Annotated in this window: 54 protein-coding genes and 2 pseudogenes (2 of these 56 running past the window's edge); 21 read left to right on the forward strand and 35 right to left on the reverse strand. The window is 70.4% G+C overall.

What is annotated here, in order from left to right; translation table 11 throughout:
* Together ABXJ52_RS02645 and ABXJ52_RS02650 are read left to right on the forward strand one after the other, a co-directional pair.
* Nucleotides 1-258, forward strand: the end of a protein-coding gene (locus ABXJ52_RS02645) for a TerC family protein (RefSeq protein ID WP_367038904.1). It extends 702 nt beyond the left edge of the window; 258 of the gene's 960 nt are visible here — the last part of the coding sequence; its start codon lies beyond the left edge, outside the window; its stop codon occupies nt 256-258.
* A 41-nt stretch (nt 259-299) separates the two neighbouring features.
* Nucleotides 300-500: a hypothetical protein gene (locus ABXJ52_RS02650; protein ID WP_367038905.1), complete on the forward strand. Its 201-nt coding sequence runs from the start codon at nt 300-302 to the stop codon at nt 498-500.
* 29 nt (nt 501-529) lie between these two features.
* On the opposite strand, the gene xdhC is transcribed toward ABXJ52_RS02650, so the two are convergent.
* The 3 genes from xdhC to ABXJ52_RS02665 are packed head-to-tail and all read right to left on the reverse strand — an operon-like array spanning nt 530 to nt 5,272.
* A complete protein-coding gene (gene xdhC, locus ABXJ52_RS02655) occupies nt 530-1,339 on the reverse strand; it encodes a xanthine dehydrogenase accessory protein XdhC (protein WP_367038906.1) in 810 nt (269 codons plus the stop codon).
* Between the two features lies 1 nt (nt 1,340).
* Nucleotides 1,341-3,788 carry a xanthine dehydrogenase molybdopterin binding subunit gene (xdhB, locus tag ABXJ52_RS02660; RefSeq protein WP_367038907.1) on the reverse strand — a complete coding sequence of 816 codons (2,448 nt, stop codon included), beginning with the start codon at nt 3,786-3,788 and terminating at the stop codon, nt 1,341-1,343.
* On the reverse strand, nt 3,785-5,272 hold the full coding sequence (locus tag ABXJ52_RS02665; protein ID WP_367038908.1) for an FAD binding domain-containing protein: 1,488 nt from the start codon (nt 5,270-5,272) through the stop codon (nt 3,785-3,787). The genes xdhB and ABXJ52_RS02665 overlap by 4 nt, the downstream gene beginning before the upstream one ends.
* Nucleotides 5,273-5,882: 610 nt before the next feature.
* Between ABXJ52_RS02665 and ABXJ52_RS02670 the strand changes: the two genes are divergently transcribed.
* On the forward strand, nt 5,883-8,288 hold the full coding sequence (locus ABXJ52_RS02670) for a SpoIIE family protein phosphatase (RefSeq protein WP_367038909.1): 2,406 nt from the start codon (nt 5,883-5,885) through the stop codon (nt 8,286-8,288).
* A 3-nt stretch (nt 8,289-8,291) separates the two neighbouring features.
* Here the strand turns inward: ABXJ52_RS02670 and ABXJ52_RS02675 are convergent, their stop codons facing one another.
* The 4 genes from ABXJ52_RS02675 to ABXJ52_RS02690 all read right to left on the reverse strand — a co-directional run bounded on the left by ABXJ52_RS02675 (nt 8,292) and on the right by ABXJ52_RS02690 (nt 15,953).
* Complete coding sequence (locus ABXJ52_RS02675; RefSeq protein WP_367038910.1) at nt 8,292-9,119, reverse strand: aldo/keto reductase; 828 nt, start codon at nt 9,117-9,119, stop codon at nt 8,292-8,294.
* Nucleotides 9,120-9,162: 43 nt separating this feature from the next.
* The gene (locus ABXJ52_RS02680; RefSeq protein WP_367038911.1) at nt 9,163-10,581 is read right to left on the reverse strand and encodes an NAD-dependent succinate-semialdehyde dehydrogenase; all 1,419 of its coding nucleotides are present in this window, start codon (nt 10,579-10,581) and stop codon (nt 9,163-9,165) included.
* A 154-nt stretch (nt 10,582-10,735) separates the two neighbouring features.
* Entirely contained in the window at nt 10,736-12,241 is a 1,506-nt protein-coding gene (locus tag ABXJ52_RS02685) for a hypothetical protein (protein ID WP_367038912.1), read from the reverse strand.
* 418 nt (nt 12,242-12,659) lie between these two features.
* The gene (locus ABXJ52_RS02690) at nt 12,660-15,953 is read right to left on the reverse strand and encodes a family 78 glycoside hydrolase catalytic domain (RefSeq protein WP_367038913.1); all 3,294 of its coding nucleotides are present in this window, start codon (nt 15,951-15,953) and stop codon (nt 12,660-12,662) included.
* Nucleotides 15,954-16,342: 389 nt separating this feature from the next.
* Here ABXJ52_RS02690 and ABXJ52_RS02695 point away from each other — a divergent pair, with 389 nt between their 5' ends.
* Nucleotides 16,343-16,903, forward strand: a complete 561-nt coding sequence (locus ABXJ52_RS02695) for a DinB family protein (protein WP_367038914.1) — start codon at nt 16,343-16,345, stop codon at nt 16,901-16,903.
* Between the two features lie 148 nt (nt 16,904-17,051).
* On the opposite strand, the gene ABXJ52_RS02700 is transcribed toward ABXJ52_RS02695, so the two are convergent.
* On the reverse strand, nt 17,052-17,633 hold the full coding sequence (locus ABXJ52_RS02700; RefSeq protein ID WP_367038915.1) for a TetR/AcrR family transcriptional regulator: 582 nt from the start codon (nt 17,631-17,633) through the stop codon (nt 17,052-17,054).
* Between the two features lie 125 nt (nt 17,634-17,758).
* Between ABXJ52_RS02700 and ABXJ52_RS02705 the strand changes: the two genes are divergently transcribed.
* Nucleotides 17,759-18,940, forward strand: a complete 1,182-nt coding sequence (locus ABXJ52_RS02705; RefSeq protein WP_367038916.1) for an agmatine deiminase family protein — start codon at nt 17,759-17,761, stop codon at nt 18,938-18,940.
* 10 nt (nt 18,941-18,950) lie between these two features.
* On the opposite strand, the gene ABXJ52_RS02710 is transcribed toward ABXJ52_RS02705, so the two are convergent.
* The gene (locus ABXJ52_RS02710; protein WP_367038917.1) at nt 18,951-20,078 is read right to left on the reverse strand and encodes a S1 family peptidase; all 1,128 of its coding nucleotides are present in this window, start codon (nt 20,076-20,078) and stop codon (nt 18,951-18,953) included.
* Between the two features lie 133 nt (nt 20,079-20,211).
* Nucleotides 20,212-21,210 carry a YafY family protein gene (locus ABXJ52_RS02715; RefSeq protein WP_367038918.1) on the reverse strand — a complete coding sequence of 333 codons (999 nt, stop codon included), beginning with the start codon at nt 21,208-21,210 and terminating at the stop codon, nt 20,212-20,214.
* A 174-nt stretch (nt 21,211-21,384) separates the two neighbouring features.
* On the opposite strand from ABXJ52_RS02715, the gene ABXJ52_RS02720 reads away from it, so the two are divergent.
* From ABXJ52_RS02720 to ABXJ52_RS02730, 3 genes and pseudogenes are all read left to right on the forward strand, one after another.
* The gene (locus ABXJ52_RS02720; protein WP_367038919.1) at nt 21,385-21,846 is read left to right on the forward strand and encodes a VOC family protein; all 462 of its coding nucleotides are present in this window, start codon (nt 21,385-21,387) and stop codon (nt 21,844-21,846) included.
* A 126-nt stretch (nt 21,847-21,972) separates the two neighbouring features.
* Complete coding sequence (locus tag ABXJ52_RS02725) at nt 21,973-22,164, forward strand: CsbD family protein (RefSeq protein WP_367038920.1); 192 nt, start codon at nt 21,973-21,975, stop codon at nt 22,162-22,164.
* A gap of 111 nt (nt 22,165-22,275) precedes the next feature.
* Nucleotides 22,276-22,491, forward strand: a pseudogene (locus tag ABXJ52_RS02730) (DUF6766 family protein); the annotation flags it as partial.
* Here the strand turns inward: ABXJ52_RS02730 and ABXJ52_RS02735 are convergent.
* The 5 genes from ABXJ52_RS02735 to ABXJ52_RS02755 form a co-directional block, all read right to left on the reverse strand.
* Nucleotides 22,461-23,252 carry a uracil-DNA glycosylase gene (locus ABXJ52_RS02735; protein ID WP_367038921.1) on the reverse strand — a complete coding sequence of 264 codons (792 nt, stop codon included), beginning with the start codon at nt 23,250-23,252 and terminating at the stop codon, nt 22,461-22,463. The pseudogene ABXJ52_RS02730 and the gene ABXJ52_RS02735 sit on opposite strands and share 31 nt — an antisense overlap.
* Nucleotides 23,249-23,797 carry an isochorismatase family cysteine hydrolase gene (locus tag ABXJ52_RS02740; protein ID WP_367038922.1) on the reverse strand — a complete coding sequence of 183 codons (549 nt, stop codon included), beginning with the start codon at nt 23,795-23,797 and terminating at the stop codon, nt 23,249-23,251. Before ABXJ52_RS02740 ends, ABXJ52_RS02735 begins: the two co-directional genes overlap by 4 nt.
* A gap of 63 nt (nt 23,798-23,860) precedes the next feature.
* Entirely contained in the window at nt 23,861-24,394 is a 534-nt protein-coding gene (locus ABXJ52_RS02745; RefSeq protein ID WP_367038923.1) for a YceI family protein, read from the reverse strand.
* A 119-nt stretch (nt 24,395-24,513) separates the two neighbouring features.
* On the reverse strand, nt 24,514-26,016 hold the full coding sequence (locus ABXJ52_RS02750) for a SulP family inorganic anion transporter (RefSeq protein ID WP_367038924.1): 1,503 nt from the start codon (nt 26,014-26,016) through the stop codon (nt 24,514-24,516).
* 213 nt (nt 26,017-26,229) lie between these two features.
* On the reverse strand, nt 26,230-27,453 hold the full coding sequence (locus ABXJ52_RS02755) for a 4-hydroxybenzoate 3-monooxygenase (RefSeq protein ID WP_367038925.1): 1,224 nt from the start codon (nt 27,451-27,453) through the stop codon (nt 26,230-26,232).
* Nucleotides 27,454-27,542: 89 nt separating this feature from the next.
* On the opposite strand from ABXJ52_RS02755, the gene ABXJ52_RS02760 reads away from it, so the two are divergent.
* A complete protein-coding gene (locus ABXJ52_RS02760; RefSeq protein ID WP_367038926.1) occupies nt 27,543-28,064 on the forward strand; it encodes a hypothetical protein in 522 nt (173 codons plus the stop codon).
* 49 nt (nt 28,065-28,113) lie between these two features.
* A complete protein-coding gene (gene cpt / locus ABXJ52_RS02765) occupies nt 28,114-28,647 on the forward strand; it encodes a chloramphenicol phosphotransferase CPT (protein ID WP_367038927.1) in 534 nt (177 codons plus the stop codon).
* A 150-nt stretch (nt 28,648-28,797) separates the two neighbouring features.
* Here cpt and ABXJ52_RS02770 read toward each other — a convergent pair whose 3' ends face one another.
* The 3 genes from ABXJ52_RS02770 to ABXJ52_RS02780 all read right to left on the reverse strand — a co-directional run bounded on the left by ABXJ52_RS02770 (nt 28,798) and on the right by ABXJ52_RS02780 (nt 32,692).
* Nucleotides 28,798-29,154: a PRC-barrel domain-containing protein gene (locus tag ABXJ52_RS02770; protein WP_367038928.1), complete on the reverse strand. Its 357-nt coding sequence runs from the start codon at nt 29,152-29,154 to the stop codon at nt 28,798-28,800.
* Between the two features lie 145 nt (nt 29,155-29,299).
* The gene (locus ABXJ52_RS02775; protein ID WP_367038929.1) at nt 29,300-31,348 is read right to left on the reverse strand and encodes a CocE/NonD family hydrolase; all 2,049 of its coding nucleotides are present in this window, start codon (nt 31,346-31,348) and stop codon (nt 29,300-29,302) included.
* 39 nt (nt 31,349-31,387) lie between these two features.
* Nucleotides 31,388-32,692, reverse strand: coding sequence for an ATP-grasp domain-containing protein (locus ABXJ52_RS02780; RefSeq protein ID WP_367038930.1), 1,305 nt, complete (start codon nt 32,690-32,692; stop codon nt 31,388-31,390).
* 368 nt (nt 32,693-33,060) lie between these two features.
* Between ABXJ52_RS02780 and ABXJ52_RS02785 the strand changes: the two genes are divergently transcribed.
* Genes ABXJ52_RS02785 through ABXJ52_RS02795 form a run of 3 tightly spaced genes read left to right on the forward strand, consistent with a single transcriptional unit; the run spans nt 33,061 to nt 35,087 of the window.
* Nucleotides 33,061-33,741 carry a HemK2/MTQ2 family protein methyltransferase gene (locus ABXJ52_RS02785; RefSeq protein ID WP_367038931.1) on the forward strand — a complete coding sequence of 227 codons (681 nt, stop codon included), beginning with the start codon at nt 33,061-33,063 and terminating at the stop codon, nt 33,739-33,741.
* Complete coding sequence (locus ABXJ52_RS02790) at nt 33,725-34,051, forward strand: CDGSH iron-sulfur domain-containing protein (protein ID WP_367038932.1); 327 nt, start codon at nt 33,725-33,727, stop codon at nt 34,049-34,051. Before ABXJ52_RS02785 ends, ABXJ52_RS02790 begins: the two co-directional genes overlap by 17 nt.
* Nucleotides 34,041-35,087 carry an iron-containing redox enzyme family protein gene (locus tag ABXJ52_RS02795; RefSeq protein ID WP_367038933.1) on the forward strand — a complete coding sequence of 349 codons (1,047 nt, stop codon included), beginning with the start codon at nt 34,041-34,043 and terminating at the stop codon, nt 35,085-35,087. Before ABXJ52_RS02790 ends, ABXJ52_RS02795 begins: the two co-directional genes overlap by 11 nt.
* A gap of 7 nt (nt 35,088-35,094) precedes the next feature.
* Here ABXJ52_RS02795 and ABXJ52_RS02800 read toward each other — a convergent pair whose 3' ends face one another.
* The gene (locus ABXJ52_RS02800) at nt 35,095-36,153 is read right to left on the reverse strand and encodes a MerR family transcriptional regulator (protein WP_367038934.1); all 1,059 of its coding nucleotides are present in this window, start codon (nt 36,151-36,153) and stop codon (nt 35,095-35,097) included.
* Between the two features lie 154 nt (nt 36,154-36,307).
* Between ABXJ52_RS02800 and ABXJ52_RS02805 the strand changes: the two genes are divergently transcribed.
* The gene (locus ABXJ52_RS02805; RefSeq protein ID WP_367038935.1) at nt 36,308-36,880 is read left to right on the forward strand and encodes a sigma-70 family RNA polymerase sigma factor; all 573 of its coding nucleotides are present in this window, start codon (nt 36,308-36,310) and stop codon (nt 36,878-36,880) included.
* Between the two features lie 272 nt (nt 36,881-37,152).
* Here ABXJ52_RS02805 and ABXJ52_RS02810 read toward each other — a convergent pair whose 3' ends face one another.
* From ABXJ52_RS02810 to ABXJ52_RS02825, 4 genes are all read right to left on the reverse strand, one after another.
* Nucleotides 37,153-37,863: a C39 family peptidase gene (locus ABXJ52_RS02810; protein ID WP_367038936.1), complete on the reverse strand. Its 711-nt coding sequence runs from the start codon at nt 37,861-37,863 to the stop codon at nt 37,153-37,155.
* Nucleotides 37,864-37,930: 67 nt separating this feature from the next.
* The gene (locus ABXJ52_RS02815) at nt 37,931-38,611 is read right to left on the reverse strand and encodes a peptidoglycan-binding domain-containing protein (protein WP_367038937.1); all 681 of its coding nucleotides are present in this window, start codon (nt 38,609-38,611) and stop codon (nt 37,931-37,933) included.
* A 188-nt stretch (nt 38,612-38,799) separates the two neighbouring features.
* Complete coding sequence (locus ABXJ52_RS02820; protein WP_367038938.1) at nt 38,800-39,783, reverse strand: helix-turn-helix domain-containing protein; 984 nt, start codon at nt 39,781-39,783, stop codon at nt 38,800-38,802.
* A 132-nt stretch (nt 39,784-39,915) separates the two neighbouring features.
* Entirely contained in the window at nt 39,916-40,482 is a 567-nt protein-coding gene (locus tag ABXJ52_RS02825; protein WP_367038939.1) for a hypothetical protein, read from the reverse strand.
* Nucleotides 40,483-40,491: 9 nt separating this feature from the next.
* Between ABXJ52_RS02825 and ABXJ52_RS02830 the strand changes: the two genes are divergently transcribed.
* Nucleotides 40,492-41,214: a TIGR04222 domain-containing membrane protein gene (locus ABXJ52_RS02830; protein ID WP_367048769.1), complete on the forward strand. Its 723-nt coding sequence runs from the start codon at nt 40,492-40,494 to the stop codon at nt 41,212-41,214.
* 33 nt (nt 41,215-41,247) lie between these two features.
* Here the strand turns inward: ABXJ52_RS02830 and ABXJ52_RS02835 are convergent.
* Nucleotides 41,248-41,919: pseudogene (locus ABXJ52_RS02835) on the reverse strand (dioxygenase); the annotation flags it as partial.
* A gap of 69 nt (nt 41,920-41,988) precedes the next feature.
* Nucleotides 41,989-42,858 (reverse strand): AraC family transcriptional regulator, encoded by an 870-nt coding sequence (locus ABXJ52_RS02840; protein WP_367038940.1) that lies wholly within the window; start codon nt 42,856-42,858, stop codon nt 41,989-41,991.
* 290 nt (nt 42,859-43,148) lie between these two features.
* Here ABXJ52_RS02840 and ABXJ52_RS02845 point away from each other — a divergent pair, with 290 nt between their 5' ends.
* Both ABXJ52_RS02845 and ABXJ52_RS02850 read left to right on the forward strand, forming a co-directional pair.
* Nucleotides 43,149-43,907 carry a PP2C family serine/threonine-protein phosphatase gene (locus ABXJ52_RS02845; protein ID WP_367038941.1) on the forward strand — a complete coding sequence of 253 codons (759 nt, stop codon included), beginning with the start codon at nt 43,149-43,151 and terminating at the stop codon, nt 43,905-43,907.
* Nucleotides 43,908-43,999: 92 nt separating this feature from the next.
* Nucleotides 44,000-44,620: an L-threonylcarbamoyladenylate synthase gene (locus ABXJ52_RS02850; protein ID WP_367038942.1), complete on the forward strand. Its 621-nt coding sequence runs from the start codon at nt 44,000-44,002 to the stop codon at nt 44,618-44,620.
* Between the two features lie 10 nt (nt 44,621-44,630).
* Here the strand turns inward: ABXJ52_RS02850 and ABXJ52_RS02855 are convergent, their stop codons facing one another.
* The 8 genes from ABXJ52_RS02855 to ABXJ52_RS02890 form a co-directional block, all read right to left on the reverse strand.
* The gene (locus ABXJ52_RS02855; protein WP_367038943.1) at nt 44,631-45,296 is read right to left on the reverse strand and encodes an alpha-ketoglutarate-dependent dioxygenase AlkB; all 666 of its coding nucleotides are present in this window, start codon (nt 45,294-45,296) and stop codon (nt 44,631-44,633) included.
* The gene (locus ABXJ52_RS02860; RefSeq protein ID WP_367038944.1) at nt 45,293-45,856 is read right to left on the reverse strand and encodes a hypothetical protein; all 564 of its coding nucleotides are present in this window, start codon (nt 45,854-45,856) and stop codon (nt 45,293-45,295) included. The genes ABXJ52_RS02855 and ABXJ52_RS02860 overlap by 4 nt, the downstream gene beginning before the upstream one ends.
* Entirely contained in the window at nt 45,853-46,194 is a 342-nt protein-coding gene (locus ABXJ52_RS02865) for an Ada metal-binding domain-containing protein (protein ID WP_367038945.1), read from the reverse strand. Before ABXJ52_RS02865 ends, ABXJ52_RS02860 begins: the two co-directional genes overlap by 4 nt.
* Nucleotides 46,191-46,925, reverse strand: a complete 735-nt coding sequence (locus tag ABXJ52_RS02870; protein WP_367038946.1) for a 2OG-Fe(II) oxygenase — start codon at nt 46,923-46,925, stop codon at nt 46,191-46,193. The genes ABXJ52_RS02865 and ABXJ52_RS02870 overlap by 4 nt, the downstream gene beginning before the upstream one ends.
* A gap of 38 nt (nt 46,926-46,963) precedes the next feature.
* A complete protein-coding gene (locus tag ABXJ52_RS02875) occupies nt 46,964-47,467 on the reverse strand; it encodes a methylated-DNA--[protein]-cysteine S-methyltransferase (protein WP_367038947.1) in 504 nt (167 codons plus the stop codon).
* Between the two features lie 136 nt (nt 47,468-47,603).
* Entirely contained in the window at nt 47,604-47,822 is a 219-nt protein-coding gene (locus tag ABXJ52_RS02880; protein ID WP_367038948.1) for a hypothetical protein, read from the reverse strand.
* Complete coding sequence (locus ABXJ52_RS02885; RefSeq protein ID WP_367048771.1) at nt 47,815-48,795, reverse strand: DMT family transporter; 981 nt, start codon at nt 48,793-48,795, stop codon at nt 47,815-47,817. Before ABXJ52_RS02885 ends, ABXJ52_RS02880 begins: the two co-directional genes overlap by 8 nt.
* A gap of 210 nt (nt 48,796-49,005) precedes the next feature.
* Nucleotides 49,006-49,809, reverse strand: coding sequence for an EamA family transporter (locus tag ABXJ52_RS02890; RefSeq protein ID WP_367048773.1), 804 nt, complete (start codon nt 49,807-49,809; stop codon nt 49,006-49,008).
* Nucleotides 49,810-50,031: 222 nt separating this feature from the next.
* Here ABXJ52_RS02890 and ABXJ52_RS02895 point away from each other — a divergent pair, with 222 nt between their 5' ends.
* On the forward strand, nt 50,032-50,883 hold the full coding sequence (locus ABXJ52_RS02895; protein WP_367038949.1) for a LysR family transcriptional regulator: 852 nt from the start codon (nt 50,032-50,034) through the stop codon (nt 50,881-50,883).
* Nucleotides 50,884-50,997: 114 nt separating this feature from the next.
* Entirely contained in the window at nt 50,998-51,783 is a 786-nt protein-coding gene (locus tag ABXJ52_RS02900; RefSeq protein ID WP_367038950.1) for an SAM-dependent methyltransferase, read from the forward strand.
* A gap of 11 nt (nt 51,784-51,794) precedes the next feature.
* Here ABXJ52_RS02900 and ABXJ52_RS02905 read toward each other — a convergent pair whose 3' ends face one another.
* Entirely contained in the window at nt 51,795-52,931 is a 1,137-nt protein-coding gene (locus ABXJ52_RS02905) for an NAD(P)/FAD-dependent oxidoreductase (RefSeq protein ID WP_367038951.1), read from the reverse strand.
* A gap of 62 nt (nt 52,932-52,993) precedes the next feature.
* On the reverse strand, nt 52,994-53,704 hold the full coding sequence (locus ABXJ52_RS02910) for a TetR/AcrR family transcriptional regulator (protein WP_367038952.1): 711 nt from the start codon (nt 53,702-53,704) through the stop codon (nt 52,994-52,996).
* A 204-nt stretch (nt 53,705-53,908) separates the two neighbouring features.
* Between ABXJ52_RS02910 and ABXJ52_RS02915 the strand changes: the two genes are divergently transcribed.
* Both ABXJ52_RS02915 and ABXJ52_RS02920 read left to right on the forward strand, forming a co-directional pair.
* Nucleotides 53,909-54,325 (forward strand): ATP-binding protein, encoded by a 417-nt coding sequence (locus ABXJ52_RS02915; RefSeq protein ID WP_367038953.1) that lies wholly within the window; start codon nt 53,909-53,911, stop codon nt 54,323-54,325.
* A gap of 91 nt (nt 54,326-54,416) precedes the next feature.
* Nucleotides 54,417-54,691 carry the 5' portion of a DUF779 domain-containing protein gene (locus tag ABXJ52_RS02920; protein WP_367038954.1) on the forward strand. It continues 82 nt past the right edge of the window, so 275 of the gene's 357 nt are visible here — the first part of the coding sequence; it begins with the start codon at nt 54,417-54,419; its stop codon lies off the right edge, out of view.

Here is a 54,691-nt window from a genome sequence, read left to right on the forward strand (position 1 = left end):
GGCCTGCGGGCCCTCTACTTCCTGCTCGCCGGCCTCCTTGATCGGTTCCACTACCTCAGCAAGGGCCTGGCGCTGATCCTCTCGTTCATCGGCGTGAAGCTGATCCTTCAGGCGTCCCACAAGCTGATCAGCAGCAGCATCCCGGAGATCCCCTCACCGATCAGCCTCGCGGTGATCGTCGCGGTCCTGGCGGCCTCCGTCACGTTGAGCATCCGCCGGCCCCCCTCGCCGCCACCGGACACCACCCCATCGCCGTAAAATTCTGCCCATTTTATGGCAAAAGAGCTTACTCTGGTCACATGCGCAGCAAAGAGCACATAAAGGCCCCGCAGGCCGGCGCTGATGTCTGCCCCGCCTGCCACGAACCCGTGACCGCGGAGCTCACGCGGCACAAGACGATGGGAATCTACGTACCGCAGTGGAAGCCGGGTCCCTGCCACAACCCGAGCTGTTCGAAGTGCCAGGAAGCGGAGAAGAGCCCGCCGAGCCACACCGCGTAGCCGCGACGGACCTGCCCCCGCACGCTTGGTCAGGCCCCCTCGGTTTCGAACGTGCGCAGCAGATCGGCGGCGACGCTCACCGCGATCGTCGCGGGCTCCTTACCCGTGATGTCCGCGAGGCCGATCGGGGTCTTGATCCGGTCGATGGTTGCCTCGTCGTGCCCGCCCTCGGTCGCGAGGCGTTTGCGGAACCGCACCCACTTGGCCGCCGACCCGATCAGGCCGATGGATCCGAGATGGGTGGTGCGCAGGGCGGCGTCGCACAGAGCGGCGTCCTCGGCGTGGTCATGGGTCATGATCAGGACGTGGGTGCCGGGCGGCAGCTCCGCGAGCACCTCCTCGGGCAGCAGCGGCGTGTGATGCACGTGCACCTGCCCCGCCGCGTCCGCCAGCACGCCGAGCCGATGCTCGGAGAGCAGGTCGGATCGGCTGTCGACCAGATGGAGGTCGAGATCCTGGCGTGCCAGGATGCGCGCCAGTTCGAGACCGACGTGGCCGATCCCGAAGATCGCCACCGCCCGTACCACCGCCAGGGGTTCGAGCAGGACCGAGACCGTGCCGCCGCAGCACTGCACGCCGTGCTGATTGGTCACCTTGTCGTTCAGGGCGAAATCGATCAGCTCCGGCTCCGGCTCGGACGCGACGATCATTTCCCGGGCCCGGTCGATCGCCACGGCCTCGACGTTGCCGCCGCCGATCGAACCCCATGTCTCGGTCTGCCCCACGACGAGTTTGGCTCCTGCGTCCCGCGGGGCATGACCGCGCACGGTCGCGACGGTCACCAGCACGCCGGGCTCCCGGCGTGCTCGCAACCGCGCGACCGCGGCGACCCACGTCATGTCAGGCACCGTTCAACGCTGACGCTGTCGCGCCGGCTCGGATCTTGCCGGTCTCGGTCCGTCCGATGCCGGTGTGGCCGTTCGTGGCCAGTCCGCCCTGTGCGGACCCGTTCCGGGAGGCGTCGACCCGGCGAGCCGCCTCGATCGCCCAGAACACCGCCTCCGGCGTCGCGGGCGACGCCAACTCGACGCTGACCCCGCCGGGCCCGAACGCGGCGGCTGCCTGCCGCAGGGCTTCCCGTACGGAGAACGCCAGCATCAGCGGAGGCTCGCCGACCGCCTTCGATCCGTATACGGCGCCTTCTTCGGTGGCGTTCTCCAGGAGCGTGACGTTGAACTCCTCGGGCATCTCCGAGAAGCTCGGCAGCTTGTAGGTGCTCGCGGCCTGCGTGAGCAGACGGCCGCGGTTCGGCCCGTCACCGGCGTCCCAGCGCATGTCCTCCAGCGTCAGCCAGCCCGCGCCCTGTACGAAACCGCCCTCGACCTGACCGATGTCGATCATCGGCGACAGGCTGTCGCCGACGTCGTGCACGATGTCCACGCGCCGAATGCGGTACGCGCCGGTGAAACCGTCCACCTCCACCTCGGCCGCGGCGGCGCCGTGGGAGAAGTACTTGAACGGCGAGCCCCTGAACGTCTTCGCGTCCCAGTGCAGCCCCTCGGTCCGGTAGAAACCGGCCGCCGAAAGCTGAACCCGATGGAAGTACGCGGTGCGCACCAAGTCGTCCCAGGCCAGTTCCTTGTCGCTGCCCAGAGCGCGCGCGGCGCCCTCGACGATGCGCACGTCCGAGGCGTTCGAACCCAGCTGGGTGGCGGCCACCTGCAACAGCCGTTCGCGCAACTGCTCGCAGGCGTTCTTCACCGCCGCGCCGTTGAGATCCGCCCCGGCACTCGCGGCGGTGGCGGAGGTGTTGGGGACCTTGTCGGTCCGCGTCGGAGCCAACCGCACCTTGTGCAGCGGGATACCGAGGGTGGTCGCTGCCACCTGCAGCATCTTGGTGTGCAGGCCCTGGCCCATCTCGGTGCCACCGTGGTTGATCAGGACCGAGCCGTCCTTGTAGATCAGGACCAGCGCGCCGCCCTGGTTGAAGGCGGTGAGGTTGAACGAGATCCCGAACTTGACCCCGGTGACCGCGAGGGCCCGCTTGGTGTGCGGGTGCGCGGCGTTGAACGCGGCGATCTCGCGCTCGCGGTCGACGAGCCCGGCGTTCTCCTTGACCTGGTCCCAGACGGCCGCGATCCGCTTGTGCTGGACGACCTGCTGGCCGTACGGCGTCGCCTGTCCCGCCTGGTAGAAGTTGCGCTCCCGCAACTCCATGGGGTCCAGGCCCAGCAGGGGCGCGCACCGGCCCATGATGTCCTCGATCACCAGCATGCCCTGCGGACCTCCGAAGCCGCGGAAAGCGGTGTTGGAGACCTTGTTGGTCTTGGCGATGCGACCGGCGATGCGGACGTTGGGAATCCAGTAGGTGTTGTCGATGTGGCAGAGCGCTCGCGCCACCACCGGCTCGGAGAGGTCCAGGCTCCAGCCGCCGTCCGCGGTCAGGGTGGCCGCCAGGGCCCGGATGCGGCCGTCGGCGTCGAACCCGATCTTCCAACTGGCGTGGAATCCATGGCGCTTGCCGGACATGGTCAGGTCCTGCGTCCGGTTGAGCCGCAGCCGGACCGGCCGGCCCGTCAGCTTGGCGCCGAGCGCGGCGACGGCCGCGAACCCGTGCGGCTGCATCTCCTTGCCGCCGAAGCCGCCGCCCATGCGCAGACACTGCACCGTCACCTCGTGACTGTGCAGGCCGAGCACGTGCGCGACGATCTCCTGCGTCTCCGAGGGGTGCTGGGTGCTGCTCTGGACGAACACCTGCTCCGCCTCGTCGAGATGGGCCAGCGCCGCGTGGGTCTCCAGGTAGAAGTGTTCCTGGTCGGAGAACTGGAACTCGCCGCTGAACACGTGCGCCGAGTCGGCGAAGCCCGCGTCGACGTCGCCGGTCAGCATCACGGGCCGAGCACCGTGGAAACTCTCGGCCGCGATCGCGTCCTGCAGCGTGACCAGGGAAGGCTGTTCGTCGACGTCCACCTCGACGGCCTCCGCGCCGAGCCTGGCCGCCTCCAGGGTCTCACCGAGCACCCACGCGACAGCGTGGCCGTAGAACATGACCTCGTCGGGGAACAGCGGTTCGTCGTGCTTCATGCCCGCGTCGTTCACGCCGGGTACGTCGGCTCCGGTCAGCACGCGCACCACGCCGGGCACGGCGAGCGCGGGCTCGGTGCGCAGCGCGGTGATCCTGCCGCAGGCCTTCATGACCTGGACCGGGTACGCGTGCAGCACGCCCTTGGTGCGCTGGACCAGGTCGTCCGTGTAGAGCGCGCTGCCGGTGACGTGCTGGAAGGCACTCTCGTGCGGCATCGACACGCCGACGACGGGCTTTTCGGGGCGTTGGGACAGTTGGCTCATGAGGAAACCGCCTCGGTGGTCTGCGCGTACAGCTTCAGGAGGCTCTGGCCGAGCATCGCGGAACGGTAGAGAGAGCTGGCCCGGTGATCGCTCATCGGGGTGCCCTCACCCCGCAGCACGCGGGCCGCGGCCTCGACGGTCTCCGTCGCCCACGGCTTGCCCTCCAGGGCCGCCTCGGTGGCGAGGGAGCGGATCGGGGTGGCGGCCACGCCGCCCAGGCCGATCCGTGCCTTGCGGACGATTCCGTTCTCGATGTCGAGGGCGAAGGCGGCCGCCACGCTGGAGATGTCGTCGAAGCGCCGCTTGGCGATCTTGTGGAAGCCCACGACCGGCGACAGGGGCAGCGGGACGCGCACCGCGCGGATCAGTTCGCCGGGACGGCGCACGCTCTGCCGGTAGCCGGTGAAGTAGTCGGCCAGGGGTACCTCGCGTTCACCGTCGGCGTCGGCGAGGATCACCGACGCCTCCAGCGCGAGCAGCGCCGGCGGGCTGTCACCGATCGGGGAGCCGGTGCCGAGGTTGCCGCCCAGCGTCGCGCCGTTACGGATGAGCCGGGACGCGAACTGCGGGAACAGCTGGGCCAGCAGCGGGACTTCACCGTTCAGACGGCGTTCGATCTCGGTGAGCGTCAGGGCCGCACCGATCTCGATGTGGTCGGATTCGACCCGCAGTTCCCGCAGTTCGGTCAGCCGGTCGATGGCGACGACGCAACTCTCCCGCCGGGAGCGGATGTTCACCTCCACACCCCAGTCGGTGCTTCCGGCGACCACCACCGCGTCGGGCCGCTCGCGCAGCAGTCGCAGTACTTCCTCCAGGGTGCTCGGTCGCAGGAACGACCTGTCGCCCTGGGTGTACTGGGTGGCGACGGGCGCGGGCGGGGACTGCTCGCGCCGCTGAGCGAGCAGGTCCTCGTCGGTGGGCGTACCGACGGCGAACGCGGCGTCGCGGATCGGGCGATAGCCGGTGCAGCGGCACAGGTTGCCGCTCAACGCGTGCAGATCGAAGCCGTTCGGGCCGTGCTCGGAGTCCGCGGTGCCGGCGGCTTCGCTGCCGTCGGCCGAGTCGGAGTTGGTGTGCGTGCAGCGGTCGGGCCGGTAGTACTCGGCGGCCATGCTGCAGATGAATCCCGGTGTGCAGTACCCGCATTGGGAACCGCCGCGGACCGCCATCTCCTCCTGCACGGGGTGCAGCGTGGGAGGCGTGCCGGGCTCCCCCGGGGTGGCGAGGCCTTCGGAGGTGATGATCTCCTGACCGTCGAGGGCAGCGGCCGGGACCAGGCAGGCGTTGACCGCCACCCAGTCGGTGGGCTTGTTCACCCCGGGGCGGGCCACGAGGACCGAACAGGCACCGCACTCACCCTCGGCGCAGCCCTCCTTGGTACCGGTGAGCCCACGCTCGCGCAGAAAGTCCAGCGCTGTGGTGTGGGGTGCAGCCGGTGAGATCGGTGCTTCTTTCCCGTTGACTGTGATCCGCGCCGCTACCATGCCAGGCCTTCTTTTCGGTGCGTGATGGGTCGATACATCATGTTCGCCAATGTCAGGCAGCTTTCTGTGTTCAAAGGCGCCAGTGGAAGAAGCGGGCGCAAAACGGCACGCGAGAGTTACGTGCCAGGGAGTGGTGAGGTGCGAGGGGAACCCGGGGACGGGCCACGAGCGCGCGGACGTACGGGTGCCACGGGCACAGGCACATCAGAACTAGGGGCTCAGCGCCGGTTCGAAACGGCGGTGCAGCGGCCGATCAGAGCCGGTCAGAACGGCGGATTCAGCAGCCGTGGGCAATCCGGCCCGGGACCCAGACGGTGCGCTGGGCGAGGCGGCCGAGGTCAGAGCTGGTGTTCATCTGCTGGTCGCCCCCTTTCACCGGTGACAGGTCGACAGCCACCGCAAACTAATGGGCTGAAGCCGTCGAGGTCAAGAGGTCGGCCTCCCGTGGAGAGCCGCACCGCGGCCCGTATGGCCGAGTCGGCGCAAGGGTTCGGCCCCCGGTGATACGGGCCGTCACCACGCCACCGTTCCGTTGAGTGGGTGTACCGCGGTTGTGCGCGCCCCGAGGACGGCGGATTCTGTAGGAGATGAACGGGGCTGGTGTGGCGCCATGACGGCATGGAACGTGGAGCAAGGTGCTGACTTTCGTGGACCCCTCGACGTCACCAGGGCGGCCACGGCGGTCGTCGATGCCCAGGACACGGTCATCGGCTGGAGCCCCGCGGCGCAGCGACTCCTCGGTCACCGGCCGCAGGACATCGTCGGGCGGCCCCTCAGCACGTTCCTCTCCCCCGGCCCGGTGCCCCCTGTTCTGCCCCTTCCCCCCGAGTTCCGGGGCAACGAGATCCGCGTCGCCCGGCACCGGGACGGGCATGAGCTGATCGTCGCCATCGCGGTGTGTGCCCTGCCGGGCGACGGGCCGGCGGCGCGCGTCCTCGTCGCGACGGAGCTGAAGGACCTCCAGCTGTGGGAATCCCGGCTGGCCCTGCTGCACGGCCTTGCCACGCAGTCACCCGTAGGCCTGGGGATCTATGACGACGACCTGCGCCTGACCTGGTGCAATACGGCGTTCGAACGAGAGATCGGACAGCCGTTCGCGGAGTTCCAGGGCCGGAGGGCCGATGAGCTCTACTCCGAGGGGAAATTCGTGACCAAGGGGCACCCGCCCACCCTCGAAGCGGTCATGCGCCACGTACTGGACACCGGTGAACCCTTCCTGGACCTGCACTTCCAGGGCAAGCCGCCCAGTGACCCGGAGACGGTCCACCTGTGGTCCTGCGCCTATTACCGGCTCCAGGACGCCGACGGACGCGTCATCGGCGTCTGCGAGGACGCGTTCGACATCTCCGACCGCTACAAGGCCCAGCGGCGTCTGGCCCTGCTCGTAGAGGCGGGCCGGGGCATCGGTACCGCCCTCGACGTGCGGGTCACCGCCGAGAAGATCACCGAAGTGGCGGTACCGGAGTTCGCCCACACGGTGACGGTCGATCTCGCCCAGGCGGTGCTGGAGGGCGAGGTGCCGGCCACCAGCGGCGCGGCGGCGACGTCTCTGGTGCGGGTCGCCCGCTGCTCGGCGGGGGAGACCGGCCACGAGAAGCCGGGGCAGCAGCCCTCTCCCCCGGTTCCCGTCGTGAACGAGCCCGTGCAGTACCCGCCCGGCTCGGCGCAGCATCGCAGCCTCTCCTCGGGCGGACTCGTGCTCGACGGCTCGGACCTGGTGGTGCCGCTGCGGGCCGGGATCAACACCCTGGGGCTCGTCACCTTCACGCGCGACGGCATCGGTTCGGCGACCTTCGACAACGGCGAAGTGGCACTGGCCGACGAGCTGGTGGCCCGTACGGCCGTGTCCATCGACAACGCCCGCCGGTTCGCCCGCGAGCGCACCGCATCTCTCGCACTCCAGCGCCAGCTGCTGCCGCAGCACGTGCCGGAGCAGTCGGCGGTCGAGCTCGCGCACCGCTACCTGCCCACGGACGACGTGACAGGGGTCGGCGGTGACTGGTTCGACGTCATCCCGCTCTCCGGAACCCGGGTCGGGCTCGTGGTCGGGGACGTGGTCGGCCACGGGCTGCAGGCAGCCGCCACCATGGGCCGGCTGCGTACCACCGTGCGCGCGTTCGCCCAGATGGACATGGACCCCGTCGAGTTGCTCTCGCGCCTCGACGATCTGGTGGCGCAGTCGGCGGAGGAGCAGCGCAGCGAGCTCGGAACGCCCGACGGGACGTATGCCGATGTGACCACCGGGGCGACCTGCCTCTACGCGGTCTACGACCCGGTATCGCGGCGCTGCGTGATGGCCAGGGCCGGGCACCTGCCACCGGCCGTCGTCGCCGCGGACGGCCGGCCGACCTTCCCCGACCTGCCGGCCGGCCCGCCGCTTGGCCTCGGCGGCCTGCCGTTCGAGTCGATGGAGATCGAGCTGCCGGTGGGCAGCCTGCTTGCTCTGTTCACCGACGGCCTGGTCGAGGCGCGCGACCGCGACATCGATCACGGACTCGACACCCTGGCGCGGGTGCTCAGCGACCGGCACGCCTCACTCGAGGAGCTGTGCGACCGGGCGGTGGCGGAGCTCCTGCCGAGCGGTTCGACGGCCGACGACACCGCCCTGCTGCTCGTGCGTACCCGTGAACTCGACACTTCGCAGGTCACCGAGTGGGAGTTGCCCGCGGAACCGGTCGCCGTGGGCCGTGCCCGTGACCTGGCGACCCAGCAGCTTCATCAGTGGGGTCTCGAGGAGCTGACGTTCGCGACCGAGCTCGTGGTCAGCGAGCTGGTGACCAACGCGGTCAGATATGCCGAAGGGCCGGTACAGGTGCGCCTCATCCGCGACCGCACCCTCCTGTGCGAGGTCGCGGACAGGGGCCACACCTCACCGCACCTGCGCCACAGCGGCGACGAGGACGAGGGCGGGCGCGGCCTGTTCATCGTCGCGCAACTCGTCCAGAGGTGGGGAACGCGCTACTCCCGTTCCGGCAAGACCATCTGGACCGAACAGGCCTTCCCGGCCTCCGGCTGAGACTCAGCCGTTGAAGCGGTCCGGGTCGGGGCCGGTCCGCTCGTCGCGGTTCAGCGAGGAGATCTCTCCGAGGTCGCCCTCGGTGAGCTCGAAGTCGAAGAGGTCGAAGTTCTCCTCGATGCGCTTTTGGGTCCCCGACTTGGGAAAGACGATGTCGCCGCGCTGGATGTGCCAGCGCAGCGTCACCTGGGCCGGAGTCTTGCCCACCCGCTGCGCGATGCGGTTGAGGGTGGGGTCGTCGAGCACCTTGCCCTGCGCGATGGGCGACCAGGCCTCGGTGGCGATGTCGTGCTCGGCGCCGAAGGCCCTGACGTCGTCCTGGGTGAGGTAGGGGTGTACCTCGATCTGGTTGACCGCGGGCACCACGTCACTGTCCTGAAGCAGGCGACGCAGGTGGTGGGGCTGGAAGTTGGAGACACCGATGGCCTTGGACCGTCCCGAGCGGTAGATCTCCTCCAGGGCCTTCCAGGTCTCCACGAAGTCACCCTTGCCGGGCAGCGGCCAGTGGATGAGGAAGAGGTCCAGGTAGTCGAGGCCCAGGTCGTCCATCGTGCGGTCGAACGCCTTGAGTGCGTCGTCGTGCGCGTGCGCGTCGTTGTTGAGCTTGCTGGTCACGAAGATGTCGGCGCGGTCGATACCGGAGTCCCGGACCGCCTGGCCGACCTCCTTCTCGTTGCCGTACATCTGGGCCGTGTCGATGTGCCGGTAGCCGGCCTCCAGCGCGGCCAGCGTCGTCTCGCGGGTCTCCTCCGGCTCGATCTGGAAGGTGCCGAAGCCGAGCTGGGGGATGCGCACTGCGTTGTTGAGGGTGATGTCGGGTACTGCGGTCACGATGGCTCCTTGGCGTTGCTCATTGGTGGTGGTCAGGGTGATTTCAGCCGGCGATTCCGTGCAGCTTCGCGTCGGGCGGCAGGACGCGGACGAGCTTGCGGTTCACGAACTCGCGCATGCCGAGCTCCGAGAGCTCACGCCCGTAGCCCGAGCGCTTGATGCCGCCGAACGGCAGGTCGGGCTGGGTCGATGTCGGATGGTTCACCCAGACCATGCCGGTCTCCACGCGCTCCGCCACCCGGCGGCCCCGCTCCACGTCCGCGCAGAACACGGACCCGCCGAGTCCGTACTGGCTGTCGTTGGCGAGGGCGATCGCCTCGTCCTCGTCGGCCACGCGGTAGACGACCGCGGCGGGCCCGAAGAGCTCCTCGGCGTAGGCGCGCATCCCCGGCTTGACGCCGGTGATGATCGTCGGCTCGACGAAGGCGCCGGGACGGTCGACGCGGTGCCCGCCGGTGACCAGTTCGGCTCCCTGGTCCACCGTCTCGCGGATCTGGTCGGCCAGGTCCGCGGCCGCCTGCTCGGAGGAGAGCGGGCCCAGGGTGGTCGCCTCGTCCGCGGGGTCGCCCGGCCGCAGTGCCTCGAACTCGCGACGCAGCCCGTCGACGAAGTCGTCGTACACGTCGTCGAGGACGATGAACCGTTTCGAGGCCACGCAGCTCTGGCCGGTGTTCGCCATCCGGCCCGCCACCGCGGCGCCGATGGTGCGGTCGAGATTCTCGCCGTCGAGGACGATGAAGACGTCGCTGCCGCCGAGCTCCAGCAGGCTGGGCTTCATGTTCCGCCCGGCCCGTTCGGCGACCTTGGACCCTGCTCCCTCGCTGCCGGTGAGGGAGGCTCCGCGGACCACCGGGCTGTCGATGACGCGCGAGATCTCCTCATGGCTCACGAAGAGGTTTGTGTAGACGCCTTCGGGGGCCTGGGCGTCGCGGAAGAGGGTCTCCAGGGCGAGGGCGGACTGCGGGCAGATGCCCGCGTGCTTGACCAGCACGGTGTTGCCGAGCACCAGGTTCGGCCCGGCGAACCGGACCACCTGGTAGAGCGGGAAGTTCCACGGCATGACGCCCAGCAGCACACCGAGGGGCTCGCTGACGAGGTACGCCTCGCCCTCGCCCTCGAAGTCAAGCGGCTCGGCCGCGGCGAAGTCCGGGCCGCGGTGCGCGTAGTACTCCAGGATCGACGCGGCGAGGTCCACCTCTCCGCGCGCTTCCGCGATGAGCTTGCCCATCTCCAGGGTGATGAGCTGAGCCAGCTCTTCCTTGCGTTCCTTCATCAGACCGGCCGCGCGTCCGACGACGGCCGCCCGCTCCGCGATCGGGCGTTTCCGCCACGCGTCGAACGCGTCGCCCGCCGTTTCGAGCGCCGCATCGACCTCATCGCCCTCGATGACCGGGAACTCCACGAGGGTCTCCCCCGTGTACGGACTCACGGTCGCGAACGAACTCTTGCGCTGATCCGACATGAACTCTCCAGAACGACGACTGGGGCAGTGAGGCAAGGGGCGGAACGTCACGTTCCGGCTCCATCCCGGGGTACCCGTCATCGCAGAGAGCAAACAGTTCATATGCCAAAAAGGGTGCGTATGCGCTCCGCGGCGGATGGGCACCCGGCGGACGTCACCCCCGCTCGCCTGCCCGCGCCGCGGGACCGACATGGATGCTCAGCCCCCCGAACCGGTGGGACGGCCAGCCGCGCGCGTACCCCGGCGGCGCGTCTTGCACCCTGGTGAGGGTGGCCGTCGGCGTCCGCCGCGCGGTCCGCAGGAGCTCCTCCCGGGTGGTGCTGGCGTTGTGCCCCTGGGTCTGGGCGGAGGAACACCCGGCGTAGAAGGCGATCGGCAGCGCCTCATGTCCGTTCACCACGCAGGGCGGCCGTACCCCGAGCCGGTGGAGCTCGGCTGCCGTGCGGGCCCACGCCTGGCGGCCCGCGGTGGAGCGGCCCACGGCGTCCTCCAGGATCGCGTACTGCACGGCCAGGTGACCGGCGAAGACCAGCGCGGCCAAGGTCACCGCCACCGGCCGCCACGTGCGGCGCGTGGCGGTGACCAGATGGACGAGGGCGTCGGCGACCGGGATGGCCAGGAGCGCGTAGAACGGCAGCAGGAAGCGCGGCGCGGCATAACCGATCATGAACAGGTACGGGATGCTCGCCGTGGTGGCGCAGGCCAGCGGCAGGAGCGTACGCGCGGTACGCCCGCCCCTGACCGCGACGGCGAGCCCCAACGCGGCGAGCACCGGCAGGGCGAACCACCACGCGATCAGCTCGGGAGCCGGGACCGAACTGTCGCACGGGCGGCACAGGGTCTGGCCGCCCAGGCTGCGCAGCTGATCCAGGACGGCGATGTTCCAGCCGAGGCCGCCCTGGATCCGGGAGGCATCGGCCAGCCGCTCACCCAGGCCGCCGAAACTGACGTACGCCTCGGCCACCCAGCCGAGAGCCCCCGTCCCGAGTCCGGCGACGAGCACCGCGAGGAGCCGCGGCCGCCGCCACCGGCGGACGCACACCAGCAGCACGAGGAGCGGAAGGACCACCCAGACGGCGTCGGTGGGCCGCATCCACGCCAGCAGCGCCGCGCTCGCGCCCGCACCCCACAGCGCGGCCCGGTCCCGGCGGTCGGCCTGGGCGCGCAGGAAGCATCCGACGCCGGCCAGGGCGCCGATCGCGACCCAGTAGTTGGGCATGACCTCCGGGCCGTAGAACACGGTCACCCAGAGCGTCGCGAAGAGGACACCGGCGAGGACCACCACCCGTTGGGGGAAGAGCCCCCGCCAGACGCGCAGTGCCAGGAAGAGGCCGAGGCCGGACAGCAGCGCCAGATAGATCCGCAGGAGTGAGGTGGACGACGACCACGAGGCGATCGGCGCGACAAGGAGGGAGACCCCCCGGGAGCGGGGCGCGCTGAAGAACGCCGCCGGGGCGTGTCCGCTGACCTGGCTGACGTACACCGCCTCGTCCCATCCGAGCCCCATTCCGGGCCGTACGAACGCCAGTTGGGCCAGTGTGAAGGCCACCGCGACGGCAGCCAGCAGGCCCTGACCTCCGGTGCGCCGCGGGGTGCGGACGTCCGGCGGCGGGCTGTGCCTCTCCACTGGGGTGAGCGGGGCGCTCAGGGTCTTGACCATCGCCTGCCTTCCCCCCTACACGCGGTAGGGCTCCTCTTCCGGCCTCTTCCGGCCTACGGGCGCAGGACAGAAGTAATAAGTCGGAAAAACGAAGACAAACTAACCCGGGTCGCTCGGGAGCGCAGCGCGAGGATCAGGGCCGCTCGGGGAACGTCTGCGGGACGAGGGCGGGCACCGGGCAGGAGCGAAGGGCAGAATGTGACGCCCCGTTACATGGCGTGTGGCGTCAGGGGTTTGTGCGGCGTGTCGCCCCGGCGGGTTGCGCCACTTGAGTGGACGGCGCGCCGGACCGGCGCATCAATCCGAACGCTCCTCGTCGCCACGCACGCCGACGAGGGGCCGTTGGTCCCGCCGGGGAGGGGGCTGACCCGATCACCTCAACCGGGACAGCCCCCCTCGTCCGCGAGAAGGCAAAGAGTCAGGGGCGCCCGCTGAACCCCCAAGTCCCGTGCGGAGCCCGGTACACCGCGTAGCCCGGTTCCGTACGCAGGAACTCCGTGCCCCGCGGCGCCCGCGCGGCCTTGCGGGAGGCGGCGGGCACATGGACCTCGGCCGTCGCGCCCACCGGCACCCGCACCGTCAGGCGCACGGTCTCGTCGACACGTGACCAGGACACCTCCGCCGGCCCCCGCACCGTGTGGAACTCCGTACGCGCCCAGCTGACGCCCGTGCGCGCGTCGGGCCGCACGGTGAAGGTCCGGTATCCCTCGTCGCCGGGCCGCAGTCCCGCCACGTTCTCGTACAGCCACTGCACCACGGTGCCCTGGAAGTAGTGGTCGCGGGAGCGTGAGTCGAGCGGCCACATCTCCCACATGGTGTCCGCGCCGCTGTCGAACCAGTGGCCCCAACTCGGGTACGTCCGCTGGGTGGCGATGGCGTGGGCCACGTCCGAGTGCCCCTGCGCGCTCAGGCAGCGGAGCAGCACGCTGGTCCCGAGGCAACCGGTGTTGAGGTGGTTGCCCCGCTTCTCGATGTCTTCCAGGAGCGAAGCCGTGACGCTCGCCCGCGCGCCCGGCGGGACCAGGCCGAAGGCCAGCGGGACGCAGTTGTTGGTCTGCCGGTATTCCGGGTCCTTGGCCGTGCGGTAGTGCCCCTCGGGGGCGAGGAACGTCGCGTTGAGGCTCTTCTTCAGCTTCTCGGCGGTGGCGAGGAAGCGCCGCCGGACATCGTTGTCACCCGCTACGCGCGCCATCTCGGCGGTGTCGGTGAGCGCCCGGAACAGGTAGGCGGTCGCGGTGAGCCGGGTGTCCTCGGGCGGGTTGCCCCCGTAACCGGGCGAGAGGTAGTCGCCGAGCGCCGTGACCGCGAGACCGTCCTTCAGACGGTCGGCCTCCCAGTCCAAGTACCGCGCCAGGGTGGGCAGATGGGTCTCGATGACACGCTCGTCGCCATAGACCCGGTACATCTCGCGCACCAGGAACGGGTAGACCGTGGTCCACTCCGGGGACGGGCCGAGGTCCCCGTACCCCCAGCCTCCGCTCGGCACGATGACCGGCAGCTGGCCGTCCTTGTTCTGGCTGTCCCGCAGGTCGCCGAGCCACTTGCTCAGGAAACGGTGCATGCCGAGGGCGTACATCATGACGGGCGCGCCGACCTGCGCGTCGCCGGTCCAGCCGTTCTTCTCGTACATCGGCGTGTCGGTGGGGATGCCGTGCAGGTTGTTCTGGATCGTGCGCCGCATGGCCTGTTCGAGCCGCTCGTAGAAGGGCTCGGAGCACCTGAACGTGCCCGTGTCGTCGACGGGCGTGTGCACCAGCCGGCCGAGCACGTCGTCCGGGTCGGGCTTGCCCGGCAGACCACTGATCTGGACATAGCGGAAGCCCTTGTACGAGAAGCGGGGTTCCCACACCTCATCGGCTCCGCCACCCGCGCAGATGTACTCGTCGGTCTGGAAGCGGCCGGGCACATGGCCCGTCTCGGCGTGCACGCTCCCGTCGTCCTTGAGCTTCTCGCCGTGCGCGAGTCGCACGAGGGTGCCCGCGTCGGCCCGCACGCGCAGCCGCGTCCAGCCCGCCATGGTGCGCCCCATGTCGACGATCCAGTCGCCGCCGTGCGCCTTCACCGCCACGGGACGCACGGTGTCGATGACCTCGATCGCGTCGTGCGGCTGCGCGCACAGCTCTCCCTTGGGCGGATCACGGCGTACGGGCTTCTGCCAGTCGCCGTCGTCGAAACCCGGGTCGGTCCAGTCCCCGGGGTGCTCGCGGGCGTCGTAGGTCTCCCCCGCGTAAAGGGAGTTGGTCCGGGTCGGGCCCTCCGTGATCCGCCAGGAGCCGTCCGTGGCGACGGTGGTGCGGGAACCGTCCGAGTGATCGACCTCGAGTTGGCCGAGGAGTTGGGGCTCCCCGTGCCACGGCGGCTTGTGCCAGTTCCATACGTTGGGCGTCGTCATGCCGTAGAAGCCGCGACCGAGCGTGACCCCGATGGCATTGGAACCCCGGCGGAGGTCGTCCGTCACGTCGTGCACGGCGTAGAGCACCGTCTCCTCGTAGTCCGTGAAGCCCGGGTCGAGCACCTGCCGGCCCACCCGGCGGCCGTTGATGTGGGCCTCGTAGTAGGCGAGGCCGCTGATGTAGAGGCGTGCGCGCTCCACGGGTTTGCGGAGGGTGAACTCGCGGCGCAGCAGTGGCGCGGGCCGCTCGGTCGCCGGAACCTGTGCGTCGCTGCCCCAGGGGCCCTCACCGAACGGCGCGAGTACCTCCGCCTCGGGCCAGCCGCTGTCGTCGAAGTCACGGCCCTGCCAGCCCTGTTGCTCCGATTCCGCGCAACGCCATCCTTCTCCGGACGCCAACTCCTGGGTTCCGCCGCCGGATTCCACCAGCAGACGGACGAGCAGGCCGCCGGGGTTGACCGAGGCGCTGCCCCGGTTCGTCGCGCGGGCGGCGACCACGACGCGCCGGCCCGCGCCCCGTACGCGCTCGGTCACGTCGGCGAGACGTGCGGCCCGCCAGCCGTCGGTCTGCTCGGGGGCGTGCAGCGCCTCCTCACCGTCCACGTAAAGGGTGAAGTCGTCGTCGGCGGTGGCCACGACCTGGGCGGCGGACACATCGATTCCCTCGGGCAGTTCGAGCTCTCCGCGGAACCATCGCGCTCCCGCCGGTGCGTCCTGCGCGGTGGAGCCCGGCGACCAGATCCATGACGCCCCCTCGAAGCCCGGCGGTTTCGGCGCGGCGTCCGCGCCGATCCAGTGCCCACGCCAGGCGTCCTTCGCCAGAGCGGTCTCCCACCAGCGTGAGGTGCTCCAGGCGGAGGCCCGGCCGTCGGCGTCCCAGACCCGCACCTGCCAGTGATAGCGGGTGCGGGGTTTCAATGCCGGTCCGCCGTAGGGGACTTGGATGCTCCGCGAGGAGGCAACCCGCCCTGAGTCCCAGACCTTCTTGGCGCCCTTCTCGCCCGCGCCGGCTGCCGGGCCCGACGAGACCCTGATCTGGTACGCGCTCTGCCGGGCGCCCTGGCCCGGCGCCGACAGTTCCCAGCTCAGCCTCGGCTCGGTGACGTCGGTGCCGAGGAGGGAGGTCGCGTACTCGACCGTGGTGCGCTCGACTCTCAGCGTCGCTTCCCCCTCCCCCTGACCCCCGCGATCGTCCGCGGCGAACGCTTCCCCACTCTGGCTCAGACCGATGACGCCCACTCCGGCGCCGACCGCGGACGTCCTCAGGAAGGCCCGCCGGTTCCACGCACTGCCACGCGCAGTCTCACGCTCTTCGCTCATCACACGCCCCTTGGATCATGAATCCACGATGAATCCGAGTGTCCACAACAGAAATGAAACGTTTCATTCACGACCCGGCAAGCCTAGGTCGCGCACGGCGGGCAACTCAAGAGGTGTGCACGGGCCGCCGGTCACCGCTGACGGCCCGTCACATGCAGGTTCGGTCGGCCTGGTTCAGCGGCGCAGCGCCGCGTTCACGACCTGGTCGCCGCGCTCCCAGAGCTGCCCCCGTGATTCCAAGCGAGCTGGGGCGGTGCGAGGAGGCGGCAGGCCTTGATGCGACCAGAGGTCACGCCGACGTTGCCCCGATCTAGGCCAGCATCTGACCTATAGGGATCATAGCGTGGTCCTCGACCGGCGGGACAGGAAAACTTCGGAAGGCAGAGCCCATGACTTCGAACGAGCTGACCACCACCCCCGAGCAGGCGGAAACCCCGGCCGTCACCGGCGAGCGCGCCGAATGGCTGGACGCGCTGGCCAAGCACCGGCACTTCCTGCGCTTCACCGCACGTGACCTCACCGACGAGCAGGCCGGGCTGCGGACCACCGCGAGCGAGCTGTGCATTGGCGGTCTGATCAAGCACGTGACGGAGGTCGAGAAGGCCTGGGTGGACTTCATCCTGGACGGCCCGTCGACCATGGGGGACTTCACGTCCATGACCGAGGAGGACTGGGCCGACCGTAGCGACGGGTTCCGGATGCTGCCGGGCGAGACGCTGGCGGGCGTGCTGGCAGACTACGAGAAGGTGGCGATCCGCACCGACCAACTGGTCTCCACACTGCCCGACTTGGACGTCACGTGGCCGTTGCCGAAGGCTCCGTGGTTCGAGGCCGACGCACAGTGGTCGGCCCGGCGGGTGCTGATGCACATCGTCACGGAGACCGCCCAGCACTCTGGCCACGCCGACATCATCCGTGAGTCCTTGGACGGTGCGCAGAGCATGGCCTGAGGCGGGCCAGCAAGCTCCCAGGCGACCTGGGAGGCTGCCTGGGAGCCTGTTGACCCCCACCATCTGACTACATTTTCAGTCCCACGAAGGATTCAACCAACCCCACAAAGGAACCACCCTCGAAGGATCCAGTCCCACGAAGGATCCATCACTCCCGCAGCAGCGCCAGCTCGGCGTCGATGGCCCCGCGCATCAGGTCGCGCGCGTGGTCGATCCGCAGTCCGCCGCTGAGCCAGCGCATGCTGAGCCCTTCGAGGAGCGCGGTGAGCCGCTCGCCCGCCGCGGCCAGGGCGGGCGCCGGCGCCGTCGGCCGCACCTGGCCGATGAGGGCCGCCACCTCCTGCGCCCACACGAGGGTGGCCCTGGCGAGGTCCTCCCGCAGCACCTCGTCGAAGACGGCGCTCGCCCGCAGCTCGCCCCAGGCGGTGCTGTTCTCCCTGACCACCTGGAGGTCCTGCAGTTCCAGGAGGAGGGTCTCCTCCAGCTCCGCCCGCGGCGTCAGCGGCTCGGCGTCCGCGGCGCGGTCGGTGGTGTAGCGGTCGGCGCGGTCGTTGATGAACTCGAGCGTGTGGCGCAGGATTCCGGTGCGGTCCTTGAAGTGGTAGTAGATCAACCCGGTCGAGACGCCCGCCTCGGCGGCGAGCTCTTCGACGCGCAGGCCGCGTACGCCGCGACGGGCGATGAGCCGCGCGGCGGCTTCGAGGATCTGAAGTGTGCGGGACGACGCCATGATTCCGAACCCTACCGGCCCTCCCCCGGCTCGGTGATCCCGGGGACGCGGCATCTTTGACTGAATTTTCAGTTCGTGTCAGAGTCGAGGCACTGAGCGGTTCCCGCGATGATCGGAGCTCACCCGTGTCCCCCCTCCTCCCGCCTCTTCCGTCTCGCCCGTCCCGCTCCTCTTCACTACCGTCCCGCCGTACCGCCCTGCGCGCAGCTGCCGGCATCGGCACCGCTGTCCTCGGGGCCTCGGCGTGCGGGCCCGGCGCCGAAGCGGCGAAGGCCGCGGACGACACGGAGACCGAGGGGCTGCGCATGGGTGCCGAGTGGGAGAGCCACGCACGCACCTTCATGTCGTGGCCCGCCCTGGAGTCGGTGTGGGGCAGGGACCTGCCTTACGTGCGCGAGGACATCGCTCGCGTCGCCCGGACCATCGCGGAGTACGAGTACGTCGTGATGCTGGCCGGGCCCGGCCAGCGGAAGGCCGCCCAGCGGGCCTGCGGGCGCGGCGTCGAGGTCATCCCCCTGGCGGTCGACGACCTGTGGGCCCGCGACACCGTGCCCGTGTTCGTGGAGCGGGACGGCGAGGTCGTCGGTGTCGACTTCCACTTCAACGGGTGGGGCGACAAGCAGGAGCACACGAACGACGCCTGCGTGGGCCGCAACCTCCTGTCGAAGTACGGGATCCCGCGCGAGAAGGCTCCTCTGATCTCCGAGGGCGGCTCCTTCGAGACCGACGGTGAAGGAACCCTCCTCATCACCGAGAGCTCGATCGTCAACGACAACCGCAACCCCGGAAAGAGCCGCGACCAGATCGAGGCCGAACTCGAGCGGGCGCTGGGCATCGAGAAGGTGGTCTGGCTGGCCGGCGTGCGCGGCGAGGACATCACCGACGCGCACGTCGACAGCCTCGTGCGCTTCACCGCGCCCGGCGTGGTGCTTCTCGACCGGGCCGCCCCCGGCACGCTCGCCGACTCCTGGTCGCGCGCGGCAGACCAGGCGAAGACCGTGCTCAGCAAGGCGAAGGACGCCAAGGGCCGGTCCTTCGAGATCATCGATCTGCCGCAGCCCGACCTGGACAGGATCACCGGGGAGGGCGACGACTTCGTGTCGACGTACACCAATTTCTACGTCGCCAACGACTCCGTCTTCCTGCCCAGGTTCGGGGACCGGAAGGCCGACGACCGCGCCCGGAGCATCCTGCGGGAGCACTTCCCCGAGCGCGACGTCGTACCGGTCCGGATCGACACCATCGCCTCCGGTGGCGGCGGCATCCACTGCTCCACGCACGATCAGCCCGGCAGTCCGGTCGACTGACTCCGCGGGGTCAGTTGCCGCCCGCGCCGATCTCGGCTCCGACCGCCGCCAGGGCGGTGGTCACGGGCTGGAAGAACGTCTCGCCGCCCGCGGTGCAGTCACCGCTGCCGCCCGACGTGAGGCCGATCGCGCTGCCGTCGGCGGTGAACAACGAGCCGCCACTGTCTCCCGGTTCGGCACAGACGTCGGTCTGGATGAGACCGCTGACGGTCCCTTCGGGGTAGTTCACAGTGGCGTTGAGACCGGTGACCGTCCCCGACTGGAGGCCGGTGGTGCTGCCCATGCGGGACACCTCCTGCCCGACCGCGGCCTCGGCGGCCTGCACGATCTCCGTGGTCTGGCCGTCGCCCGTGTTGACCGTGCTCGGGGCTTCCGTCGCCGGATCGTCGTACGTGACCAGGGCGAAGTCGCCGTCCCCCGGGAACGTGGCGGCCTGGACGGTGCCGATGGCCGCGCCGTCCTGGGCGTCCGACCAGCTTTCGGTGGCGACCCCGCAGTGCCCCGCGGTGAGGAAGCCGGGGTTGCCGTCCTCGGTCGTCACGTTGAAGCCGAGCGAACAGCGTGCGCCGCCACCGAAGATGGCGTCACCGCCCGCGGCGAAGGGCTTGAACTCTCCCGCGGACTTCTGGATGCGTGCCATTCCCGAGCCGAGTGAATCGACGGTCGACTCGAGCTTGTCCCAGCGTTCGCCGGTGACGGTGCGGTCGGCCGTGACCACGATCTGGTTGGTCCTCGGGTCGGTGGCCCAGGCGGTCCCGGCCATGGTGGCCCGGCTCGCCAACGCCTTGGTGGCGGAGCCCAGTTCACCGGTGCTGTTGTCGACGCTACGGGCCACCGCCCCGGCCTTTCTCACCTGTACGTTCACCGCGTTGTCGCTGCCCACGACGTTGACGACGAGCTGCTGCTTGTCCTGGTCGTAGTACGCCCCCGCGTAGGCATCGCCGAGCTGCGAGGCCAGCGGCTCCACCAGCTGCGACGCCGATGCCGCGCTGATCCTCTCGGCAGCGGCCCCTGGAGCGGTCTTTGACCCGGACTGCGAGGCGTTGGCCTGCTGCAGCAGGACGGCCGTCGCGACCATGCCCAGGGCCGCGGCCCCTGCCAGAACGGCCTTTCGCTTGGGTATTCGCTTGTGCCTCAACTCGTCGCCTCCTGTGGGGGATACCGAATGCGCTGACCGACCGAAGCCGGTGACATGTCCGGTCCTAGATACGGGTGTGACGAGAGTTGTGTTCAGTGGGTGACTCGATGAGCGTGCGACAACGGTCAGTGGCTCAGGGCTTGTTGGTGTCCGGCGATGGCGGGGCCGTCGTGCCGGCCGCCAGCAGTCTCCGCGCCAGCGCGCGGCAGCGTTCCCCGAGCTCCGGAGGTTCGAGCACCTCGAAGTCGTGCCCCAGCAGGACCACTCGCATGAGGACGGCGTCCAGGCGCTCGGCGCCGCTGAGCACCTCGCAGAGCTCGCTCCCCCGCGGTCGAACGACCGCCGCCGACGCCGGGATCTGCGCGCGCACGGTGTCGGCCGGCGCGTGAACGAGGAAGCGCGCCTGATGTGGGTAGACCCGACTCGCCACCCCCTCCTGTACGTATGGCGCGGCGTCGGGCGCCTCGCGCGGACGGAAGCGGAAGGTCCGGGCGGATGCCTCGGTCATCCGGTCGACGCGGAAGCTGCGCCAGTCCTCGCGATCGAGGTCGTACGCGAGGAGATACCAGCGCCGGTCGGACGCGACCAGGCGGTAGGGCTCGACCCGTCGCCGTCGCACCTCGCCCTTGGAGGGGTAGTCGAAGCCGGCCTCGACCTCGTCGCGGCACGCTCTGGCCAGCGTCATCAGCGCCTCGGGATCGACGGGGGTGCGGCCCCCGCCGAAGAACTCCACCGAGCCGGAGAGCGCACGCACCTCGTGCCGCAGCCGCGCGGGCAGCACCTGGTCGAGCTTGGACAGGGCTCGGAGGGCGGCGTCCCCCGCACCGGCGACCGCGCCTCCCGCACCGGCGAGCAGCGAGACCGCGGTGGCGATCGCCTCCTGGTCGTCGAGGAGCAGCGGCGGCAGGTCCCGCCCCGGGCCGAGCCGGTAGCCACCGCCGACGCCCTGTCCTGCGAGAACCGGGTAGCCGAGCGTGCGCAGCCGCTCGACGTCACGCCGTACGGTGCGCGACGTGACCCGGAGCCGGTCGGCGAGCTCGGGGCCGGTCCACACGTGGCGTTGCTGCAGCAGCCCCAGCAGGGTGAGTACCCGCTCCGTCGTGCCCAGTTCGTCGTCGCGCGCCCCGTCCATGCCGCTCAGCCTGCCAGAGACAGCGGACCGATCCTGTCCGCCAGGGGTGTCACGGTGGCTTCGGGAGCGCAGCCGGGCGTGCGTCCGCGCGGCGCCTCGGAGACGCTGGCTGCGTGCGCCGGCCGGCGAGAAGAACCCCACCCACCTGAAGCGCGCCACGAACGGAGCAATCCCATGAGCCGCCACATCCAGATCACCTTCGACGCCCATGACCCGCGGGCTCTGTCGTCCTTCTGGCGCGATGTGCTGGGTTACGTCCACCCCGGCCCGCCCGGGGTCGACCTGCCCGAGGGCGCCGACGCGCTCGCCGCGTGGGACGACTTCCTCGCGCGGATCGGCGTACCGGAGGATCAACGCAACTCCAAGTCGGCCATCGAGGACCCGGCAGGGAACGGGCCACGGGTGTTCTTCCAGCAGGTCCCGGAGGACAAGGTCGCCAAGAACCGCGTCCACCTCGACGTCCGTGCGGCTCCCGGGCTCGAGGGCGCGCAGCGCATGGCGGCCCTTGAGGCCGAGTGCGACCGCCTCGTCGCCTTGGGGGCGAAGCGGGTGCGCCGCGACGAGCCCGCTCCCCCGATGAGCGCCGGCTTCATCGTGATGACCGACCCCGAGGGCAACGAGTTCTGCCTGGACTGACCTCACCCCGTCGTGACCGTGCGTGACGGCTGGACGGGCGGGGTCCCCGTGTCCCGCTTACGTTTGAACGCAGAGGCCGACACCGTGAGTGAGAGCGGTGGGCGCTGTACCGACAAAGGAGTGGGCATGGCTGACAAGGGCGGCATGGACAAGATGAAGGGCAAGGCCAAGGAGATGACCGGCAAGGTCACGGGCGACCGCGGCAAGCAGGCCGAGGGCAAGATGGACCAGGCGAAGGGCGAGGCCAAGAAGTCCATGGACGACGTCCGCGACCGCGCCCAGGAGAAGCGAGACTCCATGAAGCGCCGCGACGCCTGACCGGCTCCGCCTGAGCCGAAGCCGCAACCGAAGCCCCCGCCCACTCCCGTGCGGGGGCTTCGGCCGTCCTGGACGACTCACGGGGGACCCGCGGCGGGGGCACTAGGCCGCCACGATGAGCACCTGAGGGAACTCCAGGCGCCGGTCAGGTGGTTCGAGTACCTCGGGGCCGCGGATTTCTGGAACCGCACGCTGCAGAACTGGCAGTCCGAGCTTCTCGCCGTCGGGTCGATGGCCATCTTCTCCGGCTATCTGCGCCAACGCGGCTCACCGGAATCGAAGCCGGTGGGCTCGGCTCATGAGTCGACCGGGGTCGATGGCGGCTGAGGCGCGTACGGCGCGATGCCCGCCTCGCCCGCGGCCTCCCGCAGGACGTCCTTGAGCATGTCCGGAGTCAGTCGGCCCGTGAACGTGTTCCGCTGGCTGACGTGGAAGCAGCCATGCAGGGTGACGGGACCCGGTCCGGGCTCGCCGGGAGCGACGGCCGCCGAGCGGCCTCCGGTCGCCTGTTCGGCCTCACGCTCCAGCGTCACCCGCGCGCCATGCGCGAACCGCGGCCGTGGCCTGGGCACGCGCCACCCCGCCGCGGCGAACGCCGGCAGGGCGGCCTGCCAGCCGAACGCGCCCAGGATCACCGCCGACCGCAGCCTCGGCCCCAGCAGCTCCAACTCCCGCACGAGCCACGGCCTGCACGTGTCCCGCTCACCGGGGGTCGGCTTGTTCTCGGGCGGTGCGCAGTGCACCGGTGAGGTCACCCGCAGCCCGCGCAGCGTCAGGCCGTCGTCCATGGACACGGCGTGCGGGCTCGACGCGAGACCCAGGTCGTACATCGCCCTGTACAGGACGTCTCCGGACCGGTCACCCGTGAACATACGGCCCGTCCGGTTTCCACCATGCGCGGCCGGGGCGAGCCCGATGACGAGCAGCGAGGCGTCCGGCGGCCCGAAACCGGGCACCGGCCGGGCCCAGTACGTCCAGTCCATGAAGGCGGCCCGTTTGACCCGGCCCACCTCCTCCCGCCACGCGACAAGTCGGGGGCACGCCGAGCATCCCGCTACCCGGGCGTCCAGCTCGTCCAGCGGGTTCATCCGGCCCCGAAGAGCGTGTCGTCCGTGGAGCGGACCATGCGTGCCTGCATGTTCCGCTCCATCATCTGCAGCGCGGCGGTGGCCAGGTCACTGTGGATGCTCGCGCAGGCGTCCTCGGCCACCTCGACGTCCAGGTGCCGGATGTGGGCGTCGAGTGCCGAGTAGAGGATGCACTGCTCGGTCACCTGACCGCAGAGGAGCACGGAGTCGATGCCGCGCTGGCGGAGCAGGTACTCCAGAGGGGTGTCGTAGAAGATCGAGTGGCGGGCCTTCACCACGAAGAGCGAGTCGCCTTCGGGGCGGATCGGGGTGACCAGATCGGCATGCGGGCCGCTCAGGACGATGTCCAGGAGCTCGTCATGATGAGAGCGCCACAGGCCGAAATTGTCGTTGGCGTAGATCACCACGATGTCCTCGGCCCGTGCCCGCTCGATCAGCCTGCGGACGTTCGGCAGCACTTCCTTGACCGACCTGCGGAGGATTTCCGCGTCGGGGTGGTCGTACATGTTGATCATGTCGACGACGATGAGAGCCTTCACAACCATGCCCCGAGTCCATCACGGGCCTCACCTGTCCGCACGGCCGCCCCGGCTGATCAAGGGCGGTGCCTATCCGGCGGCGACCGCTTCGACGGAGAGCCGGATCTTCAGACGGCGGCCGGTCATGCCCTTCGCCGTGGTCACGCCGAACGCGTACCGGTCGATGGTGGCCGTGCCCTCGACGGACAGCCGTCGCCCGTTCAGCGCGACCGACCCGATACTGACGGCGACGGGCCGTGTGACACCCCGTACCGTCAACTCCCCCTGCAGCACTGCCGTTTCCGTCGGTGATTCTGTCACCCGGCGGCTGCGGAACCCGATCTCCGGATGCTCGGCCGCGTCGAGGTAGTCGGCGGAGGTGACGTGCCGGTCACGGCGCCCCAGACCCGAGTCGAACGAGTCCGCCCTGACCGTCACGTCCACCGATGACTCCTCGACGGCATCGGCCACGGTGATCCGCCCCCGGCTGATGCCGAAGGAGCCCCGCACCGGAAACAGGCCGAAGACCGTGCGTGTACGGAAGCGCACCGTCGAAGCCGCCGCGTCGATCTCGTACGTGCCGCTCGTCGGCACCGTCTGGTCTTTCCGAACCGTCAGGACCATGATCCCCACGCCTCCTTCTCCTGCCGTCCGCCACTCGTCTCAGCGTGCCCGCCGAGCTCGGTGCGGGGCAGATCCGGATGTCGCCGGTCCCCCGGTACAAATGTCACCGCCGCGGACGGTCAGTGACCGGTGAGTTCGCCGCTGAGCTTCTCGTGGAGCTGGGCACTCGGCCTGTTCAGGCCGATGATCTCGACCGTCTTGCCGCGCTGGGCGTACTTGGTCTCGATCGCGTCCAGGGCCGCGACGGACGAGGCGTCCCAGATGTGGGCGGCCGTGAGATCGACGATGACCTTGTCGGGGTCCCCTGCGTAGTCGAACTGTCCGACGAGGTCGTTGGCGGAGGCGAAGAACAGCGCGCCGGTCACCGCGTACGTGACGTTGCCGTCGTCCTTGTCGGTGGTGGCGGTGACCTCGGCGAGGTGGGCGACGCGCCTGGCGAAGATGACCATGGCGGTGACGGATCCCGCCACCACGCCGACGGCGAGGTTGTGCGTGGCGACCACGCAGGCCACGGTGACGACCATGACCGTGATCTCGCCGGCGGGCATCCGCTTCAGCGTCTTCGGCGCGATGGAGTGCCAGTCGAAGGTCGCGAAGCAGACCATCACCATCACGGCGACCAGGGCGGCCATGGGGATGTCGGAGACGACGGGTCCGAAGACGATGCACAGGACCATCAGGAAGGCGCCGGCGAGGAAGGTGGACAGGCGGGTGCGGGCCCCGGACACCTTCACGTTGATCATCGTCTGCCCGATCATGGCGCAGCCGCCCATGCCGCCGAAGAAGCCGGTGACGATGTTGGCGATGCCCTGGCCGATGGACTCGCGGGTCTTGGAGGAGCGGGTGTCGGTGATGTCGTCGACGAGCTTGGCGGTCATCAGGGACTCCATCAGGCCGACCAGCGCCATGGCGAGCGCGTAGGGCGCGACGGTCGTCAACGTGTCCAGGGTGAACGGCACGTCGGGCAGGCCGGGCACCGGCAGGGAGGACGGCAGCTCGCCCTTGTCGCCGACGGTCGGCACCGCGATCCCGGCGGCGACCGTGATCGCGGTGAGGATCACGATGGACACGAGCGGGGCCGGGATCACCTTGGTGACCTTCGGGAAGAACACCATGAGCGCGAGACCGCCGATGATCAACGGATAGACGGGCCACGGCACGTCGTGCATCTCGGGGACCTGAGCCATGAAGATCAGGATGGCGAGGGAGTTGACGAAGCCGACCATCACGCTGCGGGGCACGAAACGCATCAGCTTGGCGACGCCTACGGTGCCGAGGACGATCTGGAAGACGCCGGCCAGGATGACGGCGGCGACCAGATAGCCGAGTCCGTGCTCGCGGTTGAGTGGCGCGATCACCAGGGCCACGGCGCCGGTCGCGGCGGAGATCATCGCGCGGCGTCCGCCGACGAGCGAGATGGTCACGGCCATGGTGCAGGAGGCGAAGAGACCGATCGCGGGGTCGACCCCGGCGATGACGGAGAACGAGATCGCCTCGGGGATCAGCGCGAGCGCGACCACCAGGCCGGCGAGCACCTCGGTGCGCCAGACCTTCGGGTCCAGGAGCCAGTCGGGGCGCAGGTCACGCAGCCGGGCGGCCGGGGACGGTGCGGACGTGGACAAGAGAGGTACCTGTCATGCTCGGGCAGCGCCGGGCATCACCCTGGGCGTGCGAAGGGAAAGTGGGCCGAGAACGCCGCTCTCGACAGCTGCGACACGGCGGGGGCTCGGAAGGCTCCCGCACCCGGGAGCGGGGAGAGCGCTCGGGCCGAGGCCGGCGTCCGCCGGCCCACCCTAACGCTACGGTAGAGATCGAGGGTGGCTCCCCCGTCGGCCTCAGACGCCGGCGCCCTTGCCGATGTAGATCTCGGCGAAAGCGGCCGCGGCGGCCGGTGAGCCGAGGATTCTGCGTAGCCGGGCGGCAGCGGTGCCCGCCTCGAACGGGACACCCGAGGACGCCCCGTGCAGGAGTTCCGAGAGCCACTGGGAGAACTCCTGGTACTGCCACACCGGCGGCAGACAGGCGTCCGAGTATCCACTCAGCTCGCTGGCGTTGCCTTCCGCGCAGTAGGCGACGAGGGCGTCGCCCAGCAGGAAGGCGTCGTGCAGCGCCAGGTTCATTCCCTTCGCGGCGATCGGAGCGGCGAGGTGCGCGGCGTCGCCCGCGAGGTAGAGGTGCCCGTGGGACATGGGCTCCACGACGTAGTTGTGCATGTCGAGGACGCGCTTCTCGATCAGACGCCCCTCGGTGAGCGGCGGCGTCCCCGCCACCGTGAGGCGGGCGTGCAGCTCGGACCAGACACGCTCGTGCGGCCAGTTCTCGGGGTCGTCGCCGGGCGGGCACTCGAGGTAGTAGCGGGTGACCTGGGGGCTTCGTGCCATGTGGGCGGCGAAGCCGCGCGGGTGGATCCCGAAGACGACACAGTCCGATGAGGGTGGTGCCTCCGCGAGGAGGGCGAGCCAGCCGATGCCGTAGTCGTGCCGGGCGACGGTGGCCCGCTCCGCACCCAGGTAGGTGCGCGTGACACCGCGCGCCCCGTCGCAGCCCGCGACGGCGTCGCAGTCGATGCGTGTGCGCTCGCCCGTCTCGCGGTCGGTGTACGACACCGAGGGGTGGTCCGTGTCGATGTCGTGCAGTGCCACGTCGCGTACGCCGAAGCGGATGTCCCCGCCCGCCTCGTCGGCGTAGGAGCGCACCAGATCCGTCACCAACAGGGGCTGGGGGTAGACGAAATGGCGGTGCCCGGAGAGCTCGCCGTACGCGAACCGGTGGCGCTCCCCGGCCCATCGGAATTCGCACTCGCCGTGCGTCTGCGCGCGGGCGAGGAGCCGCTCGGCGAGTCCCCGCTGTTCCAGAGCGCGCACCGCCCATTCCTCGATGAAGCCCGCGCGGGGCCGCTGTTCGATGAACTCTCGGCTCTCCGTCTCGAGAACCACGCAGTCGACGGAGGCGGCACGCAGGATGTTGGCGACGGTGAGGCCAGCCGGTCCTGCTCCCACGACGACGACGCGGGCACGCCGTGGCGGCGTGGAGGGCTCGGGAGTTGCGGCGAGGTTCATCCGGGAATTATGACGGGGACACGACCAGAGGACGACGCCGGACGGCCCTTCTCGGATGTGGTGCGACAATCTGCCCGAGACAACGCCCCGTGCCCCTTCTCCGGATCTCCGGTGCGTCGGTCTCGTTGCGGGAGGCGCCGGTCACGAACGTCCCCGGGGCAGCGGCGCCCCGGCGGACCGGCGGTGGGGAGGAATCGATGGTGGTGGAGTGGCGGTACATCGCCAAGGGCGTACGGGTCGTTCCCGAACCTGTGGCCACGCCCTTCATCTGGACGGGAGCCTACGCGGGCGCCTTCGTGCTGGTGACGGTGCTCGATCTGCTCGGTGCGCTCGACCGCACGGGGATCGCGCTCGCGGCTCTCTCCGTCCTTGCCGCGCTGCTGGGGGTGCGTGGCCGTTTCATCGCTGCGCCGGGGACGGCCCTGTTGTGCTGGATGCTCCTGAACTTCTTCGCCGCGCATCCCATCGGGGAGATCTCCTGGGCCGGGAACCGGGACCCCGAGTGGATCACCTGCCTGCTGGCCGCGGCGCTGGTCGGCACGACGGCGGGACGCGTGCTGCATGCCCGCGCCGCGTACCGCCGCGTGAGCCCGTACGACGGCACGGGCTGACCGGCGAAATGCGTTTCCCGCGGCGCCGTACTGCTTCTACTGTGGCGCCGTGACAACTCAAGTGATCGTCCTCAACGGCGGTTCCAGCTCCGGGAAGTCCGGCATCGCACGGTGTCTGCAGGCGGTGCTGCCCGATCCGTGGCTTGCCTTCGGCTGCGACACGCTGGTCGACGCGATGCCCGCGTCCCTGCGGACCGCGTCGGAGGGAATCGAGTTCGGCGCCGACGGTGGGGTGATCGTCGGCGCCGGCTTCCGGGCGCTGGAGGCGGCGTGGATCGAGGGAATCGCGACGATGGCCCGGGCGGGCGCCAGGGTCATCGTCGACGAGGTCTTCCTCGGCGGTGCGGCGTCGCAGGAGCGGTGGCGCGAGTCCCTCGGTGATCTGGGGGTGTTGTGGGTCGGCGTCCGCTGTGACAGCACGGTCGCCGCCGGCCGGGAGACGGCGCGAGGCGACCGGGTGGCCGGAATGGCCGCCTCGCAGGCCGAGGTGGTCCACCACGGCGTGCACTACGACATGGAAGTGGACACCACGCGCACCGAGTCCCTGGAATGCGCGCGAGCCATCGCCGCCCGAGTCGACTGATCTGCCGCGCAGCCTCGGGAGCATTCAGCGGTGCAGAGGTGTTGGTCGTTTTCAGGAACAGCTGAATGGCGCCCGAGGCAGTAAATGCCTCGGGCGCCATCGGTTTCAGTGGGGCGGCGTGGTCACGCCCCGGTCATGCCTTCGCGAGGATCAGTGACCCGGGCCGAGACCGCCGTAGTAGCCACCGATCTGGTCTCGGTAGGCGGGGTCGCCCAGGTGCTTTTCCTTGTCGAACTCGGGCGCTTCCTTGATCTGCTCCTTGGTACGCGAGACCAGGATCTTCCGCGCCTCGTGGTCGATGGCGGTGACGGTGCTCGCAGGCAGCAGCACCTCCTTGCCGAAGATCCACACCCCGGTGTCGACGACGATGTACTGGTTGGCGACCTCGTTCGAGTGCTTGTCGACCTTGCCGATGTGACCGTCCGCGGCCTCGACCTTGTAACCCGTCAGGTCGGCGTCCGGGCCGTGACCGGCGGTCGGGGTGTAGCTCCAGATTTCGTTGCTCACGAGAACTCCTCAATTGGTTTTCCCTGAAAAGCAGGGATTCAAATAACGCGAGGAGATGATCAACCTCCACACATCGGGTGCCCTGCCGGAAAGAGCCCAAACAGAAACTTCAGGCCGTCTCACCTCGGCTGTTTCCGCCGTGGTGTCACAGCAAGTCGCGGGGCACCGTTTCATTCCAGGTACGCGAGAAAACCCGCCTGTCACCCTCGTAACCGTCCAGGGTGGCGTCCACCCGGAAGTTGTCCTCGTCGCAACTGAGCACCGTGCGGGTCTCCACCCGTACGTCCCAGTCGTCGCGCCGGAAGGTCATCGTCCAGGTCGATTCGCCGGTGGCGGATGTGAAGTCCTCGGCCACGGAGGTGTAGCGCTCGTAGGCCCTGCGGCCGACGTCGAGGTTGATGTCCTCAAGGCGCATCGTCCCCCGGTCCTTGACGATCTCCAGCTCCGCGGCGTAGTCGACCAGGTCACGCTTGACCTGCCAGCGCGACTCGGGTGGGGAGAGCTGAACGGGAGACCTCGGCCGGGTCCCTTCCGGCTCGTCGAAGGGCTGGTCCGGCAACGCGTCGGGCTCCGCCAGCGGGCGGACCGGGAGCGTCAGGGTGCTCGATGTCTCGTACACGGTCAGGAGTACCGGCTTCGGCGGCGGCCAGGCCAGCGGCCAGTACGAGGTGGAGAGGGACAGGCGGATGCGGTGCCCGGGCGGGAAGGCCTGGGCGACGCCGTTGAGCGGGATGACCGCGCGGTAGCGGCGCCCCGGTTCGAGCGGACGCGGATCGCCGTGTGCCTCACTGCGGGTGAGGTTCAGCAGCCCGTAGCTGACCCGGGTGGCACTGCCGTCCGGGGCCACGTCGGACAGGCGGGCAGCAACCATGGCGACGGGTTCGTTGACGCTCAGGTCGAGCTCGACGCTGGGCGAGCCGAGGATCTCCGTGCGCTCGGTCAGCTGGTCGGTCTGGAAGACCAGCGAGCCGCCGTCCTCCTCACGCTGGTCGTAGGGCAGGTCCGGGGGCGCGTTGTAGGAGGCCCACTTTCCGCCGAACTGGCCTACGGACAACGGTGATTGGACGGAGAGGCCCTCGTCGGGGCCGACGGCGTCCGCCGGAGCGTCGCTCTGGTCGACCGGCTCGGACAGACCGTGGCGTGTGAGGCGCCGCACGACGGGTTTGATGTGCGGGGAGGGCCAGGACGGCTCCCCCACCCAGCGGCCCGGACGTTCCTCGTACGACGTGGAGGGCGGGACGCTGTCCTGCATCCACGTCCGCAGCATCGGTCCTTCCATGACGCCGTTGTCGACGCCCTTGAGCCAGTGGTCCCACCAGCGCACCACTTCCTGGAGATAGCCGATGGCCGGGCCCGGTTCGCCCAGGTGCGGGAACTTGTGGGACCAGGGGCCGATCAGGCCCTTGCGCGGCACGTCCAGGTTGCCGAGCAGCCGTGTCACGGCGTTCGAGTAGCCGTCCGCCCAGCCGCTCGACGCGAGGACGGGGCAGCGTACGGCCTGGTAGTCCTCGCAGACCGATGCGTGCCGCCAGTAGTCGTCGCGGCGCTGGTGCTTGAGCCATTCGAGCACCCAGGGGCGGGTGCCCTCCATCCGCTCGTGCCACATGTCGCGCCACCGGTCACCGACCATGGCCGGGTCCGGCGGCATGGTGCCGTAGGCGAACATGGTGCCCGCCTCGGCGAGGTTGTCGGACAGCAGCTGGCCGCCCATGTAGTGCATGTCGTCGGCGTACCGGTCGTCGGTGAAGGACGCGATGACGATGGCACGCAGACTCTCCGGCTGTCGCGCGGCGACCTGGAGCGCGGCGAACGCGCCCCAGGAGATCCCCATCATGCCGGTGGTGCCGTCACACCAGGGCTGGTCGGCGAGCCAGGCCAGGACGTCCTCGGCGTCGGTCTGCTCCTGCTCCAGGTACTCGTCCTTGAGCACCCCTTCGGAATCACCGGTGCCGCGCAGGTCCACGCGGACGCAGGCGTAGCCGTGCCCGGCGATGTAGGGGTGGTGGATGGAGTCGCGCTCGGCGGTGAGATCGCGCTGACGGTAGGGGATGTACTCCAGGACCGCCGGGACGGGTTCCTGGTCGGAGGACGTCGGCCGCCAGATGCGGGCCGCGAGGCGGGTTCCGTCCGCCACGGGGATGCTGACGTTCTCCTCTTCCTTGGTCTCGTACGGAAGGTCGCTCACATAGCGCAAGCCGGGTCGCTCCTTCGTGGTGCGGAGGGTGTTCGCGGTTCAGTCGTTCTTCGTGTCGCGACCACCCGGTTCGGCCTCGTCGAAGGTGAGGCCCAGGGCGGCCACGCACTGGTCGTACTTGGCCCGTATGTCCTCCTCGCTCTCCCCGCCCGTGAAGATGTGAGCCAGCTCGTAGCTGTAGCTGTCCTGTTCGGACGCGTCCGACAGGCGCTGCCCCTCCTCGACCACCACGTCGACGCGCACGCCGGGGATACGCCGCTCGATGCTCTCGATGTCCTTGCGGGAGGGCACGTTGTGGACCGTGGCGTCGGCGAACCAGCGGTAGTACCACTTGGCGGCCGTCTTGTACTCGCCCTGGCGGAACGGCAGTTCGGGGTCCTTGCCGAGCGCGAGGCTCAGCATGCAGTGGTGGTTGGGCACTCCGTCGACGTACTCGAACAACTCCGCGTGCGACTGGGAGTGGCGGGGATTGATCTCGAGCAGGTTGATCGAGTCGGTCCGCGGGTCGTAGAAGTACTCGATGCTGAAGGTCGCCGCGTCCATGCCGATCTGCCGCATGACCTTCTCGGACACGTCCCGGAGCCGTTCGAGCACGGGCTCGGGGAGAGTGGAGGGGTACTGGTGGCGCAGGAAGCACGGCGAGTCGGGGTACTGGATCGAGTCGAGGACGCCGTAGACGGTGACCTCGCCCTCGTGGACGTACCCCTCGATCGCGACCTGGATGCCGCTCAGGGCGCCTTCGGCCAGGCACACCTGGCCGCCCACGTCGGCCATCTCCGGGGGCAGCTCGACGCGGGCGAGGATGTCCTCGAAGGGCCGCCCGATGCGCCCCATCCCCTCACGGATGCGGTCGGCCGCCTCCGTGAACTCGGTCTGGTCCTTGACCCCGTATGCCAGTTCCGACGAGTACGACAGCGCCGGCTTGAGCCACATCGGGAAGTCCATGCCCTCGGGAGGCTTGGGATCGGCGCTTTCCATGTCGACCCGGCCGAACGGCGGGTGCGCGTCGGTGACCCGCCGCTGCTCCAGTCGGCTCCAGTACTTGTGCTCGCACTTGACCACGGAATCCAGACTGGTGCTGCGCGTGCCATACCGCTCGGCGAGAATCGGGATGAGCGTGCTGACGGGGAAGTCCCAGTAGCCGACGATCGCGTCGATGTGGCCGTCGAACGCGTCGAGGATCTGTTCGGCCTTGGTGAGCAGAGCGGGGACCGACACCTCGCCGCTCTGCAGCTCGTCGACGGTGAGCAGGGGGTGAAAGACGTAGTCCTGTGCGTTCGGCACCGCTCGCAGTGTCGGCAGGTTGGCCTCGTCGAGGCCGAGCACGAAGATGTTGTACGGCATGGCGCCCTTTCGTCGTGGGGTGCCACAGCTGTGTTGCTGGGTGGCAGGACTGGCCGCGTACCCACAGCACAGTGGCGCAATCACCACCCCTCTCCCGCATCGGCACCGCTCCCGTGTCCGGCGACGCCGGGCGGGCGCCGCACGTGTGTTTCACGGTTCGTCGGGCACCAGGGACGGACGACAGTCGCGGGAGCGAGCCCCGAGCACCAAAAGGAACCCATGAGGCCAGAGGGACACGCAGTCGGCCCGGCATGTCACCGTGCGTCATCACTCGAGTGGTGGGCGGCGCTGGAACAGCGGAGGGTGGTGGGAGGGCGGAGCAAGGAGGGAAACCGCCCGGCCGGCCCCAGAACGACCGGAGGTGCGTGATGATCGCCGATACGACAGCGGGTGCGGCACCGGGACGTCTGCTGACCCTTCCCGGGGTCTACGCACCGCAGGACGACACGGGCCTCCTCGCCCGCGCCCTCTGCCGCGAGGACATCGGGCCGGGCACGGACGTACTGGACCTCGGCACCGGCAGTGGCGCGCTGGCCGTTCACGCGGCGCGGCTCGGCGCCCGGGTGACGGCGGTGGACATAGCCCGGCGGGCCGTCCTGACCGCCCGGCTCAACGCGCTGGCGGCGCGGCAGCGCGTCACCGTGCTGCGGGGCGACCTCACGGCCGCCGTACCGGGTCGGTCCTACGACTTCGTGGCGAGCAATCCCCCCTACGTGCCCTCCCCCTCCGGCCGGCTGCCGCGGCGCGGTGCGGCCCGTGCCTGGGATGCCGGGCACGACGGCCGCGCGGTGGTCGACAGGATCTGTGACGCGGCGCCGCAAGTGCTGCGCCCCGGAGGCGTGTTGCTCATGGTCCACTCGGCTCTGTGCGGAACCGACGAGACGCTGCGGCGCCTGTCGAAGGCAGGCCTGGAGACCTCGGTCGCCGACCGTGCCCTGATACCGCTCGGTCCTGTCCTGCGCTCGCGCCTGGCATTCCTGCGCGGTCAGGGTCTCCTGGGGGACGAGGACTTGGAAGAACTGGTGGTCATCCGTGCCGAACGCACCTGAGCCCGCGCCACCGACCGCACGGGAGTCACGGCCCCGCCGGGTCACGATCGACCCCGAGGGCCCCCTGCTCGTCGAGGGGCCCGTCGAAGTGGTCGCGGAGGACGGCAGCGTGATCGCTTCCCGGCGCTTCACGGCCGCGATCTGCACGTGCCGCCGCAGCCGGACCTATCCGTGGTGCGACACCAGTCATCGCCGCCGCGTGAAGACCGAGGACAACGCCTCGTCGCCCACCGACACCGACACCGACACCGACACCAACACCAAGGATGCCGAGAACACCACGGGGGAGGAAGCACCCGATGTCCGTTGAGAACCAGGTCGCCCCCGACGGCGTCCGCGAGTCGCGCCACACGAGCCCCGACCTGCCCGAGCCCCGCGGCCCGCTGTCCCGCCTCGTGATCAGCACGCTGCGCTCCGGCGGGAGCTCCGGTCCGCTGCCCCTCGACACGCACGACGCCGACCCGTACGGGGACGACCTCCAGCTCGCTCTCTACACGCTGTACGAGCTGCACTACCAAGGCTTCGACGGGGTCCGCGAGGACCTCGAATGGGATCCCGAGCTTCTTGGTCTGCGCCGCGCGCTCGAAGGGCGCTTCCTCCACGCCCTGCGCGCCAACTGCCGTTCCACGGACAGCGCCGAACGCGCCCTGGCCGACCTCCTGGTGGAACCCATCGGTCACAGCGACGCCAGTGTCAGCCACCACCTCCAACGCGACGGCGAGCTGTGGCAGTTGAGGGAGTACGCGGCCGCGCGCTCGCTGTACCACCTCAAGGAGGCCGACCCGCACGCCTGGGTCATCCCCCGGCTGCACGGCCGTGCCAAGGCGGGCATGGTGGCCATCGAGTTCGACGAGTTCGGGGCCGGGCGCGCCGAGGACATCCACGCCCGGCTCTTCGCCGATCTCATGGCGGACCTCTCGTTGGAGACGGCGTACGGCTACTACCTGGACGCCGCTCCCGCCGAGGCGCTCGCGACGGTCAATCTGATGTCCCTGCTCGGCCTGCACCGGGCGTTGCGTGGCTCGCTGGTCGGACACTTCGCCGCCGTCGAGGTGACCTCCTCGCCGGGGTCGCGGCGGCTGGCGAAGGCCATGCGCAGGTGCGGCGCAGGGCAGGCGGCCGAGCGGTTCTACGACGAGCATGTGGAGGCCGACGCCGTTCATGAGCAGGTGGTGCGCCGTGACGTGATCGGCGGCCTGCTCGCGAGCGAACCCGGCCTCGAGGCCGACGTGGTCTTCGGCATCGAGGCGACGGGCTTCCTGGAGGACCGCCTGGGCGCACGGCTTCTGGCCGCCTGGCGCGACGAACGCAGCGCCCTGCGCGCGCCGTTGGCGGCGGCAGGCTGACGCGGGGTCACCTCCCCCGGTCGGCCTCGGCCTCCCCGCGCACTCTGCCGATCTGGGTCAGTGCCTCCCGCAGGCTGGTGGGCCGCAGCGCGCCACGCACCGCGGGGCCCGCCCACCCGGGCCCGGCGAGCATGACCACCGGGCGGCCGCGGGCGCCGCGCATCCCCCACCGGGTGTCGGCGATGTGCCGGGCCAGCGGGACGCTCGCGGTGGAGCGGGCCTGGGCCCACAGCACGACGACGGCCGGACCCGTTCTGCGCACGGCTGCCGAGACCGCTTCGACCGGCACGGCCGCCCCGAACATGCGTTGTGGGACGCCGAGTTCACCCAACGCCGCGCTGAGCGCCTCCAGCGGGAGTGAGTGCTGTTCACCCGGTACGCAGGCCAGGACGAGGGGCGCTTCGGCGGCGGACGCGCCGCCCGGCTGGGCCGGAGCGGTCGGAGCGGTCGGGGCCGTGGCACAGCGGTGCAGGGTCCGGGAGACGTGCCAGGAGAGCAGATGCTCGACCTCCACGTAACGGTCGCCGGCCTCCTCCCATTTACGGCCCACCGCGTGCAGCGTCGGCACCATCACCTCCTGCCACGCGGTGACCAGACTGTGGCTCTCCACCGCGTCGGCCAGCAGGTCCTGCAGGGTGGGGGCGTCGAGCCGTACAGCGGCGCGCGAGAGGCCGCGTCGCCGGCGCACGAACGTGTCGGGCGGCTGTTTCGGGGCGGGGCGCGCGGGCTGTCGCTGACGCTGACGCGGCAGGGCGTCCTGGCGGGGCTGTTGGGCGCCGGGTTCGGCACCGCCGCCGTGGTCGAGCAGCTTGAGCGCCTCGTGCGCCGCCTCGGCCGGGGGTACCCCCGAGGAGGTCAGGCGACCCATCTCCTCCACCATGGCGACGTCACGCTCGGACCAGCGCCGATGGCGCCCGGGATCGCGCCGGGCAGGCCCGAGTCCGTACCTGCGGTCCCAGGTCCGCAACGTCGTCGGCGACACCCCGAGCCGCCGCGCCAGGGCGCCGGTGGTGAGTCCGGTGACCGTCGAATCGCTGCCCTGACCGCGGCGTCGCCCCTCGCTCATCCGGCCACGATACGACGCACGAACGATCCAAGTTGCCGTGCGCGAGCGGCTGTTCCAAGGATGACCGGATCGCGGAGACGGTGACGGCGAGGCTGCCCGTTTCCGTTCGGTCGTACGGCGATCGCGATCGCCGGGAGGAGTTGACGGGACGCCAATGAGCACACTGGCGCCACAGCAGGCGCGAGTCCCCGCCCCGGACGCCGAGGACGAGGACGAGGACGAGGCGAGCCTCGCGGCGGTGTACCGCCGGTGGGGGCCCCTGGTGCACGCCCTGGCCCAACGCTCGCTCGGGGACAGTCGTGAGGCGGAGGACATCACGCAGCAGGTGTTCCTCGCCGCGTGGCGCTGCCGGGCGGGATACCACCCCGAACTCGGCAGCCCGGCAGCGTGGTTGACCGGGATCACACGGCACAGGATCGCCGACGCGCTCCATGCGCGCGCCCGACGGGCGGCGCTCGTCGAGGGTGCGGGGGCGCAGTACGCCACCATGCGTCACCGCGCCCAGGAGGGCATGGACCTCGCGCTCGACCGGACGCTGATGACGCAGGAGCTTGCGAGGCTGCCGGCGCCGCAGCGGACGGTGCTGCGCCTGGCGTTCTACGAGGACCTGAGCCATCCGCAGATCGCCGAGCGCACCGGCTGGCCGCTGGGCACGGTCAAGAGCCATGCCCGGCGCGGCTTGCGTGGTCTGCGGCTCCGCCTGGAGGACGTACAGGACGGCGGCTGAGAAATTCTCGGGCGCGGGTGCATCCATGGGCGCTGTTTCGACCGAAGCAAGAAGTGGCTCGTGGTGACCGTCATTGAGCCTGAGGTCGGCAGGTCCGCCCGGACCCTGCATCCTGCCGGCCTCAGCGGAGTCGGTGCCGCTGAGGCTGTCGTCGTCGCCCCCGAGACGGCGACCGTGCGGGCTGTGGGTGGCGCATGTGTCGGTGGCGCCACCCACGGTCGGCACCTCACGGCACCCGGCTCACGGCTCCCGGCTCCCGGCTCACGGCTCCCTCAGGCCGCGTATCCCTTCGGCGGGATGAGGGTGGCCAGCTGGTCGAAGGAGAGCCAGTAGATCTGGTTGCCGCCGAAGGAGGCGGGGTCGGCGATGAGGACCGTGCGATTCGCGTCGTCGTAGCCGATGACCGTGAAGTAGTGGTAGATCGTCTGGTCCGACGGATAGCCGGGCGGCTGGTTGCCGGGCGGGGCCACGATGTTGGTCACCAGCGGGTAGTTGTTGTCGATGTCCAGGACGATGTCGTTCCACAGCAGGTCCTTCTGCGCCTGCGTGGGCGGGTCGTTCGGCATCTCCTTGGTCTCGTACCAGCCGGTGCCGAGGTTGGCGTTGAGCACCCCGGTCACCTGGCTGATGTGGTCGGTGCCCGCCTCGGTGGTGCCGAGCTGCGCGGCCAGCGCGCCCTGGCTCGGCGGGGCGATCCTTGCGGACAGGGCGATGCGGGTGGCGGCGGGCCCGCACCAGTAGCCGGTCTCCTGGACCTGGTAGTCGACCGGGAGCGTGTGTGCGCTCCTGGTCCGGGCACCGCCGATGCTCAGCCGGGTGCCGGGCTCGTTCTGTCCGCTGACGACCGCGGTGCCGGCTTTCGAGCCGTGGCCGAGGACGGACACGCTGTGCGGGTGGGCGGGCTCCGCCTGGGCGGCGGCCGGGGTGACGAGGGCGCCGACCGCTGCCACGGCGATCGCGGTGGAGACAAGTCTCTTGCGCATACGGGCTCCTGGGGTGAGGGAACGGTGGTGAGAGGCGGGGGTGCGAGATACGGAGAGCGGCCGGGGATCAGGGAATCGGCGGGACCGTGGGCCCTTCCTGGGCGAGCAGGTCGCGGGCGAACTGTTCCCACTGCGCATAGCGGTCGGGGTAGGCGGAGACCTGGACGGCCTGGCAGACGTCACCCGGGGGCATGGTCTGCCAGCCGTCGATCTGGATGAGCCCCGGGTTGTTGCCGAAGGGAGCCACCCCGTAGAAGGACTTCGACGAGGTGGCGACGTCGGTGATCTGCTCGGGAGTGCCCCAGCCGGTGCTCGGCCGCTGCTGGAAGATGCCCAGGGAGTCGTGGTCCACCGGCGTCAGGTAGTTGACGAACTTCGATTCCTGCATGGCGGTCATCAGCGCGATGACCAGGCCCTGTTCCGGGATCTGCGCACCCTTGCCGACACCGATGACGGTGCGCGCGTTGGCGAGTTCCTCGGGCCCGAGGTCGGCGACTGTCCGGAACGTGCGGCGCAGTTCGGCATCGGAGGCCTGCTGCAGGGCTCTGGCGGTCGCCCTGTCGACCGAGCCGGTTCGTGGCAGGCCGTGACGCTCCTGGAACCACTTCAGGCCGTGCCCGGAGGATGCCACGGAGGCCGTGGGCGGCGCGGAGGCCTGGGCCATGCCGGGAACGGCGCAGAGGGTGCCGGCGATGGCGAGCGAGGTGGCCACGGCCGCGCGGCGGGTGAGGGTACGAGTAGTGCGCAACGCCACTCCTTCATCGGATCGTCGATGCGTCCCCCTCCTGCCGCGCGCGGGAGTTCACACGTGGACGCGCGTCGAACGGCGCGCACGGGGCGGGGTGTTGGGACGCAACGCGGTGGGGGATGCGTGGGCAACAGCCCGGCCAGCCTCCTGGCATGCCCATGCCTGAGGCAATCAATGAAAGCCCAGACTTACGACCCGCTGCTGCGCAGCAGCGCGCGCCCTTCCGCCGTCGCGACATGGAGCGAACGCCCCGCCCTGCGGACCGTGGTCACCAGGCCCGCGGCGCGCAGCACCTTGACGTGCTGGCTTATGGCCGGGTGGGTGACCGCCAGGAGACGGGCGAGCTCTACGGTGGACGAGCCGGTGCGGGCCGCTCTGAGGACGGCCGCGCGCGTGTGCCCGATGAGTGGCCCCAGGGCGCCCTCGTCCGGACGGCCGGCGGGTGCGGGGTCGTGCGTCCAGTCCCTCGCGTGGTCTATGGGATACACCAGGACGGGCGGCAGTTCGCCGTCGGCGAGCGTGACGGGCGTGGGCCAGCAGAAGAACGAGGGCTGCAGAGTGAGCCCTCGCCCGTCGAGAAGCAGCTCCTGATCCACCGGGTAGTCGACCTCCAACACCGGCGGTCGCCAGCGCAGTTGGGGACCGAGCCCGGCTAGGAGCCCCTCGATTCCACCGTCGAGGAGGCTGTGCAGGCGGATGATGCGGTCGGCGTCGATCTGCGCGTGGACGCGGGGCCAGAACGGCGCGAGCGCCTCCAGGTGATACGTGTGAAGTGCTCGCCCCAACTTCCGCAGCGCGGCGGCGTCGCCTCGCGCCAGCGACTCCGTCCAGCCCGGCAGCCGACGGGACGCGGCCACCCGTGACAGGTCGGTGCGCAGCCGCGGCAGCGGGGTGCGTACGAGGGTGTCGACCGCGGCGTGCAGCGTTTCGCCCGCGCCGTGGGTGGGGGTGAGGAAGTCCGGGGAGCAGCCGTGCGGCGGCAGGAGCGGCGAAAGGAGTCGGCAGCTCTCCGAGAGACGCGGTCTCGCCCAGCGCCGCCACTCGCCGAACACCCTGGCCCCGTCGCGCCGTTGCAGCGTCTGTACGCTGTTGCTGATCTCCCAGAGGAAGTCAGGACCCGAGGCCACCCGCACCCGCGCCAGGTCCTCGGCCGTGAAGTACACCCGCAACATGGCCCACCTCTCCCCCGTGTGTCCCTTCGCCCCCTTGCGGCAGGCCTCCAGGCGAACGTCGCAAGGCAGTTGCTGTCAAGACGCCCGCGGTCGCCGGCGCTCTCGTGGGGCCACATGACTGCGTACTCCTCGTCAGTCGTAGTCCCCGGAAGGCAGCGGCCAGGTCCGTACCGCTGTCGTGAAGGACGCGGCGGGGCACACCGTGCTCCATGCCTGCTGAAAGCGTGCGTGCGCCCGACCGTCCATGCCCGTGAAGCGGCAACGCAAGCGGCGGCCTTGACGGATGTGGAGGTGCAGGACGGCCGACCCGTCGCCAGGACTGTCGGGCTCCTGAAACGGCGTGACCACCAGGTGCACCCGGCTGACCGAGGCCGCCGGGATCTCCACCGCCCGCCCGACGGCCCTGCGCAGTCTCAAGGCGACCCGCTCGCCGGGGACCATACGCACCTCGACGACGGCGCGGCTGTCGCGCACCCAATGGACGCCCACAGGCAGCGCGACGAGCAGCAGGCAGCCCATGACCACGGCGGCGCCGACGTGTTCGTCGGCGGCGAGCAGCAGGCCACCGAGAGCGAGCCCCGCCCCGACCGTGACCGCGGCGCTCGGTATCCGGCGCCGCAGGTGCCCGTCCCGGTCCGCGGCGCGCCAAAGGATCTCGCCGTTCGCGGCGGCAGCATCGACATCGTCGTCATCCCGCATGCGGACATGATGACCGCGGGACCTGACGGCACCAATGGGGCCGCCACCCTCAAGTTTTGCTCTGAAACCGCGCGGGCGACGGATGTGCGCTGTCGCCGTCGGGCACCACAGCCGAAAGACGGGGTGTCCGGAGGGGGTGTGGGCATGCGGATGTACTTGAGGCGGGCCACGACGAAGGCGGGGGCGCGGCGGGCCCTTGGCGTGTACGAGGTCGCGTATCTGGCGGGCGGGCCGCGGCGGGTGGTGGAGTGCGCGGTGATCGCGCTGGCCGAGCGCGAACTGGTCAGGCTCAGGGCTTCCCGGATCCGCGCGGTGCACGGCGAGTTGGCCGCGCACCCGGTCGAGCTCGCCCTGGTCACGGCGTGCCCGCACGGCCGCAGCACGGCGTCCGTGTGCGCGGATCTGCAGGAGTCCCCCGAAGTGACGCAGATCGGTGACCGGCTCGCCGACTGGGGCCTGGTGACCAGGACCAGGCATCAGCTGACCCGGGCCGGCAGGCAGCGGCTCCGGGCGGCGGAGCAGGACGCTGGCCTCCCGGCGTACGTGTGCGGCGGCCCCGAGGTCCTCCCGAAGGGGACGGTACGGCGCGGCGTCATGGAGGCGCAGCTGGTTCCGTCCGGCCTGGGCCGGGCCATGATCCGCATGGCCAAAGCCCTTGAGCACGGCTCGGACTCCGATCACGCCGACTCGGGCTCCGGCTGCGGAGGAGGCGGCGGGGGCGGGGGCGAATGAGGCGTGCCCCCGCCCTCGACCGGCGTGTGGTCAGGGCTGCTGGGGCACGTTCAGGACGAAGTCGAAGTCGGCCTCCTTCGCGTTTCCGACGGTACGTACGTCCATGAGCAGCCGGGCGTCGAAGATCGGGTCCGTGTTGTTGCGCGGCTCACCGGGGAAGTACAACTGGGTCGTGAGAACCGGGCGTCCCGGGGCCTGCACCTTGACGTGCAGGTGCCGGGTGCGGCCCGGATAGAGGCCGGGCACGATCGTGGTGAGCCTGAACGCGCCGTTGGCGTCGGTGAATTGGTGCCCTCGGAAGCGGAAGCCCGTGTTGTCGTACGTCCCGTAGGTGTCGGCCTGCCAGAAGTCCATCAGGACCCGGGGTATCGGCCGGCAGGCGCGTCCGAAGACGTAGCCGGTGACGGTGAGCCGTGTGCCCGGTGTGCCGGGCTGCAGGAGCGAGGTGCGCCGGGGCGAGTTGGGTTTGAAGTACGGACCCTCCATCTGCGGTGGCGTCGGGTCGTCGCCGTCGTCGCAGGCCGGGGTCGCCTCGGGCACCACGCCCCGCTCGCCTGCGGTCCGCGCCAGTGCAGGGACTCCCATGAAGGCGACGGGCAGGGACATGCTCACGGCGGCGGCCGCTCTCAGGACGGTCTTGCGGCTGGGACCGCTGTCGCCGGTTTGCTTCGGCCTGTTTGCCCCGGTGCCGATCTCGCGCTCCATCGCTCCTCCTGAAGGGGGGGTGGGGGTGGGGTGGGGTGGGGTGGGGTGGGTTCCGGATCGGCTTCGAAGCTATGCGCGGGGGCGTGCGCGGGCGATGGACTCAAGTCGGTGGTCGTGGTGAATATCGCCACCGCCGCGCCGGAAGTCGCCGGGGCTCGCGCCGGTCTCGCGGCGGAAGAACCGGCAGAAGTAGGCGGGGTCCGCGAAGCCGACGCGCCCCGCGACCTGACGGACCGACAACTCCGTGCGCAGGAGCAGACGTTTGGCCTCGTGCACCCGTGCCTGCCGGATCAGTTCGCCGGGCGTGCGGCCGGTGGTCGTCTTCACCGCGTCGCTGAGGTAGCTCTCGGAGACACCCAAGTGCTGCGCGCACGCGCGCACGGTCTGCACACAGCCTTCCAGAGTGCCGAGCAGCGTCACGAACTCCGCGGCGACCGAGCCGGGTCGCGTGCGCGGCGAGGGCGCGGCCGACGTCGGCCGGCGTGCGGGCATCCGCGCCGCCCGCACCACGAGGACGTGCAGCAGGGCCCGCAGCACGCTCTCGAACCCGTCGGCCCCCGCACGGTATTCACCGTCGAGGTCGGCGACGAGGCGCGCGGTCCGTTCGGCCGCTTCGTCGTGGAGTTCGAGCCACGAGCGTGGCCCGAGTTCTCGCAGTGCGCGGCGGTCCGCGGGGTGGTCCAGGAGGAAGTCGTCGGTGAAGAGGATGACGCTCCCTTCGAGACCGGTGACGTTCTCCCAGTGGTGGACCTGTCCGGGGGCGATGAAGCACAGGTTCGGCGGACGCAGCGGGAAGTGGGCCAGATCGACCACGTGCCCGCCGGTGCCGCCGGTGACGTGGACGATCTCGTGGAAGGTGTGCCGGTGCGGGAACGGCGCACGCGACATGGGCCCGATGGTGTCGAAGGTGCCGATGGCGAAGGGCAGCGTGTTGGGCATGGGAACTTCCAGGCGATGCGTCGGCATGCCCGGATCGCCGGGCGATCCGCTGCTGCCGTCGCCGGGTAAGCCACTGTTCCCCTCGCCGGGAAGTACCGTCGTGCCCCGCATGCGTACGCTCCTCACCATGACCGGGAGGCTGGTCCAGACCAGCTGACTCCCTCACCATGGCACGCGGGCCCACCGGCGGGGCAGAGGGCGGCCATGGTCCGCCGCTGAGCCGGGAGCGGCTCCCGGCGTGACAATGGTGGTGCGGAACACGCCCGCCGTTGCGGAGAGGCGGCCCACGGATGCCGTACATAACAGTCACCGCGCTGAGCCACCCCGGACTCGTACGCGACCACAACGAGGACAGCCTTGCCGTCGGCCCATGGACGCTGTGCGGGACGATGACCGAGAACCCGCAGACCCTGGGGTTCCCGCTCGGCAACCCCCTCGTCGTCGCGGTCGCCGACGGCATCGGAGGTCAGCCCGGCGGCGAGGTCGCCAGCGGTCTCGTCGTACGGCAGCTGGCGACGATCGGGCACTCGCTGGACAGCGAGCAAGCCGTCCATGACGCGCTGAACGCCTGCAACCACGCCGTGTACGCGGCGGCCGAGCGGGATCCGGAGCTGACGACCATGGGAACGACGGTCGCCGGTGTCGTGCTCCTCGGGAAGGAACTGCTGGTGTTCAACGTCGGCGACAGCAGAGTGCTCGACGTGAGCCGCCGCGGCGCGGACGGCACTCTCCGCCAGGTGAGCGTCGACGACAGCCCGCCGCCCGCGCCCGGCAGGCGCACCACGTCGATCGTCACGCAGGCGCTCGGCGGCGCGCTTCGGTTCAGCGCGATCACACCGCACGTCAGCACCCTGCCGCTGATCGGGGGCGAACGCTTCCTGGTGTGCAGCGACGGCCTGACCGACCCCGTGCCAGAGGACACCCTCGGCGAGATCCTCGCGGCCCACGACGGCGGCCGTGCGGTCTTCGAACTGTGGAAGGCCGCGATCGAGGCCGGCGGCCCCGACAACATCACGCTCGCGCTGATCACGGTCGTCGACGACGACTGACCCCGAAGGGGGTCTGAAGACCGGCCCCGGGTGGTTTCGCTGCGCCCGGTGGGAAACCGGAGTCCGCTGTTGCGATCCCGTAGGCTCGGCGAATGGCGAAGTATTTTGACGTGCACCCCGAGAATCCCCAGCAGCGGAGCATCAGCACCGTGGCCGACAGCATCCGCTCCGGTGCGTTGATCGCGTATCCGACGGACTCCTGTTTCGCCCTCGGCTGCCAGCTGGGCAACCGCGACGGCCTCGACCGGATCCGGAAGATCCGGAACCTCGACGATCGCCACCACTTCACCCTGGTGTGCGAGAACTTCGCGCAGCTCGGTCAGTTCGTGCACGTCGACAACGACGTGTTCCGTGCGATCAAGGCGGCCACCCCGGGCAGCTACACCTTCATCCTGCCCGCGACGAAGGAGGTGCCGCGCCAGCTCCTGCACCCGAAGAAGAAGACGGTCGGCGTCCGGATCCCCGACCACGTCGTCACGCAGGCCCTGCTCACCGAGCTCGGTGAGCCGCTGCTCTCCAGCACCCTGCTCCTGCCGGACGAGGAGGAGCCGCTGACCCAGGGCTGGGAGATCAAGGAGCGTCTCGACCACGTGGTGGACGCCGTGGTCGACTCGGGAGACTGCGGCACGAGCCCGACCACGGTCATCGACTTCTCCGGCGGCGAGGCGGAGATCGTGCGCCGAGGGGCGGGCGACACCTCGCGGTTCGAGTAGTCGCCAGGGGTCAGTCGGTGAGGCCGGTGACCCGCATGGTGATGTTCAGGCGGCCCGTTGTCAGGCCGGTCGCGGGGTCCGCGGTGCCTTCGTGGACCTTGGGCACGCCGTGGAAGATGTAACGCGAGGGGCCGCCGAAGACGAACAGGTCACCGGAGGCCAGCTCGACGTCGGTGTAGGGCTTGGTACGGGTGTCCGTGTTGCCCACGCGGAAGACGCAGGTGTCGCCGATGGACAGGGAGACCACCGGGGCGGACGACCGTTCGTCCTTGTCCTGGTGCATGCCCATCTTGGCCTGCCCGTCATAGAAGTTGATCAGCGCCGTGTCCGGGGTGTAGTCGGCCGCGGCCGCCGGGTCCCCGTCGCCGTAGGCCGTCGTGAGAGCGCGGCGGCCGAGGTCGGCCATCCACTCCGGGAAAGCGGCGACCCGGCGGCCGTTCACGTCACCGGCGGTGCGCGTGTACCGGTAGGGCTGCCAGTGCCAGCCCACGCACACCGTCCGCACGGACATGACGCCACCGCGCGGAAGCTCGGTATGGCGGATCGGCACCGGCCCCGTGGCCCACTCCCGGCACGCCGTGACGAGTTCGCGCTGCTGGTCGAGGGTGAGCCACTCCGGCACGTGTACGGCGCCGGGGGCGATCTCCCTGATGGGACGGGGGATCAGGGCGTTCACGAGGTCTCCTCCGCGGGCTGACGGGTGGTGACCCAGCGGTGGTGTACGTCCCAGGTGCCGCCGTCGGCGGTGACGCCGCGCAGGCCGTCAAGGACGTCGTCCCCGGCGAGTGCGGGGACGCGGGAGTCCTGGAGGGAGGCGAACGCGTAGGTGCGGGCCGGGCCCCAGTCGGTGGAGTGGCGCAGGCGGCGGGCCAGCTGGGCGAAGCCGAGGGGCGCCGCCGCCATCACCCAGGCGTCGGGGATCTCCGCGGTCAGCCGGTGCGCGGGGCGCAGCCAGGACGCGGCGGTCTCCGGCCAGCTCACCGTGGAGAGGACCGTGCCGCCGCGTTCCGTCCATGCGGCGGCGAGGGCTTCGGCGGCGGCGCGGGACGCCGTGTCGCGGCTGTGGCCGAGGGTGACGGTCTCGATGCGGGCCTTCGGGAACGTCAACAGGCCAATGAGAGCGTCGAGTTCGACTTCGGTGTGGGCGGCGGGGGCGGGCATGCCGGCGTGGGCGGACTGCTCGGCGGGGCCGATGAGGGGCGAGCGGGAGGATTCCCGCTCCTTCAGGAGGCTCATGCTGTGCGGGTTCTTTCTGCGTCTGCTTTCCATCGAGCGTAATGAGCGGGGAGGCAGACCGCACAGGGGCGGTATCCGGCCGCGACCGCGGTGGCCTCGTCGGCGAAGAACACCCGGTGGACGGCGTAGGGGCCGCGGGCGACGGCCCGCAGCGCGGAGGGGCAGTCGAGGCGGCCGTACAGACGTCCGCGGCGGTGCCCACCGAGCGTGCCCGGCGTTCCACTCGGGTACGGCATTCCGTCCGGGCCGCACAACAGGTACGTACGCGGGCGGCGCGGCTCCCCGGCCCGGGAGAGGGCCACGGCGGAGGGCTCGGAGGGCGTCCCGGAGTGGGTCACGCCGCGTCGTGGAAGACCAGGCCGAGCGTGTACCGGCGCCCGGAGCGGACGGTGCTCACGCCGTGCCGCATCGGCCCGGTCGACCAGCCGCGCTTGGACGCCACGGGCCGGTCACGGGTGGTGAAGATCAGCCCGTGGCCTTGCGGCAGGGTGGTGGACGAGCCGCGTGACTGGGCGCGGGGACGCTGCTCGGTCATGATGAACTCGCCGCCGGTGAAGTCGGCTCCCGGGACGTCGAGCCCGATGACGACCTGGAGCGGGAAGAGCATGTCTCCGAAGACGTCGCGGTGCAGGGCGTTCCAGTCGCCGGGTCCGTAACGCAGCAGGATCTGCGCGGACTTGGCCTGCCCGGCCGCGTGACACATCTCCAGCCACTCCCCCAGGCTGTCGGGCCAGGGGGCGGGCTTGTCGAGTTTGGCGGCCCAGTCGCGGGCGATGGGCAGCAGCAGGGGGTAGAACGCCTCGCGCACATCCCGTACGACATCGGGGAGTTCGTGGGTGAAGTAGCGGTACTGGCCGGAGCCGAAGCGGTAGCGGGCCATGTCGATGGTGGCGCGGAAGCGGTCGGTCTCGTCGTACAGGGCTGCGATGTCGCGGCAGGCTTCGGGGGTCAGAAGCCGACCGGTGAGGGCGTGGCCGTGCTCGTCGAGCTCGGCGGCGATCGCGTCCCAGTCGCCCGCTGCGACGCGTGCGCCGACGCGGGTGTCCGCCGGGTGCGCGGTGTCGATCATGATGACGGGTCCTTCGTGGGGGTGCGTGGGCGTGCGGGTCAGACGAGGGTGGGTTGCAGGGCGCCCTCGTGGGTGAGGAGGTGCACCTTGCGCTCCACGCCGCCCGCGTAGCCGCGCAGGGAGCCGTCGGCGCCGACCACGCGGTGGCACGGGCGCACGAGGAGCAGCGGGTTCGCGCCGATCGCGGCACCGAGGGCCTGGACCCGCCCGCGATCCACGCCGAGGTGCGCCGCGAGCTCGCCGTAGGTGGTGGTCGTGCCGTACGGGATCTCCTCCAGGCCGCTCCACACGCGCCGCTGGAAGTCGGTGCCGCTCGGAGTGAACTCGACGTCGAACGATCTGAGTTCACCACCAAAATAGGCGGCCAGCTGTCGTTCGATGCCGGAGAACCGGCCGGGGTCGTGGGCCCAACTCCCCTGCACGACAGGCGCGTTCCGCTGGCCGGGCATGGACAGCGACGCCAGCGAGACCCCGCCCGCCGTAGGCACACCCACAAGCAGCAGCTGCCCGAGCGGGCTGGGGACGGTGGTGTAGACGGTCATGGGATGACCTCCCTCTCCTTGCTCTACTTCCACCCCCAACAGTGCGGGGGCGAGAGCAGGGATGCTGGCGGAAATCGGACACCGCGCTGACGTACCGCGACTGCCCGCGCCTCACCCACCGGGACGCCGTGGTGCCCTAGCCCCGATCATTGACCCCCGGCTCGATGACCTCGTCCAGGACCTTTCGGACCGCCTCGTACGCTGAAGCGAAGATCTCCGCTTTCAGGGCCTCGTTCGGGTCCTCCTTCTCGGGGCTTTCGGACTCTGCCTTCCAGTGCCGCTCCTCCTGCTGGGCCCAGGTCCGGGCTCGCTGGATGCGGCGGAGTAGTTCGTCGGCGTCCACGGTGTCAGTCATGCGGGGAATCTACCCACCTAAGTCCCGCGCCAGCCGGACGTGTCGAGGCGGCCGGGGTCTCCTTCGGCGGTGCGGACGGGGTTCGCTTCGGCTGTACGGACGGGGTTCGCTCCGGCAGTGCGGCCGAGGTCCGCTTCTGGCGGCGCGTCATGCTCACCCCGATGAGTACGACCGCCATCCCCGCGGCGACCCGGAAGCTGAAGGCCTCGTCGAGGACGATGGCGCCCAGCGCCACCGACACCACCGGCAGGAGGTATCCGACCGTCGCCGCGTTGGTCGCGCCCTCGTCCGCGATGATCCGGTAGGTGAGGTGGAAAGTGACGCCTGTGGCGAAGATTCCCAGGACGGCGATGGCGATCAGGGTCGTGGGGGTGACCTGGAGCGGCTGCGCTCCGCCGGCCGGCAGGGCCGGCGCCGTCAGGACCGTCGCCGCCATGAGCTGGGCGGCGGAGAGGGACAGCGTGGGCACGCCCTTCCCGACCAGGTGGTGACCCATGTACGCGAAGCCGACGGCGTAACTCGCCGCCGCACCCACGATCGCGAGGGCGCCCCAACTCGTCATCCCTGACTGCTCCCACGGGGCGAAGATCAGCGACGTACCCGCGAAACCGACGAGGAGCCCGGCGAGGCGCACCGGTCGCAGCCCTCGTTCCGTGCCGATGGCGAGGCCGATCAGGACGGACCACAGCGGCGTCGTCGCGTTCAGCGCCCCCGCCACCCCGGAGTCCACCGTCTGCTGCCCGACGCTGAAGAGCCCGAAGGGCAGGGCGTTGCAGAAGAAGGCCGCGATGAAGATGTGTTTCCACATCGCGCGGCCCCGTGGGAGACGGTTGCGCGTGAGGAGGAGCAGGACCGTCAAGGTCGCCGCCCCGAGTGCGCAGCGCACGAGGGTCACCTGCGCGGGAGACAGGCCGTCCAGGGCCAGTTCGATCCACAAGAAGGTCGATCCCCAGAGAAGGGCGAGTACGCCCACCCTTGCCGCTGCCCACGTTCTTCCGGGGACGCCGTTCACTGTTGCTCTCCTTGCTCACCTGGTGCGCCAAGTGCGCCTGGTGCGCCGCACTGTGGTCCTCGGGCCGTCGTCAGTGAACGATGCCGCCGCCGACCTGAAAGGACAAGCAAAAGGTTTTGAAGCTTCTTTAAGCTCAGCTACATCCGCGATGAACCACCTCAGGACGATGGACTACTTCAGGACGCTGACCCCGTTCGCCGTCACGATGGCGGCGATGGCCAGCCACTCCACCCAGTCCAGGGACTGCCCCAGGACGACCATGCCCACCAGGGCCGCGAGGACGGGGTTGACGCTCATGAAGATCCCGAAGAAGCGGGCGTCGACCCGGCGCAGGGCGAGCAGGTCGGCCAGGAACGGGACCGCGGAGGAGAGGATCCCCGCAGCGGCAGCGCAGGCCAGGGCGGTGGGCGTCGGCGTGTGGTGGGCGAACACGACGATGCCGACCGGCAGATAGAGGAGCCCGGAGACTCCCGCGGCGGCGGCCGAGCCCTCGACGCCCGGGATACGGGCTCCGACCGTACGGTTCAGCAGGATGTACGAGGCCCAGCAGGCCGCGGCGAGCAGACCGAGCGCGATGCCGGCGTAGTCCGTGCTGGGTTGCGGGCGGGCCAGCGCGACCACCGCGGCCCCCGCCACGACCGCGCAGCCGAGGTCCACCGCACGGCGGGAGGCGGCCAGCGCGACCGTCAGCGGGCCCAGGAACTCCAGGGTCACCGCGAGGCCGAGGCCCACGCGGTCGATCGCGGTGTACAGCGAGAGGTTCATGGTGGCGAAGACCGCCGCCAAACACAGCAGCGGCCACCACTGGCGCCAGGTGAAGGCGCGCACCTTGGGCCTGCCCACGGCCAGCAGCACGGCTCCGGCGACCCATTGCCGTACGGCCACGACGCCGGCGGGACCGATGACGCCGAACGCCAGGGCGCCCGTGGCGGCGCCGACCTGGTTGGACAGACCACTGCCGAACATCATCACCATGCCCGGGAGGCGGCCACCTCGCCAACTCCGGTCCGGGTCACCGGCATGCGTCGGGGATCCCTGAACTTCGGCGGGCACGGTTCGGCTCTGGGACGTTCGCATGCATCGCAGGATGCGCCACTCGCCCGCATGCGAGAAATGCATGCGAGGTCCCATCCATACGCTCTGGTCATCCATACGCTTTGGTTATCCGTGCCCTCCAGCCGTCCCTACACTGAGGCCATGGATCTGGAACTGCGGCATCTGCGCTGCCTGGTCGCCATCGTCGACTCCGGTGGCTTCACCGATGCCGCCGCCGAGTTGGGTGTCTCCCAAGCGGCCGTCTCCCGCACCCTCGGCGGACTCGAAGCGGTGCTCGGGGTGCGCCTGCTGCACCGCACCAGCCGGAGCATCACGCCCACCACCGCGGGAGTCCAGGTGCTCGCACGGGCCCGGCACCTGCTCGCGGAGGCCGACGACCTCATGCGCGAGGCGACCACCGGACACACCCGGCTGCGCATCGGCCACGCCTGGTCGGCGATGGGCCGGCACACGGCGGAGTTCCAGCGCCGCTGGGCAGCCGGACACCCCGACGTGGAGCTGTACCTGATCCGGACGAACTCCGCGACCGGCGGCCTCGCCGAGGGCCTGTGCGACCTCGCCGTCGTCCGCACCGCCTTCGACGAGACCCGCTTCGCCAGTGCCGTCGTCGGTCACGAGCGCCGCTTCTGCGCCCTGGCGAGTGACGACCCGTGGGCCAAGCGGCGCTCCGTTCCCCTGGCCGACGTACGGGACCGGACGCTCCTCATCGACCGGCGCACGGGCACCACCACCGCCGAGCTGTGGCCCGAGGAGGCCCGCCCCCCGGTGGAGTACACCCAGGACATCGACGACTGGCTGGCCATCATCGCGTCGGGGCGCTGTGTCGGCCTCACGCCGGAGAGCACCGCCAACCAGTACCGCCGCGACGGCGTCGTGTTCCGCCCGCTGCGCGACGCCGACCCCATCGCCGTCCATCTCATCTGGCGCCGCCACGACCCACATCCGATGACGCACGCCGCCGTGGCGCTCCTGACGGACCTCTACCGCAAGTGAGCCCACCGGACACCGCCGCCTCGCACAACAGTGTCAACAACCCGCTGCCTCAGGTGATGTTGCTGTGGCAGACTGCGGCGATCCAAGCGTCTCTCAGCAGCAACGGAGTACGTCATGACCGCAGGTGAGCCCCAGCCGACGATCGACACCAGCAAGCCGCATCCCGCGCGTGTCTACGACTGGTTGCTCGGCGGCAAGGACAACTACCCCGTCGACGAGGCCGTGGGCGAGAAGCTGCCGCCCGAGGCGAAGGACGCGGCGCGGCAGAACCGCGCGTTCATGAACCGCGCGACCGCCTGGCTCGCGACCCAGGGCGTGGACCAGTTCCTCGACATCGGCACCGGCATCCCCACCGCCCCGAACCTGCACCAGATCGTCCAGGAGACGGTGCCGGCGGCGCGGGTCGTCTACACCGACAACGACCCCATCGTGCTGCGCCACGCGGAGGCCCTGCTGGTCAGCCACCCCGAGGGGGTGACCGACTACATCCAGGCGGATGTCCGCGAGCCGCTGGAGATACTCGAGCACGCCCGCGGCCTCCTCGACTTCGACCGTCCGATCGCCCTCTCCCTCATCGCGCTCATGCACTTCCTGCCGGACGACCAGGACCCGTACGGCATCGTGAGCACGCTGGTGGACGCGCTGCCGTCCGGCAGCCATCTGGTGCTCTCGCACGCCTCGTCCGACATCTTCCCGGAGCTGGCCGAGCAGGTCACCGCCGAGTACGCGAAGGGCGGCATCAAGCTCGGCTTCCGGACCCGCGCGGAGGTGAGCCGCTTCTTCGAGGGACTCGACCTCGTCGACCCCGGCCTGGTGACGGCCACGGAGTGGTTCAGGGGTGACGCACGGCCGGTGGCCGAGGCCAGCGGAATCTACGCGGCGGTGGCACGCGTCCGCTGACGGGCGGGGCACTAGTCGCCGGCGAACAGGTCGAGCAGGCCCTGCGGGGCGTCCTGGTGGAAACAGCGGACGAGACCGTCGGCGGACTCGGCGGCGGTCTTCTCGCTGCGCGGGAACAGCGCCTCCTCATAGGAGGCCAGTGCCGCTTCCGCGTCTTGGGGGTGTGCCGCGATGGCCGCCGCGAGTTCGGCTCCGTCGAGCATGGCGAGGTTGGCGCCCTCCCCCGCGAAGGGGGACATGAGGTGCGCCGCGTCGCCGAGCAGCGTGACACCCGGGACGCGGTCCCAGCGGTGGCCGATCGGCAGCGCGTGGATCCTGCGGGGGACCAGGGGGCCGTCGGCGTCGGCGACCAGCGCCTGGAGGCTCTTGTCCCAGTCGGCGAAGTGCTCCAGTACGGCCGCCTTGGCGAGACCCGTGTCGTCGGCGGTGAAGTCGATGGTCGAGATCCAGTCCTCGGGGGCCCTGAGAGCGGTGTAGACGTGCAGGCTGCCGTCGGGCTCACGGTGGGCGAGGAAGCCCTTGTCCTCGCCGAGCGCGAAGAACATCCCGCCGCCCACGACCGCGGCGCTGTCCGGGTGGCGTACGTCGGCGTCGACGAGGTCCACCTCGACGAAGGAGATGCCGGTATAGGCGGGCGTGGCGTCCGAGACCAGCGGGCGGATGCGGGACCAGGCGCCGTCCGCCCCGATCAGCAGGTCGGTGGTGAAGGCGGAGCCGTCGGCGAGGGTCACCTCGTGGCGGCCGCCACCGAGCGCACGCGCGCCGGTGATCTTCGCGCCCCAGTGCACGGCGCCGTCGGGCAGCGAACCGAGCAGCAGGTCACGCAGGTGGCCGCGATCGACCTCGGGGCGGCCGCCGTCGCCGTCGTCCGCCTCCTCCATGCGGACCACGGCGTCCTTGTCGAGGACGCGCATGGCCTCGCCACCCGGGTGGATGAGCGCGCGGAACTCCTCGTACAGACCGGCGGCGCGGAGGGCGGCCTGCCCGGACTCCTCGTGGATGTCGAGCATGCCGCCCTGGCCGCGGGCCGCCGGTGAGGCTTCCAGGTCGTACAGGGCGGCATCGATGCCGTTGACGTGCAGGACGCGGGCGAGAGTGAGGCCTCCGAGGCCCGCGCCGACGATGGCTATGGGGTGGTGTGTGGTCATGGTGGTGCTCCTTGGGCGCGTGCGGATAGTGGTCGTGCTGTCGCTCCTGGCCGCGGAAGGGCTCAGCTGCGGGCGCCGTCAACGGGGACAGGCGTGCCGAGGATGCCGTTGATCAGCGCCCGGAAGCCCCAGGAGATCCGTTCCTCCGGCCGGCCGGACACGAGCTCGCCGGCGAGCCGGGCGACGTGGGGGTGCGTCCTGTCCGACGCGTCCCGCAGGGCTCCGGCGAGCGCGTCCCACTCCTCCTGGGCGCCGTCGGCCTGATCGGCCGGGGAGTGCTCGGCGGCGGTCGCGGTGGCGTACTGCAGCAGCAGGTCGACACCCCATGCGGCCTGGCCGGGCGGGACCCCGCCCTCGTCGAGCAGGGCGAGCAGGGTCTCGATGAGGCGCAGATAGTGCTCACCCCGGGGCCGGGCCACCAGCGCGGCCTTCGCGAGGCCTCGGTGGCGGAAGAGCACCGCGGTGTAGGAGGTGAGGACGCCCTCCAGGCGCTCCTTCCAGTCGCCTCCAACCGGCGGCGGCTCCACCACCCCGAGGAGCTCGTCCAGGACCGCCGCGTGCAGCTCGGCGGTGTTGCGGACGTACACGTACAAGGAGGCGGGCCCGGTGTCGAGCTCCTGGGCGAGCCGACGCATGGTCACCTTGCCCAGGCCCTCCGCGCGCATGATCTCCACCGCGGCGGCCACGATCCCCGCCCGGGTCAGGGCGGGCTTCGCCGGGCGCTCACGGCGGCTGCGCGGGGCTGGAGGACGGGCTGAGGAATGAGCTGTCATACGACCAGGGTAACGAACATGTTCGTTACGAGCACGTTCGGGGCGAACATGTTCGTCCAGACGTACTCCCAGGAGCTCGATTGACGATCAGCGTGGGCGGGCATCACCGAGGGGCAGGATCGGCCGCGCAAGACATGCCGCGGCCCCGGTGAGCGGAAACCGTCGCGAGCAGCCGGTTGTCCCAGGGGAGGGGAGTGAGTCGCCATGCGTGCGCACAAGCGCGCCCATCGGCACGTCGCCCGCGTTGAGTACGCACTGCCGCAGGAAGCCGCTTCGGCCGGCCAGGCGCGGAAGTTGACCTCCGCGTTCCTCACCCGGCCTCGTCGGCACCTGACAGAAGTGGATGCAGAGCGGGTGGACGATGCCACGCTGATCGTGTCCGAACTCGTCGCCAACGCCACCCAGCACGGCCGCAGTCCCTGCCGGCTGCGCCTCGAGGTCTCCGGTGACAAGGTGACCGTCGAGGTCCACGACGCGAGCCCCGTCGGCCCGCGCGTGCTCAAGCCGAGTACCGACCGGGACAGCGGACGGGGTCTGGCCATGGTGCGTCATCTCTCCGCGCGCCTCGAGGTCGTCGGCAGCGGCCGACGCGGCAAGGCCGTTCGGGCGGTGCTCGCCTAGGGCCGTTCGGGCGGAGTTCACCGGACGGCCCGGTGGGTCGCGCCCCGGGACCGCAACGTCCTCGCAACCTCGCCCGCGGTTGCATGGGTCCATGACCGATACTCCGCGCGTGGAGCTGACCCCTGCCGCCGCCGATCTGGTGCGTCGGTTGCGCGATGTCCACGGCCCCCTGATGTTCCATCAGTCCGGTGGATGCTGCGACGGCAGTGCGCCCATGTGCTACCCGGAGGGTGAGTTCCGCACCGGTGATTCCGACGTACGCCTGGCGTCGCTGACCGTGGAGGGAGTGGCGGAACCGGTCACCTTCTGGATGTCGAGGAGTCAGTACGACGTGTGGAGCCACACTCGGCTGATCGTGGACGTGGT

Source organism: Streptomyces sp. Je 1-332, from assembly GCF_040730185.1.
Taxonomy (GTDB): domain Bacteria; phylum Actinomycetota; class Actinomycetes; order Streptomycetales; family Streptomycetaceae; genus Streptomyces.

What these genes read in the sequence shown, in the direction of transcription:
- ABXJ52_RS02650 (WP_367038905.1), top strand. Translation starts at nt 300, where the DNA reads ATGCGCAGCAAAGAGCACATAAAGGCCCCGCAGGCCGGCGCTGATGTC.
- xdhC (WP_367038906.1), bottom strand. Translation starts at nt 1,339, where the DNA reads ATGACGTGGGTCGCCGCGGTCGCGCGGTTGCGAGCACGCCGGGAGCCC.
- xdhB (WP_367038907.1), bottom strand. Translation starts at nt 3,788, where the DNA reads ATGAGCCAACTGTCCCAACGCCCCGAAAAGCCCGTCGTCGGCGTGTCG.
- ABXJ52_RS02665 (WP_367038908.1), bottom strand. Translation starts at nt 5,272, where the DNA reads ATGGTAGCGGCGCGGATCACAGTCAACGGGAAAGAAGCACCGATCTCA.
- ABXJ52_RS02670 (WP_367038909.1), top strand. Translation starts at nt 5,883, where the DNA reads ATGACGGCATGGAACGTGGAGCAAGGTGCTGACTTTCGTGGACCCCTC.
- ABXJ52_RS02680 (WP_367038911.1), bottom strand. Translation starts at nt 10,581, where the DNA reads ATGTCGGATCAGCGCAAGAGTTCGTTCGCGACCGTGAGTCCGTACACG.
- ABXJ52_RS02685 (WP_367038912.1), bottom strand. Translation starts at nt 12,241, where the DNA reads ATGGTCAAGACCCTGAGCGCCCCGCTCACCCCAGTGGAGAGGCACAGC.
- ABXJ52_RS02690 (WP_367038913.1), bottom strand. Translation starts at nt 15,953, where the DNA reads ATGAGCGAAGAGCGTGAGACTGCGCGTGGCAGTGCGTGGAACCGGCGG.
- ABXJ52_RS02695 (WP_367038914.1), top strand. Translation starts at nt 16,343, where the DNA reads ATGACTTCGAACGAGCTGACCACCACCCCCGAGCAGGCGGAAACCCCG.
- ABXJ52_RS02700 (WP_367038915.1), bottom strand. Translation starts at nt 17,633, where the DNA reads ATGGCGTCGTCCCGCACACTTCAGATCCTCGAAGCCGCCGCGCGGCTC.
- ABXJ52_RS02715 (WP_367038918.1), bottom strand. Translation starts at nt 21,210, where the DNA reads ATGGACGGGGCGCGCGACGACGAACTGGGCACGACGGAGCGGGTACTC.
- ABXJ52_RS02720 (WP_367038919.1), top strand. Translation starts at nt 21,385, where the DNA reads ATGAGCCGCCACATCCAGATCACCTTCGACGCCCATGACCCGCGGGCT.
- ABXJ52_RS02725 (WP_367038920.1), top strand. Translation starts at nt 21,973, where the DNA reads ATGGCTGACAAGGGCGGCATGGACAAGATGAAGGGCAAGGCCAAGGAG.
- ABXJ52_RS02735 (WP_367038921.1), bottom strand. Translation starts at nt 23,252, where the DNA reads ATGAACCCGCTGGACGAGCTGGACGCCCGGGTAGCGGGATGCTCGGCG.
- ABXJ52_RS02740 (WP_367038922.1), bottom strand. Translation starts at nt 23,797, where the DNA reads ATGGTTGTGAAGGCTCTCATCGTCGTCGACATGATCAACATGTACGAC.
- ABXJ52_RS02745 (WP_367038923.1), bottom strand. Translation starts at nt 24,394, where the DNA reads ATGGTCCTGACGGTTCGGAAAGACCAGACGGTGCCGACGAGCGGCACG.
- ABXJ52_RS02755 (WP_367038925.1), bottom strand. Translation starts at nt 27,453, where the DNA reads ATGAACCTCGCCGCAACTCCCGAGCCCTCCACGCCGCCACGGCGTGCC.
- ABXJ52_RS02780 (WP_367038930.1), bottom strand. Translation starts at nt 32,692, where the DNA reads ATGCCGTACAACATCTTCGTGCTCGGCCTCGACGAGGCCAACCTGCCG.
- ABXJ52_RS02785 (WP_367038931.1), top strand. Translation starts at nt 33,061, where the DNA reads ATGATCGCCGATACGACAGCGGGTGCGGCACCGGGACGTCTGCTGACC.
- ABXJ52_RS02795 (WP_367038933.1), top strand. Translation starts at nt 34,041, where the DNA reads ATGTCCGTTGAGAACCAGGTCGCCCCCGACGGCGTCCGCGAGTCGCGC.
- ABXJ52_RS02800 (WP_367038934.1), bottom strand. Translation starts at nt 36,153, where the DNA reads ATGAGCGAGGGGCGACGCCGCGGTCAGGGCAGCGATTCGACGGTCACC.
- ABXJ52_RS02805 (WP_367038935.1), top strand. Translation starts at nt 36,308, where the DNA reads ATGAGCACACTGGCGCCACAGCAGGCGCGAGTCCCCGCCCCGGACGCC.
- ABXJ52_RS02810 (WP_367038936.1), bottom strand. Translation starts at nt 37,863, where the DNA reads ATGCGCAAGAGACTTGTCTCCACCGCGATCGCCGTGGCAGCGGTCGGC.
- ABXJ52_RS02820 (WP_367038938.1), bottom strand. Translation starts at nt 39,783, where the DNA reads ATGTTGCGGGTGTACTTCACGGCCGAGGACCTGGCGCGGGTGCGGGTG.
- ABXJ52_RS02825 (WP_367038939.1), bottom strand. Translation starts at nt 40,482, where the DNA reads ATGCGGGATGACGACGATGTCGATGCTGCCGCCGCGAACGGCGAGATC.
- ABXJ52_RS02830 (WP_367048769.1), top strand. Translation starts at nt 40,492, where the DNA reads ATGACCGCGGGACCTGACGGCACCAATGGGGCCGCCACCCTCAAGTTT.
- ABXJ52_RS02840 (WP_367038940.1), bottom strand. Translation starts at nt 42,858, where the DNA reads ATGCCCAACACGCTGCCCTTCGCCATCGGCACCTTCGACACCATCGGG.
- ABXJ52_RS02845 (WP_367038941.1), top strand. Translation starts at nt 43,149, where the DNA reads ATGCCGTACATAACAGTCACCGCGCTGAGCCACCCCGGACTCGTACGC.
- ABXJ52_RS02850 (WP_367038942.1), top strand. Translation starts at nt 44,000, where the DNA reads ATGGCGAAGTATTTTGACGTGCACCCCGAGAATCCCCAGCAGCGGAGC.
- ABXJ52_RS02860 (WP_367038944.1), bottom strand. Translation starts at nt 45,856, where the DNA reads ATGAGCCTCCTGAAGGAGCGGGAATCCTCCCGCTCGCCCCTCATCGGC.
- ABXJ52_RS02870 (WP_367038946.1), bottom strand. Translation starts at nt 46,925, where the DNA reads ATGATCGACACCGCGCACCCGGCGGACACCCGCGTCGGCGCACGCGTC.
- ABXJ52_RS02875 (WP_367038947.1), bottom strand. Translation starts at nt 47,467, where the DNA reads ATGACCGTCTACACCACCGTCCCCAGCCCGCTCGGGCAGCTGCTGCTT.
- ABXJ52_RS02880 (WP_367038948.1), bottom strand. Translation starts at nt 47,822, where the DNA reads ATGACTGACACCGTGGACGCCGACGAACTACTCCGCCGCATCCAGCGA.
- ABXJ52_RS02890 (WP_367048773.1), bottom strand. Translation starts at nt 49,809, where the DNA reads ATGGTGATGATGTTCGGCAGTGGTCTGTCCAACCAGGTCGGCGCCGCC.
- ABXJ52_RS02895 (WP_367038949.1), top strand. Translation starts at nt 50,032, where the DNA reads ATGGATCTGGAACTGCGGCATCTGCGCTGCCTGGTCGCCATCGTCGAC.
- ABXJ52_RS02900 (WP_367038950.1), top strand. Translation starts at nt 50,998, where the DNA reads ATGACCGCAGGTGAGCCCCAGCCGACGATCGACACCAGCAAGCCGCAT.
- ABXJ52_RS02905 (WP_367038951.1), bottom strand. Translation starts at nt 52,931, where the DNA reads ATGACCACACACCACCCCATAGCCATCGTCGGCGCGGGCCTCGGAGGC.
- ABXJ52_RS02910 (WP_367038952.1), bottom strand. Translation starts at nt 53,704, where the DNA reads ATGACAGCTCATTCCTCAGCCCGTCCTCCAGCCCCGCGCAGCCGCCGT.
- ABXJ52_RS02915 (WP_367038953.1), top strand. Translation starts at nt 53,909, where the DNA reads ATGCGTGCGCACAAGCGCGCCCATCGGCACGTCGCCCGCGTTGAGTAC.